This is a genomic window from Streptomyces sp. NPDC051913 (assembly GCF_044593635.1).
Classification (GTDB): Bacteria; Actinomycetota; Actinomycetes; order Streptomycetales; family Streptomycetaceae; genus Streptomyces.
This window is the reverse complement of the sequence record NZ_JBIUCI010000009.1, coordinates 223,660-280,331: the sequence shown is the minus strand read 5'-3', so window position 1 is coordinate 280,331 and position 56,672 is coordinate 223,660. Positions and strand designations below refer to the sequence as shown.

Genomic DNA, 56,672 nt, shown 5'->3' with positions numbered 1-56,672 from the left:
GGCTCGGCGCTGACGCGGCGGGTCGCGGCCGGTGAGGTCGTGGCCGTCTCCACCGGCGACGTCGAGAAGATCGGCTGGTTCGTGGAGGCCGTCTCCCGGTTCACCGCCGCCGCGCTCACCATCGTGCTCGTCTGCGTGGGCCTGCTGGTCTACCAGCCCGCGCTCGGTGTGGTCGTCGCCGTCGGTCTGCCCGTACTGGCGCTCGCGGTGCTGCCGCTGCTGCCCCGGGCGACCCGACGGGCCGACTTCCAGCGCGAGAAGGCCGGCCGCGCCACCGAGCTGGCCTCGGACACCGTCGCCGGACTGCGGGTACTGCGCGGGATCGGCGGCGAGGAGCTGTTCCTCGACCGCTACCGCAGCGCCTCCCAGGAGGTACGGCACGCCGCCGTGCGCAGCGCCCGGATGTGGGCCCTGATCTCCGCGATCCAGGTGCTGCTGCCGGGGCTGCTGCTGATCGCGGTCGTCTGGCACGGCGTCGGCCTCGCCCGCGAGGGCCGCATCACCGTCGGCGAACTCGTCACCGTCTACAGCTCGGTCATGATCATGAGCTATCCGCTGCGGCACTTCGAGGAGATCGCCATGGCGTACTCCTTCTCGCGTCCGTCGGCCCGCCGGGCCGCGCGCGTGCTGTCGCTGGAGCGGGTCACGTCCGCCGAGGGCTCGCTGGCCGCTGAGGCGCCGTCCGGTGACCTGTACGACCCGGCGACCGGAATGCTCGCGCCCACGGGGCGGCTCACCGCCGTGGTGTGCGGCGACCCCGACGCTGCGGGGCTGCTGGCGGACCGGCTGGGCGGCCACCCCATCTCGGCCGGGGAGGACCCGTCGGTGCTGCTGGGCGGCGTGCCGCTGGACGAGTTGCCGCTCTCCGCCGCGCGCACGGCCGTCCTCGTCCAGGACAAGGACCCGGTCCTGCTCTCCGGGACGCTGCGCGAGCTGCTGGACGTGCCCGCGTCGGGCGACGTCGACCCCCGCGAGGCGCTGACGGCCGCGCAGTGCGACGACGTCCTGGCCGCCCTGGTGCAGGGCTCGCTCGGCGTCGAGGACCCGCTGGACGCCCGGATCACCGAACGCGGGCGCTCCCTGTCGGGTGGTCAGCGCCAGCGGCTCGCGCTGGCCCGGTCGCTGTTCACCGACCCGGAGGTGCTCGTCCTGGACGAGCCGACCTCGGCCGTCGACTCGCACACCGAGGCCCGGATCGCCGAGGGCGTACGGGAGTTGCGGGCGGGCCGCACCACCGTGGTGTTCACCTCCTCGCCCCTGCTGCTGGACCGCGCGGACCGGGTCGTCCTGGTCCACGAGGGCGAGGTCGTGGCCGTGGGCGTGCACCGCGAACTCGTGCACAAGGAACCCCGGTACCGCGCGGTCGTCACCCGCGAGACCGACCACGAACTGGAAGAGCTCGAAGAGCTGGAAGAGATCGAGGAGACAGCATGATCGGCGTGGCGCCACCGGCGTACGACCCGGCGGCCCCGACGACGGCGAACACCCTGCCCGTCGGGGGCCCCGCCACCGTACGCGCCTATGTGGCCGAACTGTTCCGCCGGCACCGCCGTGCCTTCCTCGTCCTCGTCGCCGTCAACACGGTGTCGGTGATGGCGTCGATGGTGGGGCCGTGGCTGCTGGGCGGGCTCGTGGACCGGGTCTCGGAAGGGGCCCGGGAGGTGCATCTGGAGCTGACCGCGGGGCTGTTCGTGGCCGCGCTCGCCGTCCAGGCCGTGTTCGTGCGGCAGGTGCGGCTGCGCGGCGCGATGCTCGGCGAGCGGATGCTGGCCGACCTGCGCGAGGACTTCCTCGTGCGCTCGGTCGGGCTGCCGCCAGGCGTGCTGGAACGGGCCGGCACCGGCGACCTGCTGTCCCGGATCACCACCGACATCGACCGGCTGGCCAACGCCATGCGCGAGGCCGTGCCGCAGCTGGCGATCGGCGTGGTGTGGGTGGCGCTGCTGCTCGGCGGGCTCGTGGTCACCGCGCCACCGCTGGCCGCGGCCGTGCTGCTCGCCCTGCCGCTGCTGGTGATCGGCTGCCGCTGGTACTTCAGGCGGGCGCCGTCCGCCTACCGGTCGGAGGCCGCCGGGTACGCCGCCGTCGCCGCCGCTCTCGCCGAGACCGTGGACGCCGGGCGCACCGTCGAGGCGCACCGCCTCGGGGAGCGTCGCGTCGAGCTGTCGGAGCGGCGCATCAAGGAGTGGACGGCGTGGGAGCGGTACACGCTCTGGCTGCGGTCCGTGCTGTTCCCGTTCATCAACATCACCCACGTGATGATCCTCGGCTCGGTCCTGATGGTGGGCGGCGTGTTCGTCCTGCACGGCTGGATCGACGTCGGCCAGTTGACGACCGGTGCGCTGATCGCGCAGATGCTCGTCGACCCGGTCGGGCTGATCCTGCGCTGGTACGACGAGTTGCAGGTCGCCCAGGTCTCGCTGGCCCGCCTGGTCGGCGTCCGCGAGGTCGAACCGGACGCCGGTGACGCCGCCGTGGCCCCCGACGGACGCCAGGTGCGGGCGGACGGGGTGCACTTCGGCTACCTGGAGGGCGTGGACGTGCTGCGCAAGGTGTCCCTGGAGGTCGCCCCCGGCACCCGGATGGCGCTGGTCGGCCCGTCCGGCGCGGGGAAGTCGACCCTGGGCCGGCTGCTCGCGGGCATCTACGCGCCGCGGGACGGCCGGATCACCCTGGGCGGCGCGGAACTGTCCCGGATGACGGCGGAGGGCGTGCGCTCGCACGTCGCCCTGGTCAACCAGGAGCACCACGTCTTCGTGGGCTCCCTGCGCGACAACCTCCTCCTCGCCCGCACCGGCGCCGAGGACGCCGAGCTGTGGGCGGCGCTGGGTGCGGTCGACGCGGACGGCTGGGCGCGGGCGCTCGACGAGGGACTCGACACCGAGGTCGGTTCGGGCGGGTTCTCCCTCACCCCGGCGCAGGCCCAGCAGATCGCGCTGGCCCGCCTGGTGCTGGCCGACCCGCACACGCTGGTCCTGGACGAGGCGACGTCGCTGCTCGATCCGCGCGCGGCCCGTCATCTGGAGCGGTCCCTGGCCCGCGTCCTCGACGGCCGCACCGTCGTCGCCATCGCCCACCGGCTGCACACCGCCCATGACGCGGACGTGATCGCCGTCGTCGAGAACGGCCGCATCAGCGAGCTGGGCAGCCATGACGAGCTGGTCGCGGCGCAGGGGGCGTACGCGGCGCTGTGGAGGTCGTGGCACGGGTGACGGGGCGCGCCGCGCGGTGGGCAAGTCAGTAGCCGTAGCCGCCGGTGCCATCGTCGTCCGCCGAGGGGAGGGAGGCCTTGTTCGCCTTCCCCTCGGCGCCGAGCACGTACCAGATCCCGTCGATGCCCTGCCCCTTGCTGTCACCCGGCGCCTTGTCCTTGGCGTAGTAGTAGAGCGGGTGTCCCGCGTACGTCGCCTGCGGCTTGCTGCCCTTCGTGGTCCCGATGAGACCGGCATCGGCCCCGGAACCGGCCTTCGGCTTGCCCTCCATCGGCGGCCACAGCTTGAGGCACGAGGTGTCGCACTTCATGGAGTTGGTGTTCTTGCCGTCCGCAGTGAACAGGTAGAGCGTGCGGCCCCCGCCGTCGACAAGGATGCCGCCGAGCGGCGAGTCGCTCACCTTCACGGTGGATGTGTCCGTCGCGGTGGACGCCGTGCTGTCGGATCCGCCGCCGTACGACCCACCGCCGCCGCAACCGGCCAGCCCCAGTGCCGCCACGCATGCGATCCCGGTCAGGGTGATCCTGATTCGGTTCATGATCGTCTCCGTTCCTTCCGACGGAGGTTGTACGGCCGGCGTCGGCATAGGGATTGCCGCGCAATCCCTCCGCCCGGATCGGACGTATACAGAAGCGTGGAACTGTTTCCCCGCGCGGACCGGGTCGACGACGCCTCGCTCGTCGCCGGCTTCGCGCTGGGCGACGAGCAGGCCGCGACCGCCTTCGTCCGCCGCTTCCAGAACGCCGTGTACGGCCTCGCCCTGTCGGTGACCCGCGAACCGGGCCTCGCCGAGGACGTGAGCCAGGAGGTGTTCGTGCGGGCCTGGCGGGCGGCGGGCAGCTACGACCCCCGCCGTGCCTCGGCCCTCACCTGGCTGCTGACCATCACACGCAACGCCGCCATCGACGCCGTCCGCGCCCGCCGGCCCACGCCGGTGCTGGCCGAGACCCTCGAACGGCTCATCGACGTCACCTTGCGGGCCGACGCGCAGGAGCCCGACGACACGGAGCGGCTCGCCCTGGTCGCCCTGGAGAGCGAGCGCGCCCTCGCCCGGCTGCGCTCCCTGCCGGAGGAACAGGCGCGCGCCGTGGCTCTCGCCGTGATCGGCGGCTGTACGGCGGCGGAGGTGGGCCGGCACGAGGACATCCCGCTCGGCACCGCCAAGACCCGCATCCGCACCGGCCTGCGCAGGCTGCGCGAGGCGCTGAAGGAGGGAGGCCGAGATGGCACGTGAGCCCGGTCCCGACGCCCACCCCGACGAGGACGAACTGCTCGCCCTGGCCCTCGGCACGCTCCCGGGGGAACCGGCCGAGCTGCTGCGCCACCTCACCGCCTGCCCGGTCTGCCGCGCCACGTACGACGACTTCTCGGCGGCCGTCGACTCCGTGCTGCCCGCCGCGCCCTCCGTGGCGCCTCCCGCCGGGTTCGACGCGCGGGTCCTCGAACGGCTGGAGCTGCCCGCGCCGGGACGCACCGAGTCGCGCCCGGAGCAGCGCACGAGGCGGCGGCGGTCGTACCGGATGCCGCTGCTGGTCGCCGCTGCCGCCGCGGCCGGGATCTGCCTGGGGACGGCCGGTGCGGTGCTCGTCGATCCGGGGTCGCCGTCCGCCTCCCAGGTGGCGGTGAGTGACCGGGGGGCACTGCTGGTCACCGGTTCGGGTGCGACCGTCGGCACGGTCGAGCCCAGCCGCTACGGCACCGAGCCCGTGCTCGTCATGCAGATCACGGACGGCCGGCCCGGCACGCACTACACCTGCCGGCTCCTCCTCAAGGACGGCACCACCCGCGACGCGGGCCACTGGCGGCTCCCCTCCTCCGGGCGGGCCACCTGGATCGCGTACGGGGCCGCCGACTCCGTGGACCGGGTGGAGCTGGTGACGGGCGGGGGGCATGTGTGGTCGTCGGCGCAGATGGACTTCTGACACCGCAAGCCAGGCGCCCGTGCCGTTGCGCGGTCCCGAAAAGGGGTGGAAGGCTGGATAACGGCACCGGCTCGGGGAGCGCCCCGTCCCCACCACCTGGAGGTACCCGTGAACAGCGCCGACGGATGGGGAGACGACGTCTACCAGCCTGACGGATCCGAGATCCAGGACGACTCCGGGCTGCTCGACGCGGAGGACACCCTGGAGAACGACGGTGTCGACGACCCTCTCGACCGGGGCTGGTCCCCTCCGGACCGACCATGGGCCGTGGAGCACACCGGTGTGACGGCGGCCGAGCGCGAGAGTCTGGACCAGCGGCTCGCCGAGGAACTGCCCGATCTCGCCACCCCCGACGACGACGGCATCGGCGACTGTGACGGCACCGACGGCGAACTCCTGGACAACGAGGTCGGCGCCCGTCGCTCCGGCCGTCTCGTCGCACCCGACGAAGGTGCCCACGAGGACGAGGAGAGCGCCCTGATCGCCACGGACGTGGGCATCGACGGCGCCGCCGCCTCCGCCGAGGAGGCCGCGATGCACATCGTCGACGAGGACGCCCTGTCCGGCTGACCCCGAGGAGCGCACATGCAGCAGGACAAGCACCCCGACTACCACTCGGTCGTCTTCCGCGACCGGGCCGCCGGATACGCCTTCCTGACCCGGTCCACCGCCACAAGTGACCGCACCATCGAGTGGGACGACGGCGAGACCTACCCCGTGGTGGACGTGGAGATCTCCTCCGAGAGCCACCCGTTCTACACCGGCCAGGCCCGGACCGTGGACACGGAAGGGCGGGTAGCCCGCTTCGAGCGGCGCTACGGAGGCGGCGCCGAGGCGGCCTCCGAACGCTGAGCACCGGGGCCGCCGACGCGGCCCCGCCCTCAGATGAAGTTCAGCGCCGCCGCGCAGCCCACCCCGCCGAGCAGCATGAACGCCGGCATCAGCACCTTCAGCTCGACCCAGCTGCCGGCCCGGAACCGCATGGCCTTGGGCGGCCCGATCGGGTACCAGCGCTTGCGGCCCACCGGGATCGGCCACAGGATCGGGCAGCCCGACACCGTCAGGGCGTCCCCGATGTCGTGGACCAGCGCGCCGAGCACGATCGGCAGGCCCAGCCACAGGTACTCCTGCCCCGGGTCCGTGAAGAGCCAGTCCGAGCCGTTGCCGGGCTTGTCCAGGACCCCGGCGATGATCCACGCGCTGGTCGCGGCCAGCAGCCAGACCAGGACGTCGGCGCTGGAGCCGCGGGTCGCCCGCCACAGCAGGCCCTCGATGGCGAGCACCATGTGCACGAAGAGGATCGCGAGGACGGCCCAACGGCCACCGGTGATCGCCGCGACCGAGGCGCCCGCGCCGATCAGGACGGCCCACAGCCAGGTGTGGGTCAGGGTGCGGTGCCCGCCGGAGCGACGCGGGTCGCCCTGCTTCTTGGTGGCCTTGTAGACGGCGTAGGAGAGCTTGTCGACGATCTCGCAGAGCCCTCGTGAGATGGGCCCGAACGCGCGCGAGATGGTGGCCGCCTTGTGGTCGAGGTCGGGAGCGAGCGCGGCTCCCGCGCAGATCAGCGCTCCGGCCAGCAGGACCGGCCAGGGCATCGCGTGCCCCGCCGCGGCGGCCGCCGCTCCGACCCCGAGCCAGGCCGCGGCCCCCGACAGTGAGTGTGCTGGTCCCATCATCGGCGTTGCCCGCCCCATTCCTCGTGTACCGCTGCGCAGTTGACCGGATGCCCTGACGCCTCGTCGGCGACACAGCGTACTGCTCGTGATCTTCGTACCCGCATCCGATTCCCCTGTAGTGGGCAAGGGCAGGCAAGATGGGTGGGTGACCCTCATCGATCGACTGCCGCAGACCGCAGACCCCGACGCTCTCTACGAAGCCTTCGAGTCGTGGGCCGAGGAGCGCGGGCTCACGCTCTACCCCCATCAGGAGGAGGCGCTGATCGAGGTGGTCTCCGGGGCGAACGTGATCGTGTCGACGCCCACCGGCTCCGGCAAGAGCATGATCGCGGCGGCCGCGCACTTCGCCGCACTCGCCCGGGACGAGGTCACCTTCTACACGGCTCCGATCAAGGCGCTGGTCTCGGAGAAGTTCTTCGAGCTGTGCAAGATCTTCGGCACCGAGAACGTCGGCATGCTCACCGGCGACGCCTCCGTCAACGCCGACGCCCCCGTCATCTGCTGCACCGCCGAGGTGCTCGCGTCGATCGCGCTGCGCGACGGCAAGCAGGCGGACGTCGGCCAGGTGGTCATGGACGAGTTCCACTTCTACGCGGAGGGCGACCGCGGCTGGGCCTGGCAGATCCCGATCCTGGAGCTGCCGCAGGCGCAGTTCATCCTGATGTCGGCCACGCTCGGCGACGTCTCGATGTTCGAGCAGGACCTCACCCGGCGCACCGGGCGTCCGACGTCGGTGGTCCGCTCGGCGACCCGTCCGGTACCGCTCTCCTACGAGTACAGGTTCACCCCGCTCACCGAGACGCTCACCGAGCTCCTCCAGACCAGGCAGGCGCCGGTCTACATCGTGCACTTCACGCAGGCGCAGGCCGTGGAGCGGGCGCAGGCGCTGATGAGCATCAACATGTGCTCGAAGGAGGAGAAGGAGCAGATCGCCGACCTCATCGGCAACTTCCGCTTCACCACCAAGTTCGGCCGCAACCTCTCCCGTTACGTACGGCACGGCATCGGGGTCCATCACGCCGGCATGCTGCCCAAGTACCGGCGTCTGGTGGAGAAGCTCGCGCAGGCCGGTCTGCTGAAGGTCATCTGCGGTACCGACACGCTCGGTGTGGGTGTCAACGTCCCCATCCGCACGGTGCTGTTCACGGCTCTGACCAAGTACGACGGCAACCGGGTCCGCACCCTGCGCAACCGTGAGTTCCATCAGATCGCCGGCCGCGCCGGGCGGGCCGGGTTCGACACGGCGGGCTTCGTCGTCGCGCAGGCGCCCGAGCATGTCGTCGAGAACGAGAAGGCGCTCGCCAAGGCGGGCGACGACCCGAAGAAGCGCCGCAAGGTGGTCCGCAAGAAGGCGCCGGAGGGTTTCGTCGCCTGGACGGAGAACACCTTCGACAAGCTCATCGCCTCCGACCCGGAGCCGCTGACGTCCCGCTTCCGGGTCACGCACACGATGCTGCTGTCGGTGATCGCCCGTCCGGGCAACGCCTTCGACGCGATGCGGCATCTGCTGGAGGACAACCACGAGCCGCGCAAGCAGCAGCTCAAGCACATCCGCCGGGCGATCGCCATCTACCGCTCCCTGCTGGACGGCGGCATCGTCGAGAAGCTCGACGAGCCGGACGCCAGCGGTCGTATCGTCCGCCTCACGGTCGATCTCCAGCAGGACTTCGCGCTGAACCAGCCGCTGTCCACCTTCGCGCTCGCCGCGTTCGAACTCCTCGACCCCGAATCGCCGTCCTACGCCCTGGACATGGTCTCCGTGGTCGAGTCCACGCTGGACGACCCGCGCCAGATCCTCGTCGCCCAGCTGAACAAGGCGAAGGGCGAGGCCGTCGCCGCGATGAAGGCCGACGGCATCGAGTACGAGGAGCGCATGGAGCGCCTCCAGGACATCTCCTACCCGAAGCCGCTGGAGGAGCTGCTCTTCCACGCGTACGACACCTACCGCAAGAGCCACCCCTGGGTCGGCGACCATCCGCTCTCCCCGAAGTCCGTCATCCGTGACATGTACGAACGGGCGATGTCCTTCACGGAGTTGGTGTCGTACTACGAGCTCGCCCGGACCGAGGGCATCGTGCTGCGCTACCTCGCCAGTGCCTTCAAGACGCTCGACCACAACATCCCGGACGACCTCAAGTCGGAGGACCTCCAGGACCTGATCGAGTGGCTCGGCGAGATGGTCCGCCAGGTCGACTCCAGTCTGCTCGACGAGTGGGAGCAGCTCGCCAACCCGGAGGAGATGACCGCCGAGGAGGCCCAGGAGCGGGCCGACGAGGTCAAGCCGGTCACCACCAACGCGCGTGCCTTCCGGGTCCTGGTCCGCAACGCCATGTTCCGCCGCGTCGAGCTCGCCGCCCTGGACCAGGTCGAGGAGCTCGGCGAGATGGACGGCGAGGCCGGCTGGGACGCCGACGCGTGGGGCGAGGCCATGGACAAGTACTGGGACGAGTACGACGACCTCGGCACCGGCCCCGACGCCCGCGGCCCCAAGCTGCTCATCATCGAGGAGGAACCGGAGAACCGTCTGTGGCGCGTCCGGCAGATCTTCGACGACCCGAACGACGACCACGACTGGGGCATCAGCGCGGAGGTCGACCTGACGGCCTCCGACGCCGAGGGCCGCGCGGTCGTCCGTGTCACCGCCGTCGGCCAGCTGTGAGCACAGGAGAAACGCACTCATGACGACGAACCCGGCCGAGCGCCTGGTCGACCTCCTCGACCTGGAGCAGATCGAGGTCAACATCTTCCGCGGCCGCAGCCCGCACGAGTCCCTGCAACGGGTCTTCGGCGGGCAGGTCGCGGGACAGGCGCTGGTCGCCGCCGCCCGCACCACCGAGGGCGACCGGCCGGTGCACTCGCTGCACGCGTACTTCCTGCGTCCCGGCCGGCCGGGCGTGCCGATCGTGTACCAGGTCGAGCGGGTGCGGGACGGCCGGTCGTTCACCACCCGCCGGGTCACCGCCGTGCAGCAGGGCCGCACGATCTTCAATCTCACCGCCTCCTTTCACCAGCCTGAGCAAGGGTCGTTCGACCACCAACTGCCGCCGGCGCGCGAGGTGCCGGATCCCGAGTCCCTGCCGACGGTCACGGAGGAGATCCGTGAGCATCTGGGGGCACTGCCGGAGCAGTTGGAGCGGATGGCGCGCCGTCAGCCCTTCGACATCCGCTATGTGGACCGACTGCGCTGGACGCCCGAGGAGGTCAAGGACGCCGAGCCGCGCAGTGCGGTGTGGATGCGCGCGGTCGGTCCGCTCGGGGACGACCCCGTCGTGCACACCTGCGCTTTGACGTACGCCAGCGACATGACGCTCCTGGACGCCGTACGCATCCCGGTCGAACCCCTGTGGGGTCCGCGCAGCTTCGACATCGCCTCGTTGGATCACGCCATGTGGTTCCACCGGCCGTTCCGCGCGGACGAGTGGTTCCTGTACGACCAGGAGTCCCCGATCGCGACCGGCGGGCGAGGTCTGGCCCGTGGGCGGATCTACGACCGGGAGGGGCACCTGCTGGTGTCCGTTGTCCAGGAAGGGCTGTTCCGGGCGCTGTAGAGCCGGTGCACTTGCGGTTCCGCGGTTCGCGCGTGTCACGCGCTTCTGCGGCGCAGCCAGCCCAGGATGCGTCGGGGTGCCTCCTGGGGCGCGGGCTCGTCGGGCGGGGGCGGTGACAGCGGCACGGTCGGCCGCTGCTCCCCCGCGGGGCGAGGCGCGGGCCGGAACATCCGGGCGTCCTCCAGGGCCCGGGTGAGTTCCCGCCGCAACCGGCTGATCTCGTCGGGGTCGTCGGCTGTCATGATCCGCTCCGTGAGCAGCGCCGCGGGCGTGCCCGGTGTGCCCTGGTGCGGCGGCATCGGCCGGAAGCGGTTCAGGTAGGAGCGCTCGTACGGGTCGCGGACGAGCTCCGCGATCTCGACGGGGTCGAGGAAGGCGGCGAGGGCTCCGGCGCTCTCCCACGGTCCGTCGGCCGACCGCAGCAGGAACTCCCGGTGCCGGGCACGCCAGTTGCGCGGACGCAGGTCCACGCCCTCGTCCAGCAGCGCCCGCATTCCTTCGGGCATGCGGCGGGCGTGCAGGAGCGCGGAGTTCTGCTCGTCGGCGGCGAACTGTTCGAGTTCCTCGGCTAGATAGAGCCAGACGACGGCCCGATACCTGTTCAGGTAGAAGCGCACCGGTGCCACCACGCCGAGGCGCGCGAGTCGGGTGAACCGGCCGACGGGGAGGTCCATGACCTCCGCGCCCTCGGTGGTGCCGACGACCCGCACGCGTTTGAGGAGCGCTTCGGGGAAGCCGTCCGCGGCACGCACCCGGTCGGTCTCGGAGCGGGCGATCCTACGCCCCCCTCCGCCGTCGTCGGGGACGGTCCGGATATGGCCGAGATGGACCGCCAGGTCGAACTCGTTCCGCTTGAGGCCCAGTTCGCGGGCCGCGCGCCCCGGAGTGAACGGGAGCTGCTGGGGCCTGGTGAGGGTGTTGCCTGCCATGGTCGTACTCCCCCGTGGAGTCGATGCTCACGCTGTGTGCGATCGCCGTGACAAAAACCGTATCCGGTCCGGCGAATCTCGGTGCGAGCCTGTGGATAACTCCACGGGGTACGACAAAGCAGCAGGTCAGAGGTCTCCAGCCGGGCTGCGCTCGGGCTGGCGGACATCCACGCCGAGGTGCTCGCCGACCCGGTTGACGAGCAGGGTCATCTCGTAGGCGATCTGGCCGATGTCGGCCTGCGCACCGCTGAGGACGCACAGGCAGCTGCCGGTGCCCGCGGCGGTGACGAACAGCACCGCGTCGTCGAACTCGACCATCGTCTGACGGACTCTGCCCGCGCCGAAGTGCCGGCCGGAACCCTTGGCCAGGCTGTGCAGTCCGGAGGCGACGGCCGCGAGGTGCTCGGCGTCCTCGCGTCGCAGGCCCGTACTGGCCCCCGCGACCAGGCCGTCGTTGGACAGCACCAACGCGTGCCGGACATGGTCGACGCGCTCGGTCAGATCGTCCAGCAGCCAGCCGAGTCCCTGGTTCTGCGCCATGTTTTCCGTCTCCCCGTGTGACGTCTCCCCCTGGCCGGAGAAGCTTCTCGCCACCCTTCCGGACGACCGGTGCCGGGGGCAAGGAGGACAGGGCAAGGCACAGGTAAGGAACGGCGGCCTTCGGTCACTTGACCGCGTTCAGCTCACCGAGTCGAGGAGCCGGGCGGTGTGCATCCGCCCGGCGTACTCGACGAGCCGGATCAGCACCTCCTTCCCCGAGTCACGGTCCCGGGCGTCGCACAGCACCACCGGCGTCCCGCGGTCCAGGTCGAGGGCGCGCGAGACGTCCTGGGCGCCGTAGGTGCGGGCGCCCGAGAAGCAGTTGACGGCCACCACGAACGGGATGTGCCGGTGCTCGAAGTAGTCGACCGCGGGGAAGCAGTCCTCAAGGCGCCGGGTGTCCGCGAGGACGACGGCGCCGAGTGCGCCCTGCGACAGTTCGTCCCACAGGAACCAGAAACGGTCCTGCCCGGGGGTGCCGAAGAGATAGAGGGAGAGACCGGAGCGGATGGTGATGCGGCCGAAGTCCATGGCGACCGTCGTCGTGACCTTCTGGTCCACACCGTCGGTGTCGTCCACCAACTGACCTGCCTCGCTGAGCAGTTCCTCGGTCCGCAGCGGCCTGATCTCGCTGACCGCGCCCACCAGGGTGGTCTTGCCCACGCCGAACCCGCCGGCGACCAGTATCTTCAACGCCAGCGCGGTCGGCTCGCCGCCCTGGGCATCGGAGTGCTCGGAGACCATCGATCACTTCTCTCGGGAGTGCCGGCAACGGTCGGCGGTGCAGGTGCGTGAAGTCAGCATGATGACAACTGCGGTACCCCTTCGGGGGGTTGGATCGCTATTTGACCGATATGACCGAGTCGTGCGCATGAGCTTTCGAAGTTTCATCTACAGAGCTCGCAGTCCCTCGATCACCTCGCGCAGAATCCGTTCGTCAGGAAGCTGTGCGGGCGGCACGGGACGGCTGACGGTGACACAGCCGAGTTCCAGAAGGTCGCCGAGCAGCACGCGCACCACACCCAAGGGCAGATCCGCGTCGGCGGCGAGTTCGGCGACCGACTGGGTCTCGAGGCGGCACAGTTCGATCAGTGCCCGGTGCTCCGGCCCCAGCGAGGTGTCCTCGTCGGGTGCGGGCGCCGCCGTGTCCAGGGTGACGAGGGCGATGAGGTCGAAACGCACCCCGGTGGGGCCGGGCTTGGTCCGGCCGCCCGTCATGGCGTACGGGCGCACGAGGGGCCCGGCCTCGCCGTCGTACCACTGGCTGCCCTGCTCGCGCGGGGCGCCCGTCATGTCCTCCGTCATGAGCGGACCGCCTTCTCGTCTCATCCGGCCGGTGGCCTCGCGGCCACCCGCGGCGCGGTGTACAGGTGCTCACCCACGCGCTTGACCAGCCGGGCCATCTCGTAGGCCACGAGCCCGATGTCGGCGGTGACCGCGGTGAGGAGGGCGAGACAGGAGCCGTCGCCCGCGGCGGCCACGAACAGGAAGCCGTCGTCCATCTCGACCATCGTCTGCCGGACCCCGCCCGCGCCGAAGTGGCGCCCGGCGCCCTTGGCCAGACTGTGGAAGCCGGAGGCGACCGCGGCGAGGTGTTCCGCGTCCTCGCGGCGCAGGTCGGTCGACGAGCCGACGGCGAGACCGTCGTTGGACAGCACCACGGCGTGCCGTACCTCGCTGACGCGCAGCACCAGGTCGTCCAGCAGCCAGTCGAGTTCGCCGGACCGCTGTGCGGCCCTCATGCCCGGGTCCTGGATCATGTGGGGTCTCCTTCGCTGCTGTCTCTTGCCGCGCGGGGCTCCGGGGCGGCGCCGCGGCCGGGCTGTCGGCCGCCGCCGCGCGCCCAGCCGTCGCGGTAGGCCGCCATACGGTCCCGTACGAGCTCGGGGGTGCGCCGGTCCTCGCCCCGGGGGCCGGGTTGCGGCTCGGATTCCTCGGTGCGCGGCGCACGTAGTTGAGGGGCCAGGTTCGCCTGCCGGACCCGGCGCGGGAGGTCGTCCGAGGTGTCCGCCTCCGGAGCCGGGGTGTCCTCCGGGGGGCGGTGCAGACGGAGGGTGGCGACGCCGGGGGGCGGGGTGTCGCTCGCCGCCTCCGCCCTCGCCGTCGCGGTGCTCTCCGCCACGGCCGGCGCGGGCGCCACCAGGGCGGGGCGGTCGGCCGACGCGTGGACGGACTCCTGGAGGCGGACGGCGCCGGGCACGCGCGCGTACTCGCGTTCGGGATCGGCGGTCCGGCGAGGGGAACGTTCCTCCGCGCCGCTGTGCAGCAGAGCGGTGGGCAGCAGGACCACCGCGGTGGTGCCGCCGTAGGGCGAGGTGCGCAGATGCACCTTGATGCCGTGGCGGGCCGCGAGCCTGCTGACCACGAACAGGCCGAGCCGGTCGCTGTCGAAGAGGTCGAGCGCCTCGGACTGCTCGATGCGGCGGTTGGCCTCGGTGAGAGTCTCCTTGCCCATGCCGAGTCCGCGGTCCTCGACCTCGATCGCGTAGCCGTTGCCGACGGGTTCGCCGGTGACGCGTACGCGCGTGTGCGGGGGTGAGAACTGTGCGGCGTTCTCGACGATCTCCGCGAGGAGGTGGGTGAGGTCGGCGACGGCACCGCCCACGACGGAGGCCTCGGGAAGCTGCCGTACCTCCACGCGCGCGTAGTCCTCGACCTCCGAGACGGCCGCGCGGACGACGTTGGTCAGGGAGACGGGCATGCGCCAGGCGCGGCCGGGCGCGGCCCCGGAGAGGATGATCAGGCTCTCGGCATGACGCCGCATGCGGGTGGTGAGGTGGTCGAGGCGGAAGAGGTCGCTCAGCTCGCCGGGGTCCTCGGAGCGGCGTTCCATGCTGTCCAGGAGGCTGAGTTGACGGTGGACCAGCACCTGGCTGCGCCGGGCGAGGTTGACGAACACCCCGGAGATTCCGCTGGCGAGTTCGGCGCGCTCCACGGCGGCTCGCAGCGCGGCGCGGTGCACGGTGCCGAGGGCCTCGGCGACCTGGCCCGTCTCGTCCTCGGCGGGTGGCCCCGAAGGCGCCTCCGCCCGGACGTCGATCTCCTCACCGGCGCGCAGTTTCCGCATGGCCTCGGGGAGTTTGCGCCGGGCGATCTCCAGGGCGCTGTTGCGCAGGCTCACCAGCTCGACGACGAGTCCGCGTCCGATGCGGACGGAGATGACCAGGGAGGCGGCGACGGCGGCGAGGCCGAACAGCACGGCGGCGCCGGCCGGGGTGAGCAGCCCGCGGGTGAACGGGTCGGCCCGGTGCGCGACCCCGCGTCCCGCGTCCGCCTCGATGGTCCGCATCCCGCCCTGCACGCGCACGTGTGCCTTGGTCCAGATGGCCTCGGGCGCGGAGGCGATCGCCGAGGTGCCGGCGCGGCTCGCGAGGACCCTGTCCTCGACGGCGGCGACGGCGCCGTAGTCGCCGCCGTGGGCGAGGTCCTGCCAGGCGGCGCGCTCGGAGCCGCGCAGATCGGCGACGGCGGACTCGGTGAGCGCGCGGCGGGTGTCGACGGCGCCGGTGAACAGTCGCAGCCGCTGTCCGTCCAGACGTCCGGCGAGGCGGGCGCTGGAGAGCACCACGTCCTCCTGGGCGAGGGCCTCGCCCGCGCGGGAGAACTCCAGCAGCACGCGTGCGTCGGAGCCGAGTTGGGCGTCCTGGATGCCGGTGAGGGCGCCGCCGACGGCGAAGGCCTTCGTGATGGCGCGTGTGTACCGGCCGTACGTCTCGTCCCAGCCGGCCCGGCGGTCGAGGACCGCGGTCCTGAGCGAGCGCAGATCCTCGGCGCCGCTGACGAAGGTCTCGAGGCGCTGAGCCACTCCGGCGGGCAGCTCTTCGCCGTCGGCGACGGTGTTGCCCTCGCCGAGCCGCAGCTCGGCCACGGCCTTGTCGGTGCGTTCCGCGAGGGTCCTGACGTCGCTGCCGCGGTTGACGGTCGGCTCGGTGGCGTAGCCGACCGCGGCCGCGCGCTCGGCCTGGAGGGCGGCGACGGCCGCCGCGACGGGTGTACGGATCTCGGAGTCGACGCGCTGCAACTGCCGCAGCCGGGAGACGTCCTGGGCGGTGCTGACGGTGGCGTACGCCCACAGGGCCAGCAGGGAGACGACCGGCACCATCAACAGGCAGACGATCTTGGCGCGTACGGTGCGCGGACGTATCCGCCAGCCTCCCGCGCGCGTGGGCGGGTCGTCGGGGACGGCGCCCGCCGACTCGTCCTGGCCCTCGTCCGCCGGCGGCCCGGCGTGGGCGCGGCGGCCTCGGGTCGGGGCGGCGGACGGTGTCTCGGAGTCGGTCGTGGGGGTCCTACGGGGAGTTCGCATGGCCTCCTGCCTCGGAGAGTGGTTCGGCTTGCCCAAAGGGGCGCCCTCAGTGGGCGGCGCGCTCGACCGCCCGCTGGGCCGAGGCGGATGCCTCGCGCTCGCCCGTGGAGGGCGACAGCGCGACGAAGGCCGAGGTCAGGAACAGATAGGACCCGAGGCCCACGGCGAGCGGGAAGATGAACTGCATCGCCGTGGCCCCGGACAGTGCGGCGGCGGACGGCGTGACGCGCACGCTCACCGCGAACATGCCGGTGTAGTGCATGCTGCTCACCGCGGCTCCCATGATCAGGGAGGCGATGGTGACGGCGACGGGCGACTTGATGTTGAGCGCCGCCCACAGCGCGGCTGTCGCGGCCACGACGGCGATGAGCACGGAGAGCCCGACGAGCATCGGGTCGTAGCGCACCTGCCCGTGCAGACGTACGGCGGCCATGCCCAGGTAGTGCATGCTGGCGACGCCGAGTCCGGTGGTGAGCCCGCCGAGGAGGAGCGCGCGGCCCCGGTCGCGGCTGTAGCCGACGGCGAAGACGCCGGCACAGACGACGATCATGGCGACGAGCAGGCTCACGATGGTGAGCGGCACGTCGTAGCGGATGTCGGTGCCGCTGACGCTGAAGCCGAGCATGGCCACGAAGTGCATGGTCCAGATTCCGGTACCGAGCGCCGAGGCGGCGGTGATGAGCCAGTTGCGGCGCGAGCGTCCGGTGGCGCCGAGCGCGCGCATGGTGCAGCGCAGGCCGAGTGCGGCGCCGATACAGGCCATCACGTACGACAGCACGGGGGTCAGCCAGCCGAGGGCTGCGTGGTCCAGGTGTCCCATGGCCCCGGGACGCTAGTCGGGGCATGGGAGCACAAAGGGGGCGCATTTCGAAAGGTGTTGGAATATGACGCAGCGAAGTACCTGAACGATCGCGTCCCGCTCGAACGTGCACGCAGAAGCGTCACCCTTGTCGGTGAGAGATCATGCGGAACATGAGCGACGACCACACACATGTCCAGGAGTTCTTCGGTGCCCGGGCGGCCGACTGGGACACCCGGTTCCCCGACGACGGCCCCGCCTACGCGGCCGCGGTCACCGAGCTCGGGCTGCGCGCGGGCGACCGCGTGCTCGACGCCGGCTGCGGTACCGGACGCGCCCTGACGCCCCTGCGTGCGGCCGTGGGGCCCTCGGGAGCGGTTCTCGGGGCCGATCTCACCCCGGCCATGCTCCAGGCCGCCGTGCGGGCGGGACGGGACCGGGACGGGCAGCTGCTCCTGGCCGACGTGGCCGCGCTGCCGGTGCGCTCCGGGGCCCTGGACGCGGTGTTCGGGGCGGGGTTGATCTCCCACCTGCCCGATCCGGCGGTGAATCTGCGGGAGTTGGCGCGCGTGGTGCGGCCGGGCGGCGTCCTGGCGCTGTTCCACCCGATCGGCAGGGCGGCGCTCGCGGCCCGGCAGGGCCGGCAGATCACTCCGGACGACCTGCGCGCGGAGCCCAACCTCCGGCCCCTGCTGGCCGGTTCCGGGTGGCGCATGACGTCGTACACCGACGAGGACGCCCGGTTCCTGGCACTGGCCGTACGCGAGGACTGACCACTCCCACGCCCGCCCGGCGCCGCCATCGCGCGCGCCGCCTCCCGCGCCGAACTCACCTGACTGCGGGGAGACCCTGGCCTCACTCGACGGCTGATCCGTCCGCGGCCGATCTGTCCAGGTGTCGTACGGGGCACCCACCTGCGCCCGGGGTGGGACGGGTGCCCAGGTCCGCCAGCCGGTAGCCGTCCGGGTAGCCCTTGATCTCCCAGTTCTGCCGGGCGAAGTGCGGTGCGCGGCGCGGTGGAAGCAACCGGACCGCACGGCCGCGCAGCCGCACCGCCCCTCGCACGAGGGTGCGGGTCGCCGCGCCCGGTGCCGGGTAGCGGAAGGCGCGCAGCAGCGACTCGTCGAGGAGCGCGCGCGTCGAGGCCTTCAGCAGGGGTGCCAGCGGGCTCGGGTACCAGGACGCCATCAGGTCGATCGTCGCGTCCGAGACGCGCCGCGCGCCCTCGTCCCAACCGAAGTGGGCCTCCTCGTAGGCGTCGAGGCAGGCCTCGAACTCCTCGTAGGTCTCGGGGATGTCCGTGATGCCCATGTGCCGCCCCAGAGTGCGGTAGTGGACGACCGAGGCGACGATCTCGTGACGTGACAGTCGACGCCATGCGTAGGCGTCGATCCACCGTCTGGGCATCACGACGAACGTGCACAGGACGTAGCGCATGTCGTCGTTGGTGATGTCGTAGCTGCGGTGCATCTGGTTGATGCGGCGGATCGCCGTACGGCCCTCTTCGCTGCCGAAGCCGTGCTCGACGACGGCGTCCAGGAGCAGCGAGGTGTCGTCGTACCGTTTCTGCGACCGGTCCGTGAGCTCCGCCGTCTCGGCGAGCAGCCGCCCGATGCTCGGGACGGCGTAGGTGCGGTAGAGGGCCAGTTCCAGGGATCGGGTGAAGTCCCAGGGGAACTCGTACGCGGTCATCAGCCGGTAGATCTCCGAGGCGTCCTCGTGCGGGTCCATCCGCCGTATCCGCTCGAGCCGCTCGAACCGCTTCACCGCAGCGTCCCCCTTCTGCCGTCGAAGCTCCAACTCTACGTTGGGCAGCAGAAGATGAACGATCGGTCGAGGCGGCAACCACGCAGGGGGAAGGTGGTCAGCATGTGGGGCAGGATGCGCAAGTCGTTCGCCGGGCTCGTCAGCACCGCGCGCTCCGAGAACGACCATGACCGGGACAGGCGCGGCCACAATCTGTTCGAGGCAGCGGCCGTCTATGTGTCGGCCTGTGCGGAGGACGATCAGGACCAGATCGACGAGGCCGCGGGCTGGGTCTCACCGGAAGCCCTGTCGTTCGGGGTGAGCGAGCTGGCCTGCCGGGCCGTCATCGCGCTGGCGCGGGAGCGCGACGAGTCGCCGCAGACCGTGGCGCGTGCCCTGCTGGGGCTTCCGGCGGCCTGAAGGACGGGGCATCCGAGGTCGATTCGCCCCGTCCGGTCGGAAAACTGCAGCTCCGGGGTGCATGGGAGTCGTGACAAGCTGCTTCCGCTCGCACTAGGGTGCGCGCCGTTGGACGAACCGATGGGGAGGCTGGGATGGCCGGGACGGACGAGGACGCCGTCGCCGCCGCGGACGATGCGCTCTATGTGCTCACGGCGGTGCTGCTGACGCCGGCGAAGTTTCCGAGCGTGCTGGGCGACGACTATCCGGAGGCCTGTGCGGCGCTCGGTCTCGCGCCGCTCGCCGACGGATACGGCCTGGTGCTCGGCCAGGACGGCGACGGCTCCCGTTGGACGGTCGTCATCGACGACGTCTCACTGGTCGCCGTGGCCATCGCGTCGTGGGACTGCGGCATGGAGTACGACCTGTCTCCCGAGGAGCGCACGGTCGTCGCCGCCCTGCCGGGCTGGCCGCTCGCCGTGGCCGTCGCGGCGCCGGGTGTGCCGGCGCCGCACGATCCCGGCCCGGAGGTCGCCGACCGTCCGCCGCTGACGCCGCCGGACGCCTCCACGTGGGGGCCGGCTCAGCGGCGCCTGGGCGCGGACGAGATCGCCGTGCAGTGGTCGCTGTGGCGGGAGCAGATCGACGACTCCGAGTTCCCTCTGCCGGGGGCGGCCGAGGACGCCGAAAAGGCGGAGGAGACGGCGGAGACCGAGGAGGGCACCGAACCGGCCGGGAAGGCCGAGGGCAACGGTGGCCACCAGGGCATCCGGCGCGTGCTCGCGGAGGCCCGCGGGTACGTGGACACACCGCCGCCGCTGGGCCGGGTCCGGTCGTCGTTCGCGCCCGGGGACGCCCGCACGCTGCGCGCGGACGGTCCCGGCTGGTCGCTGGTGGCCAGGACCGACGACATCGCCTTCGTCCTGCTGGACGACGAACCCGGCGAGGTCCTCCCGGTCGGCCGCGGCCCGGAACTGCCGGGGCTGCTGGAGGCACTCGACAAGATGGCCGTACGGCCGCTCTGAGCGGGGGCGGCAGCACTCACCGGGCCTGCCTCCCGACGTTCCGTACGTCGAGCGCGGAGCGGTTGATCAACTGAACAGCGACTGACCGCGGGACACCCATGCCGCTGCGTCGTTCCATGTGGCCCCAACCCATGGATGACGCGGCGGCGCACTCGCACCATGGGGCAGCTCTCGACTCCCCGTCCCGTCCTGGAGGCCGCTCATGCGTGTGTCCCGAGGTGCTCCCCTCATCACCACCGCCTTGGTGACGACGGCTCTGACCACAGCCCTTGCCCTGCCGGGTCCCGCCGCGGCCACGGACGTCACCGCCGATGACTGCGCGCGCCATGAGGGGACCCGCGTGCCGGGTGCCGCCTTCCAGCAGCGCGCCTGCCTCGCGGACCTGACCACGACCGGCCTGGCCGGCACTCCGTACACCGACCTGGCCGACCAGGCAGGCCTCACGGCCCGGGCGACACGAACGCCGTCCGGGGTGCCCGGGATGCAGATCGACGGCTACTTCCCGGACTCCTCGCACTCCAACGCCACCCACGGCTGGCAGCACGACGCCCAGTTCGTGATCCGGCTGCCGGACCACTGGAACGGCGGGCTGGTCGTCACGGGCGCCCCGGGGACGCGCAGACAGTACGCGACGGACAAGGCGATCTCCGACCGGGTACTCGCCCAGGGCTACGCGTATGCCGCGACCGACAAGGGCAACAACGGTGCCGATTTCTACCGCGACGGCACCCGCCCCGGTGACGCGGTCGCCGAGTGGAACGCGCGCACCACTCAGCTCACGCGCGCGGCCGAACGCGTCGTCGCCCAGCGCTACGGGCAGGCGCCGCGGCGGACGTACATGACCGGGATCTCCAACGGCGGTTATCTGACGCGCTGGCAACTGGAGAACCATCCGGAGCTGTACGACGGCGGGGTCGACTGGGAAGGCGCCCTGTGGACACAGGACGGTCCCAGCCTGCTCACCTCGCTGCCCACGGCCGTGGCCCGGATGACCGGCGCGGCGACGGACGAGGACATGTACGCGGCGGGCTTCGCGCGTGGCTCCGAGTTCCTGTGGCCGTACCACGAGAAGGCCTACTGGGGCATCACGCAGAAGATCTACCGCGCCGAGTTCGACCCGGCCTACGACCCCGAGTGCCCTGGCCCGACGGCCGGGACCACCACGGAGCAGATCCTGGCGCCCTGCGCCACCGACGCGGCCTACGACTACGCGTCACGTCCCGCGTCGGTCCGCCGCGCCGTGGCCGAGGTCGCGCTGACCGGGCGCATCGGACGCCCGCTGATCACGCTGCACGGCGATCTGGACGCGCTGCTGCCCAAGGCGGCGGACTCGGATGTGTACGACCGCATGATCGACGCGAGGGGACGGGGCCGCCTGCACCGGTACTACACCGTCCAAGGCGGCACGCACGTCGACGGGCTGTACGACACCTATCCGGACCGGCTGCGTCCGATCCTGCCCTGCTACCGGACGGCCTTCGACGCGCTGGTGGCCTGGGTGGAGCGAGGCACCCCGCCGCCCGCGGACCAGGTCATCGACCGGCCCGCGAGCGGCGACGTGGTCGACTCCTGCGCCCTGGACGACCGGGCGCCGCACCGGGCCGCCGCGGCCCGCTAGCCCGCGAGTCCCGGACCGCGGCGGCCCGGTGACCCACGGGTCTCAGCGACCGAGCTCCTTGCGTGTGACACGGCGCAGCCTGCGCCGCTGCGAGGGGTCCAGCGTGAGGTACGCGGCGGCCGGGACTCCCAGGACTATCAGGAGCGCGGCCCACCACGGCAGCCAGAACAGCAGGATGATGCCGACCGCCACACCACCGACGGCGATCTTCGCGTTCTTCGACATGTGTCGCCTCCTTCGCGGCCACTGCCGCTCTCTGTCCTGACAACGGGCCCGCGCCTCCCGCGGTTCCGCGCCACGACCCTGAGACATCCCTGAGGAGCGACCCCTACGCGTCCCTGAGACGGGGATACCCATCCCCGCGTCGAAGTGACCCGGCTCACAGCCGGGTCACTTCGGGTTCTTCCGGGCGCTCCTGTACTGTCGGCCACCGCGCATCGAGTAGTCAAACTTGAGGAGTGTCGCATTCCTGTGCCGAGGATCCCCGCGGCCACACCGTCCGAGATCTCCCGACTGGCCCGCTGCTGTGCCGTGTTCGTGCCCGGCGACCCGGCCCGCACCGGTCGCGTCGCCTTCTGGGACCCCGAGGGCGACGCCCCTCCCGGCGTCGCGTCGGGGACCATGGCGGACCTGACCGTCGTCGTGCCCGGCGAGGAGGGGGTCGAGGCGGTGACCGTACCGGCGGTGCTGCTACCGGTGCCTTCGGCGCTGCCCGTCCTCACGCGTGCGCGTGCCGTGGCCGACGGCCACCGGGCGGCCGTGTTCTGGGGCACGGCCGCCGTGCACGCCCTCCAACTGGCGGCTCGCGGTCTGCTGTTGCCTGGCCTGTCCGAGGGCGACCACGACGCATGGCGGGCGGGTCCGCTGCGCGCAGAGGACGTGGAGCGCCTGCGCGCACTCGCCGCCGCGATGCCACCCGAGGCGCACGCCACGCCTCTCGGCGACCGCGAGCCGTCGGGCGAGGACGAGGCCTTGCGCCTGCCCGATCCCGAGCGGCTGCTGCGCGCCTTCCTGGACGCGGTGGCCGACGCCCTGCCCCGCTCCCCCGCCGCCTCACTCGTGACGGGCGGCCCCGCCTACGCGGCACGCGAACCTCAGCATGTGCCCGAGTACCGCGCCTGGGCCGCCGATGTCGCCGCGGGTCATGACGCCGGTGTACGGCTGTCGCTGCGGATCGAGGTGCCCGGTCTCGAGACGGCGGCGCAGGACCAGGAGGGGCTTGCCTTCCGCGCCGTACCGCAGGTGCACAGCGTGAGCGAGCCGGGCCTGGTCGCGGACGCGTCCGCGGTGTGGACCGGCGCCCAGCGGGCGTTCGGCCCGCGCGCGCGGATGGACGCCCTGCTCGCGCTGCGCCGCGCGGCACGCGCCTGGCCCCCGCTGACGCCCCTGCTGTCGGCGACCGTGCCGGACGCCGTCGTACTCGCCGACGACGAGATCACCGACCTCCTGACGGACGGCGCCCGGGCCCTCGACTCCGTCGGGGTCGACGTGCACTGGCCCAAGGCGCTGGCCCGCAAGCTGACGGCCCGCGCGGTGGTCGGCCCGCCGGACGAGGAGTCCGGCCGCGGAAGGACCGTGGCGGACCGGCCGTCGTTCCTGTCCGCCGACGCGCTGCTGGCGTTCAACTGGTCGTTCGCGCTGGGCGACCAGCGGCTCACCCGCGCGGAACTGGACCGGCTCGCCGAGGCCAACCGCCCCGTCGTACGACTGCGCGACCAGTGGGTCCTCGTCGACCCCCGGGAAGTGCACCGGGCCCGCTCCCAGCAGGACCGCAAGGTCACCCCGATCGACGCGCTAGGCGCCGCTCTCACCGGTTCCACGGAGGTCGACGGCCGCCGGGTCGACGTGGAGCCCACGGGGTGGCTGGCGAGCCTGCGGGAGCGGCTCGCGGACCCGGAGGCGCAGGAGCCCGTCGGACAGCCCGCGGGGCTCGCGGCGACCCTGCGCGACTACCAGCGCCGCGGCCTCGACTGGCTGGCCCGGATGACCTCCCTGGGGCTGGGTTGCTGCCTCGCCGACGACATGGGACTCGGCAAGACCGTCACCCTCATCGCCCTGCATCTGCACCGGCAGACGGAGCCCTCGGCCGCCGGCCCCACGCTCGTGGTGTGCCCGACGTCCCTGATGGGCAACTGGCAGCGCGAGATCGAGAAGTTCGCCCCCGGTGTGCCCGTGCGCCGTTTCCACGGGCCCCGCCGCGACCTGGACGCCCTGGCCGACGGGGAGTTCGTCCTCACCACCTACGGCACGATGCGGCTCGACGCGGGCCGGCTGGCCGAGGTGTCGTGGGGCATGGTCGTGGCGGACGAGGCCCAGCACGTGAAGAACCCGTACTCGGCGACGGCACGGCAACTGCGTTCCCTCGACGCACGCGCGCGTGTGGCGCTCACCGGCACCCCGGTGGAGAACAACCTGTCGGAGCTGTGGGCCATTCTCGACTGGACGACCCCGGGCCTGCTGGGGCGTCTCGGCACCTTCCGCAGCCGGTACGCGCAGCCCGTCGAGGGCGGCCGGGACCCGGCGGCCGCCGAACGGCTCTCCCGGCTCGTACGGCCCTTCCTGCTGCGTCGCCGCAAGTCCGATCCGGGAATCGCCCCGGAGCTGCCGCCGAAGACGGAGACCGACCGTGCCGTCTCGCTCACCACGGAACAAGCGGGGCTGTACGAGGCGGTGGTGCGCGAGACGCTCGCGGAGATCTCCGGCGCCGACGCCATGGCGCGTCGTGGGCTGATCGTGAAGCTGCTCACCGGCCTGAAGCAGATCTGCAATCACCCCGCGCAGTTCCTCAAGGAGGACCGGCCCACGATCGCCGGACGTTCCGGAAAGCTGGAGCTCCTCGACGAACTGCTCGACACGATCCTGGCCGAGGGCGCGGGCGTGCTGGTCTTCACCCAGTACGTGCAGATGGCCCGCCTCATCGAGGGGCACCTGACCGCGCGCGGGGTGTCCTCGCAGTTCCTGCACGGCGGTACGCCGATCGCCGCGCGCGAGGCGATGGTGCAGCGCTTCCAGGACGGTGAGGTGCCGGTCTTCCTGCTGTCGTTGAAGGCGGCAGGCACCGGGCTGAACCTGACCCGGGCCGAGCACGTCGTGCATTACGACCGCTGGTGGAACCCCGCCGTCGAGGCGCAGGCCACCGACCGGGCGTACCGCATCGGTCAGGACCGGCCCGTACAGGTGCACCGGTTGATCGCCGAGGGCACGATCGAGGACCGCATCGCCGACATGCTCAGCCGCAAACGGGAGTTGGCCGACGCGGTGCTGGGCGCCGGCGAGGCCGCGCTCACCGAGCTGACGGACGCGGAACTGGCCGACCTGGTCGAGCTGCGAGGGGGCGCGCGATGAACATGTACGACGAGACCGGCCCGTACGAGGAGACAACGGAGCGGACGTTCGCCGCGTTCCCACCCGCGCAGGGGCGCGGCTTCGCCCAGACCTGGTGGGGGCAGGCCTGGTTGAAGGCGTTGGAGGACACCGCGCTCGACTCGCAGCAGGTGAAGACCGGTCGCAGGCTCGCGCGCGCGGGGGCCGTCGGCGCGGTGTCGGTGCGACCGGGGCGGATCACGGCCGTCGTCCAGGACCGGGACCGCACCCCGCACCGGGCGGACGTGCTGCTGGAGCAGCTGTCCGGCGAGCAGTGGGACCGTTTCCTGGAGATGGCCGTGGAGCGCGCCGGGCACATCGCGGCGCTCCTGGACCGCGAGATGCCGCCGCACCTGGTCGAGGACGCGGCGGCGGCGGGCGTCGAACTCCTGCCGGGGCTGGGCGATCTGGAGCCGCGGTGCGACTGCGGCGCCTGGGACCACTGCGGGCACACGGCGGCGCTCTGCTACCAGGTGGCACGGCTGCTGGACCAGGACCCGTTCGTCCTGCTCCTGATGCGGGGGCGCGCCGAACGCACCCTGCTGGACGACCTCCAGGCCCGCACCGCCGCCCCCGTGCCGGTGGAGCCGGCTGACGCTCGGGAGGGTGTGGACGCGGCGGAGGCCTTCGCCGCCGGGGACATCCTGCCGCCGCTCCCGGAACCGCCGGAGCTGCTCGACGGGCCGGGCATACCGCCGTCCCTGGACACCGAGACACCGCCCCCGTCCGACGTCGACCCGGCCGCCCTGGAGTTCCTGGCCGCCCGGACCGCGACGGAGGCACAACGTCTGCTGATCGAGGCGCTGGGCGAACAGGGAGCCGCGGAGGAGGAGTTGGCGGTCGGACAGGACGCGGTCCGGCTGGCTCTCGGTGGTCCCGGCCCGGCCGTGGCCGAGCGGCTGGCCGCAGGGTCGGGACGGGACAGGGAGGGCCTCGCGTCAGCCGTGCGCGCGTGGCGGTACGGCGGGGTGGCCGCGTTGTCCGTGCTGGAGGAGGAGCGCACGGTCGAGGGCGAGGAGCTCGCACGCGCGCGTGCCGTGCTCGACGCGGCGTGGGACGAGGACGAACGACCACCACTGACCGCACGGGGCGACCGCTGGACCGTCACCGGCACCGGGAGCCAGCTGCGCCTCGGGCGCGACGGCCGTTGGTGGCCCTACCGCGAGGAACGGGGACGCTGGGTGCCCGCGGGCGCCCCGGCCCAGGACCCCGCGACAGCGTTGGCGGCCGTGGCGGAGGCCACTACGGGCGGTTCCGAGTCGGAATGAGCGACGGCGCGGGCGCGTTCGACACGCAGGGCCGCCTCGCCGGCAGGGGTGAGGCGTCGACCGTGGCCCTGCGTGCGGCTCCCCCGCGGAATCCGATCACGTCCGCGTCACGGCAGTTCACCGGCCGCCAAGGACGGGATGAGCGACTCCAGACCGCTCGGGAACTCGGTCGGGAACTGCGACGGCAACCGTGTCGGCACCTCGCTGGGGAGCCTGGTCGGCAGTTCGCTCGGCAGACTCGCGGAGGGGCGGGGCGAACTGCTCGCGCTCGCACTGGGCTTGTCGTCGGGTGAGCCGTCGCCGCCGGACCCCATGAGGACGACGACGGCCACGGCCGCGCCGACCACGAGAACGGCGAGCAGGAGGTACAGCGGGTTGCGTCGCGGGCTCGACGGCGGCGGAGGAGGCTCCCAACCCCCTTGGGTGGGCGGACCGTTGCCCCCGGGAGGCGGACCGTACCCACCAGGCGACCCATGGCCCCCTGCTGAGCCGGGGCCGAAACCCTCGGGAGGCGGTCCGAAGCCGCCGGCGGGCGGCGGAGTGCCACCCGGCGGCCCGGGCGGCTGAGGCGGTACGGGCGGCATGGCCATACCGTCCAGAGTCGCCGCGAAGCGGGCACGGCGCGACCCCCGCACGGAAGTTGATACGGACTCATGCAATGGACCGCATGATTCCGGAGCATTCGGTGCGGAGGCCGGCCGCCCCGACACGCGCGCGTGCCTGACAAAACCCGCCGTACAAGAGGCGCGACGGGCCCACGCGCACGTGCGTCCACTACGTGCGCACGCGCACGTGTCAGCCGCGCGCGCCCAGCAGGTGGTCCATCGCGAGCTGGTCGAGCTGCTCGAAGGCCATACCGCGCGCGGCGGCCGCCTCCACGTCGAACTCCTCGAAGGCCGTACGGTCCGCGAGCAGCGCCTTCAGGCCGTCCGCCGCCGTGGGCTGCGCCAGCTCGTCCAGACGCGCGGCGCGCAGCGCCTCCTGGACCGCCGGGTCGGCGCGGAAGGCGGCCGCACGCTCCTTGAGGATGAGGTAGTTGCGCATGCAGCCGGCGGCCGACGCCCACACGCCGTCGAGGTCCTCGGTGCGCGGCGGCTTGAAGTCGAAGTGCTTCGGGCCCGCGTAACCGGCGCTCTCCAGCAGGTCGACCAGCCAGAAGGCGGCACGCAGGTCGCCCGCGCCGAAGCGGAGGTCCTGGTCGTACTTGATGCCGGACTGGCCGTTGAGGTCGATGTGGAAGAGCTTGCCCGCCCACAGCGCCTGTGCGATGCCGTGCGGGAAGTTCAGCCCCGCCATCTGCTCGTGGCCGACCTCGGGGTTGACGCCGTACAGCTCCGGGCGCTCCAGGCGCTCGATGAAGGCCAGCGCGTGGCCGACGGTCGGGAGCAGGATGTCGCCGCGGGGCTCGTTCGGCTTGGGCTCGATGGCGAACTTCAGGTTGTAGCCCTGCTCGGTCACGTACTCGCCCAGGAGGTCGAAGGCCTCCTTCATGCGGTCAAGGGCGACGCGTACGTCCTTGGCGCCGCCGGACTCGGCGCCCTCGCGGCCGCCCCAGGCGACGTAGGTCTCGGCGCCGAGCTCGACCGCCAGGTCGATGTTGCGGATCACCTTGCGCAGCGCGTAACGCCGCACGTCACGGTCGTTCGCGGTGAACCCGCCGTCCTTGAAGACGGGGTGCGTGAAGAGGTTGGTGGTGGCCATCGGCACCTTCATGCCGGTGGCGTCGAGGGCCTCCCGGAAGCGCTTGATGTGACCCTCGCGCTCGCTGTCCGAGGACCCGAAGGGGATCAGGTCGTCGTCGTGGAAGGTCACACCGTGGGCGCCGAGCTCGGCCAGGCGCTGCACCGTCTCGACGGGGTCGAGGGCCCGCCGCGTGGCGTCGCCGAACGGGTCCCTTCCCTGCCAGCCGACGGTCCACAGGCCGAAGGTGAACCTGTCCTCGGGGGTGGGCTGGTAGTTCATGCCGCGGCTCCTACTCGCTGACGACTGTCCTCCACGACTATTTCGTCATGGCGGTTTACAAATTAGTATGCACACGCGTCTCAGGGAAGAGACAAGATGTCTCCAGAGGGAGACACGCCGCACATGAGGGAGAAACCCGATGTCAGCTGCCGAGGGTCCGCTCGTCGTCGGCGTGGACACGTCCACGCAGTCCACCAAGGCCCTGGTCGTCGACGCGTCGACCGGCCGGGTGGTCGCGAGCGGTCAGGCGCCGCACACCGTCTCGACCGGTGCCGGCCGCGAGAGCGACCCGCGTCAGTGGTGGGACGCCCTGGGCGAGGCCCTGCGTCAGTGCGGCGACGCCGCGCACGAGGCCGCGGCGGTGTCGATCGGCGGCCAGCAGCACGGCCTGGTCACGCTGGACGAGCGCGGCGAGCCGGTGCGCCCGGCCCTGCTGTGGAACGACGTGCGCTCGGCGCCGCAGGCCGCGCGGCTGATCGAGGAGCTGGGCGGCCCGAAGGCCTGGGCGGAGCGCACCGGCAGCGTGCCCGGCGCGTCCTTCACGGTCACGAAGTGGGCCTGGCTGGCCGAGCACGAGCCGGACGCTATCCGCGCGACGAAGTCCGTGCGACTCCCCCACGACTACCTCACCGAGCGCCTCACCGGCCAGGGCACGACGGATCGCGGTGACGTCTCCGGCACCGGCTGGTGGGCGTCGGCGACCGAGTCGTACGACGACGAGATCCTCGCCCATGTGGGCCTCGACCCGGCCCTCCTCCCGCGCGTGGTCCGCCCCGGCGAGGTGGCGGGCACCGTGCGTGACAGCCACGACCTGCCGTTCTCCAAGGGCACGCTGGTCGCCCCCGGCACCGGTGACAACGCCGCCGCGGCGCTGGGCCTCGGTCTGCGCCCCGGTACCCCGGTGCTGAGCCTCGGCACCTCCGGCACGGTGTACGCGGTGTCCGAGCGACGCCCCGCAGACCCGACCGGCACGGTGGCGGGCTTCGCCGACGCGCACGGGGACTGGCTGCCGCTGGCCTGCACCCTGAACTGCACCCTCGCCGTCGACCGCGTCGCCGCCCTCCTCGGCCTGGACCGCGAGGCCGTGGAGCCCACGTCCGGCGTCACGCTCCTGCCGTACCTGGACGGCGAACGCACCCCGAACCTGCCGCACGCCTCGGGCCTGCTGCACGGCCTGCGCCACGACACGACCGGCGGCCAACTGCTCCAGGCCGCGTACGACGGTGCCGTCCACGCCCTCCTCGGCGCGCTCGACCTGGTCCTGGACGAGGACGCGGACCGTTCGGCCCCGCTGCTGCTGATCGGCGGCGGTGCCCGGGGTCGGGCCTGGCAGGAGACCGTGCGACGGCTGTCGGGGCGTCCCGTCCAGATCCCGGAGGCCAAGGAGCTGGTCGCGCTCGGCGCCGCCGCACAGGCCGCCGGCCTGCTGACCGGCGAGGACCCGGCCGCGGTCGCCCGGCGCTGGAACACGACCGCCGGCCCGGTGCTGGAGGCCGTGGAGCGGGACGAGGCGACGATGGCGAGGATCTCCGGGGTACTCTCCGACGCGGCTCCGCTGCTGGAGCAGCCGACGGGGGGTCGTTGAGCACCCGCGCCGATGACCGAGAACCGATGACCCATGACCGAGGGCCGACGACTGCGGGCCACAGGCACTGAGGGACTGACGGAGGCATGACCGCACCGCTGCACGACACCCACCCGGCCGGCCCCGGGCGTGCGCTGCCCGACACCCAGCAGGGCATGCGCCGGCGCAACCTGGCCCGGGTCATGCACGCGGTCAGCGCCGAGGGGCCGCTGTCCCGGGCCGCGGTCGCCTCCCGGATCGGGCTGACGCGGGCGGCCGTGTCGACCCTCGTCGACGAGCTCATACGCTTCGGCCTGCTGGAGGAGCTGGGGCCCGAGCGGCCGGGCCGGGTGGGCCGTCCCGGTTCGGCCCTCGCCGTCAGTGGGCACGGTCCGGCCGGGATCGGCGCCGAGGTCGGCGTCGACCACCTCGCGGTCTGCGCGGTCGACCTGCGCGGCCGGGTGCGCGCCCGGGCCGAGCGGCACGGCGCGAATCGCGGCCGTCGTCCCGGGCCCGTGATCGAAGAGCTCACGAAACTGATCGACCAGGTCGTCACCGAGGCACACGGCGAGGGACTGTGGCCCGCGGGGTTGGCGGTGGCCGTGCCGGGCCTGGTGGCCCGTGACGCCCGTACCGTCGTCCGCGCCCCGAACCTGGACTGGCACGACACGGACCTCGGTGCCCTGCTGCCCTCGGCCTACCCGTTGACCGTGGACAACGAGGCGAACTTCGGGGCGCTCGCGGAACTGTGGCTCGGGGACGGGACTCCGCACGACTTTCTGCACGTGTCGGCGGAGATCGGTATCGGCGCGGCGGTCGTCGTCGCCGGTGGGCTGCTGCGCGGGACCCGTGGCTTCGCGGGCGAGCTGGGGCATGTGCCGGTGCAGCCGGAGGGCCCGCCGTGCGCGTGCGGCGGTCGCGGATGCCTGGAGCAGTACGCCGGTGAGGAGGCGGTGCTGCGGGCCGCGGGTCTTGAGCCGGGCGAGGATCGCGTCGGGCTCCTCGCCGGGCGGGCCGCCGACGGGGACGAGCGGGTGCGCGGTGCGCTGCGCGAGGCGGGGGCCGCGCTCGGCGTGGCGCTGACGGGGGCGGTGAACCTGCTGGACCCCGAGAGTGTCGTGCTCGGTGGCGCGCTGTCCGGGCTCGCGCCCTGGCTGCTGCCCTCGCTGGAAGCCGAGCTGGACCGGCGTACCGCGGGCCCCGCCTGTCCGGTCTCCGTCTCGCGCTTCGGGCCCGAGGGACCGCTGCTGGGTGCCGCGCACTCGGTGGTCCGCGGTGTCCTCGACGACCCGGCCGCGGTGGCCGAACGGGCCTGATCGCAGGGTCACCGCACCCGTGTGGGTGACCGGGATGTCCACAGTTCCGGCGCCGTCCACGGAAACCCGCGGCGCCCTTCTGCCCGATTCGCCCACGCCGTACCGTGATCCACGCGAGGCACAACCACCATGGCAACGGTCGGGGGACGAGGGGATGCGTATGTCGGGGGAAACGGTCACGGAGCTTCGGCACGATGCTCCCCTGCCCAGTCGGCGCCGGGTGCTCAAGGGCGCCGCCCTCGCGGCCGTCCCCTACGCGCTGCTCCCCGACGCCCGCGCGGGCGCGGAGACACACGCCGTGGACCACTCCACCGCCGAATGGCAACCCGCGACCCGCGCCAACTACACGCCGGCGGACCGCGCCGCGCCCCGCCCCCTCGACCTCGTGATCATCCATGTCACGCAGACCAGTTACCGCAAGACGCTGGGCGTCTTCCGGAGCCCCGCGAAGAAGGTCTCCGCGCACTACGTGGTCCGCTCGTGGGACGGCAACATCGCGCAGTGCGTCCGTGAGACCGACGTCGCCTGGCACGCGGGCAACTGGGACTACAACACACGCAGCATCGGCATCGAGCACGAAGGGTGGGTGGACCAGCCGGCGTACTTCACCGAAGCCCTCTACGAGCAGTCGGCGTCGCTCACGGCGGACATCTGCACTCGGCACGGCATCCCGATCGACCGGGCGCACATCATCGGGCACCACGAGGTGCCGGGCACGGACCACACCGACCCGGGGCCGCACTGGGACTGGGCGGGCTATCTGAGACGGGTCGAACGGGCAGCGCGGTGACGTCGTTCGGGTGACTGCGGTCGAAAAGGTTGTCCGGGCGCGTACCGGGAGTGACGATGGCATCAGCCGCATCGCCTTCCGGGGAGGCCGAGTTGACCGATCCGTGGGTGGCCCTGGAGCCGGGGGCCGACCCCGCCGAGCAGGCGCGCATGCTGCGCCGGGCGCACGAGACGTTCACCGAGGGGGGCACCGTGCCGCGGCCGGTGCGTCCGGTGGTGGCCGACTCGTGGCGGCGTTCCGCGCGGGCCGGGGTCGGTCCGGACGGCACGGCGAGCGTGGAACTCATGGACGGCGACCTCGGCGCGTACCGGGCCGAACATCCACTGGCGCGGGTGATGCCGCTCTTCCGTGAACTGCTGGGCACCTTCGCGGCGGACGGCGAGCACCTGCTCGCGGTGTGCGACGCGCACGGACGGCTGCTGTGGGTCGAGGGGCATGCGTCGACCCGGCGGCGGGCGGACAGGATGAACTTCGTGCCGGGCGCGCGCTGGGCGGAGACCGCGGTCGGGACGAACGCGCCGGGTACGGCGGTCGCCGTGGACCGGCCGGTGCAGGTGTTCGCCGCGGAGCACTTCATCCGCCAGGTGCAGCCGTGGACCTGCGCGGCGGCTCCGGTGCACGATCCGCGTACGGGCCGGGTGCTCGGCGCCGTGGACATCACCGGCGGGGACGGGCTCGCGCATCCGCACAGCCTGGGGTTCGTGCAGGCGGTGGCGCGGGCGGCGGAGTCCCAACTGGCGCTGCTGGCGCCGGAGACGCCCGCCGCCGGCGTGCCCGAGCTCTCGGCACTGGGGCGTGACGAGGCACAGGTGCTGGTCGCCGGGCGCAGGATCAGGCTCAGCCGTCGGCACAGCGAGCTTGTCGTGCTGCTGTCCCGCCATCCGGAGGGGCTGACCGGCGACGAGCTGTTGTGCGCGCTGTACGAGGACGAGTCGGTGACACCGGTGACGCTCCGGGCCGAACTGGCGCGGCTGCGCCGGGTGCTGGGTCCCGGGCTGCTGGCCTCGCGCCCCTACCGGCTCACGGTGCCGGTCGGGTCGGACGTCGCCGTGGTGGAGCGGCGGCTGGAGACCGGCGCGGTGACGGCGGCGGTGACGGCGTACGCCGGTCCGCTGCTGCCCTCCTCGCAGGCGCCGGCGGTGGTGCGGCTGCGGCAGCGGCTCACGGACGGGCTCCGTACCGCGCTGATCGCCCGCCGCGACCCCGACCTGCTGGCGGACTGGGTGCACACGCCGTGGGGCGAGGACGACTTCGACGTATGGCGGGCGCTGGCGGCGGCGCGGCCGACGGCGGCGGTGCGGGCCCGGCTCGCGGCCCTGGAGTCGGAGCTCGGCTGGCGGCGGCCGGTGGCAACGTAGTTGCAACGTCCGTTTCCCTAGCCTCGCGCCGAGAGCTGCCCAACGGCGGGCAGCGCTTCGCAGGGAGGCAGACCAGCATGACCCGTTACGCGGCGCCCGGCACCGAGGGCGCGATCGTCTCCTACCAGGCGCGCTACGACCATTTCATCGGCGGCGAGTACGTGCCGCCGGCCCGCGGGCAGTACTTCGAGAACCCGTCACCGGTGAACGGGCAGCCCTTCACCGAGGTCGCGCGCGGTACGGCGGAGGACGTGGAGCGGGCACTCGACGCGGCGCACGCGGCGGCGCCCGGCTGGGGCCGCACTTCGGTGACGGAACGCTCCGACATCCTGCTCAAGATCGCCGACCGCATGGAGGCGTATCTAGAACCGCTGGCGGTCGCGGAGAGCTGGGAGAACGGCAAGCCGGTGCGCGAGACGCTGGCGGCCGACATCCCGCTCGCCATCGACCACTTCCGTTACTTCGCGGGGGCGATCCGCGCGCAGGAGGGCTCGCTCGGCGAGGTCGACGACGACACGGTGGCGTACCACTTCCACGAGCCGCTGGGCGTGGTCGCGCAGATCATCCCGTGGAACTTCCCGATCCTGATGGCGGTCTGGAAGCTGGCACCGGCGCTCGCCGCGGGCAACGCGGTCGTCATCAAGCCGGCCGAGCAGACCCCGGCTTCCATCCACTACTGGATGAGCCTGATCTCTGATCTGCTGCCGCCGGGCGTGGTCAACATCGTCAACGGCTTCGGCGTCGAGGCGGGCAAGCCGCTCGCGTCCAGCCCGCGGGTGGCGAAGGTGGCGTTCACCGGTGAGACCACGACGGGGCGGCTGATCATGCAGTACGCCTCGGAGAACATCAAGCCGGTCACGCTGGAGCTCGGCGGCAAGTCGCCCAACATCTTCTTCGACGACGTATGGGCGCAGGACGACGACTTCCGCGACAAGGCCCTCGAAGGCTTCACCATGTTCGCCCTCAACCAGGGCGAGGTGTGCACCTGCCCGTCCCGCGCGCTCGTCCAACGCGGCAACTACGCCGAGTTCCTTCAGGCGGCGGTCGCCCGCACCGAACTCATCAAGCCCGGCCACCCCCTCGACACCGACACGATGATCGGCGCACAGGCCTCCAACGACCAGCTGGAGAAGATCCTCTCCTACCTCGACATCGGCCGCCAGGAAGGCGCGAAGATCCTCACGGGCGGCCGGCGCATCGACTACGACGGCGAGTTGAAGGGCGGCTACTACGTCCAGCCGACGATCTTCGAGGGCGACAACCGGATGCGGATCTTCCAGGAGGAGATCTTCGGCCCGGTCGTCTCGGTGGCGTCCTTCGACGACTTCGACGACGCCATCAAGATCGCGAACGACACGCTGTACGGACTCGGGGCGGGCGTGTGGACCCGGGACATCAACACCGCCTACCGCGCGGGCCGCGCGATCCAGGCGGGCCGCGTCTGGACCAACTGCTACCACGCCTACCCGGCGCACGCCGCCTTCGGCGGCTACAAGCAGTCCGGGATCGGCCGCGAGACGCACAAGATGATGCTGGAGCACTACCAGCAGACGAAGAACCTGTTGGTGAGCTACTCGCCCAGGAAGCTCGGCTTCTTCTGAGCACGGCAGAAGGGCACGGCAGAAGGGCGCCCCACCGGGACCGTTACCGGTGGGGCGCCCTTGCGCTGTGCGCGTGACCGAGCGACCGGACGAAACGTGATCTGTGCCACAGGTTGAAATTGAGCATGCAATTTCATGTTCGCGCAAACCTGACCCTTTTCCTCCTGTTTCTGTGAAACCAGCAGCTCGTCAGGGTGGCGCCAGGGGGCGCGCGGGGTGGCGAAGTATGGCGCTGTGCGACTGCGAAAAGCGCCGTCCGCGCCCCGCGTGCGGAAAGTTACCTTCCGTTAGAACGATGTGCTGAGAGGCCTGCACGAATCGCTGTGCTCATAGGCTTATCTGTTTCGCAGAGCAACGGTGCTCTAGGTGCCTGCCCGCCCGACGGGGGACGGTGCGGTCACAACACCGCCTGAAACGAAGGAAGACAGCCACTGTGAACTACGTCGACGCCGGCTTCGTGCTGGCCCTCGCCGCCGCGGCGCGCTCATTCGCGCCCGACGTGTGGTTCTTAGTGCGGCGCCTGCTCGGCGCCGGAGTCCGGCTCGGTGCCCTGGTGCTGGCCGAACAGCAGCCCGTTTCCCCCACACCCCCCACCGCGGCCGCCCTTGACGAAGGAGGCCACCGGTGAGCATTCCTCACCCCGACCCCGCAGGACCCGCCATCGACTGCGACATGCCCTGGGTACCACCGGACTTCGAGGCGTTCCAGGCCCGGTACGACCGGGCGTTCCTGGAGTACAGCCGGATCCATCTCGGAGACCATGCCGCGGCTCGGCGGCTCGTGGACGCCACGTTCCTCTATCTGGCCGTCATCTGGCCCCGGCTGCGTGTCATGGCCGACCGCGGCGCGTACGCCTGGGCCCTGTTCAAGCAACGCGTGCACGGCGAGTTGGACGCACAGGGCCGCAGCCCCGCCATCACCGAGAACCTGGCCTTCGCCCGTGCCATCCGGGCGGCCACCGAACCGCTGCTGGAGTCGTTCAGGACCTCCTTCCACGCCGAGCACGGTGACGAGTTCGCCGAACTCGAGGAAGGGCTGGGCATCTACCGCCACATGGCACGCCTGAGCGAGCGGCAGTTCGACGTCCTGGTGCTGCGGGACGCGCTCGCGTTCACCACCAGGGACACCGCCCTGATCATGGGGATCAGCGAGGCCACGGTCCGCTCCACCCATCGGACGGCAAAGATCCGCATGGCGTCGGCCATGGGGTACCGCACCGACGACGCCCCCGAGGCAGACAAGGAGTGAGGGGCCTGTGAACCGCACCCCGCGCAGCATCGATGAGGCCTTGCGCCGTGCCCGCGTCTTCGAGGGCGAGTACACCGACGCCGACCTCGAACGATCCCGGCGCACCCTGGCCGGGCAGTTGCACGAGCTGCGCTGGGTGCAGTTCCTGAGCACCGTTCCGGCCGGCTGCGCGCACACGCCTGCGGCCGCGCTGCCCGAGCAGGCCGCCCACGACCTGCGGCTGCTGTGCCGCGGCACCGTCCAGCACCGTGAGGCGTCCGGGCACATCCTGGCCTTCGAGAACGATCGCGCCCCGGACGGCGCCCTCACCTTCGCCAGCCTGCTCTACCTGGCCGACGAGGAGGAGGGGGCGCAGTTCTGGTGGCACTACGCCGCCGGATCCGGCAGTGTCACCGCGGCCCTGTGCGTCTATTTGCTGCATCTGCGCCGGGGAGAGATGCGCGACGCCACCCACTGGGCCGGACAGATCCACTGCCTCAACATCCTGGGCTGGGACACCTACACGCCCGTCGACCATCACGCCGCCCTGCCCGCGCCCCCGCCCGTGTCGGCCGCGGCCGTCCGCTACCGGCTGCCGGCCTCCGGGCCCAGAGTGTGCGAGGACGCCCTCAAGGACGCGCTCGACGATCTGCGCACGCCCTGCGCCGGGGCGCTCGGCCCGGTGCCCCAGCCGATCCCCGCCCTCGCCACCCACTGGGCGGACCTGGTCACTTGTTAGGAGAAGCCCCGGAGCGGACGACGATCGCCTGGTGCCGGGGCAGGCCGTCGCCCCGGCACCTCGGTGTCACGCCTCGTCGCGGAGGCGGGCCGTCAGAGAGGTCAGGGACTCCGTCTCCTCGGTGTGGCCCAGTGCGGTCAGCCGGCCGATCGCCGCGTCGAGGCGGGTGAGGGCGGGGGCGGGGCGTTCCAGGTAGATGCCCTCCACCGCGCCCGCGAGGCGGACGCACTCCGCCCACTCCCCCACGTGACCGTCTCCTTGTCCCGGCTCGCCGAGCAGGGCGAGGGCCTTGTCCAGGGCGGTCAGGGCGTCCTCGTACTCGCCGGCGTAGGCGTTGACCCGGCCGTGCTCGTAGGCCAGCGCCGGGTCCAGGGAGCGGCCGTGCGCCTCGAACCCGGCGGCGCGGGCCTCGTCGGCGATCCGGCCGGCGTCGGCGAGGAAGGCGCGGGCGTCGGCCAGACCGTCGGGCCCCTGCTGCTGGGCCTGGAGTCGGGCGAGCTCGCGCAGACTGTTGCTGAGCATCTCGAAGCGCGGAGCCTTGGCGTGCGCGGCGAGTGCCTGGTCGGCGGCCTCGCGGGCCCGCTCGAACTCGCCGGACTCGCCCAGGAGTACGGCCGTCTCGGCGGCGATCATGGCGTGGCTGCCCGGGTCGTCGTCCCAGCCCGCCGACTCGGCCGCGAGGGCGACGAACTCGGCGGTGGCGGCCTTCAGGTCCTCCCCCGTGTGCAGCGCGCGGGCGCGGGTCAGCCGCAGCTGGGCGGCGAGCCGGTCGTCCAACTCACCTGCGGCGACGTCCGGTTCGGCCAGCAGCGAGTCGAGCAGGGCGATGCAGTCCTCCACGCGGCCGAGGTCGAGGCTGAGCTGGGCCGCGTTGCTGTAGGTGCAGTACGCGTCGATCCGGTTGCCGCGCCGCAGGTCCACCTCCGCCGAGCGCGTCAGGTGCCGCAGGGCTTCGTCGGGTCGGCCCAGGTGCATACAGGCCTCGGCCAGGTCGCCGAGGATCCGGGTGGTGTCGACGACGTCGGCCGGCCAGTCGGCGGCCAGCCGCAGCCCTTCGGTGAGGTCCGTGTACGCCGACTGCGCGTCGCGGAGGCCGAGTTGGAGCCGTCCGCGCAGCCCGAGCGTGCGCGGCAGATGCCAGGCGGGGCCGTCCGTACGCAGCCGGTCCAGGACGGCGTCGATCTCGGCGACCGCGGTGGGCAGGTCACCGGAGAGGGCGTGGGTGCTGACCCGCAGCACCCGCGCGCCGGAGATCTGCCCGGCGAGGTCGTGCCGGGTCGCGAACGCGTGCAGCAGGTCCACCTCGGCCAGGACCGGCGCGATGTGCTCCTCGTCCCCGGACGTCTGCAGCCGTACGGCGAGCGCGGTGGCCCGCAGCCGCAGGAGACGTGCCTCCTGGTACGGGGCGAGGTCGGACGTCTCCTCGTGCAGCCGGACCATGGCGGCGTGGGCCTCGGTGAGCGCGGCGGTCCTCGCCTCGACGGCGGCCTCGTCCTCCGGGGGGATCTCGGCGGTGGCCAGCAGCGCGCAGGCGCGGGAGACCGCGGCGTCGGCCGGCTCACCGGCGTCGTCGTACAGTCCCGCGGCCTCCTCGTGGAGGGCGGCGGCGTCGGCGAACCGGTCCTTGATGCCCGCCCGGTTGGCCTCGTCGGACAGCAGGTCCGCGCGCAGCCGGACGAGCGGGCCGACGGTCGGGTCGTCGGGGTGGGCGTAGTCGCGCGTGGCGACGAGCGTGCGCAGCCGGGCCCAGCACGCCTGGGCGTCCGGGTGTCCCACCTCGTCCAACTCCCGCGCACGGATGATGAGTTCAGGAAGGGACTCGGGGATGGTGGGCGCCACGGGGGCGGTGGGCGCCGCGACCGGGGCGGGCTGGGCCACCTCGTCCAGCTCCCGCGTACGCAGGGTCAGTTCGAGCTTCTCCAGCAGCGGGGTCCGGTCGAGGCGGGCTCTGCGGCGCTCGGCGTGGGTCGTGGTGGCGTTGCGGGCGTCGAAGCGGGCGGCGAGGTCGTCGGCGCGGCCTCGCACCTCGGCGCGCAGCGCGGCCACGGTCCAGGTGCGGCCCGTGTATCCGGCGGCGGGCAGCTCGCCGTGGCCGAGGGCCTCGACGCGCTGGAGCAGGACCTCCACGCCGGTGAGGAAGCCGAGCTGGTCCAGCGGGGAGTCGACCTCGTCGAAGAGGTTCCGGTTCTCGGCGAGCAGTTCGAGGCCACGGGCCTCGTTGCCGGTGAGGGCGCAGAACTCCAGGTGCCGGCCGACCTCTTCGGACATCGAGGGGTTGCGGCGGCAGGCGCGATAGCCGGTGAGGTGCAGTTCGCGGGCCCGGTCGGTGGCGCCGGTGCGCAGCAGCGGAAGCAGCGCGTACGAGGCGGAGCGGGCGGGCTCCTCCTTGCAGGACTCCTTCCCGGCGAGGACCGGCTCGAAGACGCGCAGGGCCTCCTTGTCGTCGCCCGCCCTGAGGTGGTGCCGGGCGCGCTGGCAGGTCTCGCAGGCCTCGCAGTCGCTCAACCGGGTGCGGGTGCGGGCCGCCCACAGGTCGTAGGCGAGGGCGGTGTCCTCTCCCACGTGCGCCGCGAGTTGGAACGCCTGTCCGTAGTACGGCTGGAGGCCGAGGTCGGCCTTCTCGTACCGGTCGCGCATCTCCGTCAGCCACTGGCGCAGGCTGGACAGGGGTATCTCGGGCAGCTGGCGCAGGGCGTGGGCCACCCACTTGAACCGCCAGAACAGCTGGTGGCGCAGGCGCTCGTCGAAGACGTCGGGCTGCTCGTCGAAGAGGGTGAGCAGGCGCGCGAAGACGACCGGGGACTTGCGGGGTTCGGAGCCGTACGTGTACGCCTCCTGGAGTTCGAGGAGGGCGTCGATGAGCGGGACGGGCTCCGCGAACTGCTCGGCGGCGTCGACGAGTTCCTCGGCGGTGACGGTGCGGGTGCGGCCGTAGGGGCGCCGGTCGTTCTCCTTGAGCGCCTGGTACAGCTCGTCGGTGCTCTGGGGATGAGGTGTCGTCATCGTCAGCTGTCCTTGCGGAGGGCGTGGGCGAGGAGGTCGAGGAAGGAGCGGTTGATGAGGCTCGACTCGGCGGGCCTGAGCGGGCGCCGGGACAGCATGGCGGCCTGTCCGTAGAGGGCTTCGGCGCTGGTGCGGGCCAGTTCGGGCTCGTCGATGGTGACGGCGGTGCGGACCAGCGGGTTCAGCTGGTTGAGGATCAGCTGGGCCCGGGGTGCCTCCTGGCGCAGGGCGCCGAGGATGTCGCCCCACAGGCCGCCCTCCTGCTCGCGGGCGAGCTGGGAGCGGGTGCGTTCGTGCCGGGCCTCGCGGCTGTCGACGAGGAGGGCGGGGGCGGAGGCGGGCTGGAAGGTGCGCAGGGCGACATCGCAGTCGAAGACCGCGAGGGCGTCGCGGGCCTGGGCGAGATAGGCCGCGGCGGCGAGTTCCGTCTCCCGGTCGACGGGGTCGAGGTGGGCGGTGAGGGTCGCCGGGTCGAGGTCGGCGACGGTGACCTCGGGCCTGATCTCGGGGAGCCGGTGGACCAGTTGGCGGTCGTAGGTGTAGCCGCCGTTGACGACACCGAGGCCGGCGGCGGAGGCGATGGCCGCGACCTGCCGGAACTCCTCGACGCTGGACGTCACGAGGACGGTGCGGTGGGTGCGGGCGAACTCGTCGAGGGTGCAGTGCCCGGCGGTGGTCTCGAAGGGCAGCCAGGGCAGCAGCATCCGCAGGATCTCGTCGTCGTGCACGGCGAGCGACTTCACGGCCAGGTGGTGGGCCTGGAGGAAGCGGCCCAGCAGCTCGGGGTCGCTGGCGGCGGCCCGGGCGATCCAGGCGCGCAGCCGCTCGGCGAGGGCGTCGCGGACGGCGGCGAGGGTGTCGTCCTCGTAGAGCGCCTCACGGGACGCGGTGGGCCGCAGGCTCTCGGCGTCGACGACACAGCGCACGAAGAACGCCCACTCGGGCAGGATCTCCTCGGCCTGCTCGGACAGCAGCATGCCCTTGACGTGCACCCGGTGGCCATGGCGCCGCCCGGCGGGCACCGCTTCGGGCAGCACGCAGGCGATGCCCTTGAGGCCGACGGCCGGCAGGTCGAGTTCGATGGTGTCCAGCGGCGCGAACCCGAAGACCTCCTCGCCGTACGCGGCCAGCGCGCGGGAGCGGGCGCCCGGGGTGGGGTACGTGCGCGACCAGGGCGCGGGCTCGGAGTTCACCGGCACGCCCCCGCCCGCCGAGCCGTCGTCGAAGGTCACCGGGTGCCGCAGCAGGGAGCCGAAGTGGCGGGCCAGGGCGTGCACTTGGGCCGGGCGGGTCCATTCGCCCGCGTCGGCGCGCGGTGTCAGCGTGACCGTCGTACCCGGCCGGTGGCGGGCGGTGGCGGGCAGGGTGCGGACGGTGTAGCTGCCGTCGCCGCGTCCGCGCCATTCGACGGCGGGGGCGTCGGGGGTGCGGGCGGAGCGGCTGACGACGTGGATCTCGTCGGCGACCAGGAAGCAGGAGAGCAGGCCGATGCCGAACTGGCCGATGAAGTCCGCGCGTTGCTCGGCGACCTGCTCGGCGCGCTTGCTGCTGCGGCCGATCGTGGCGAGGAAGGTGTGCACGTCGGCCTCGGTGAGACCGACGCCGTCGTCCTCGACGCGTACGGTCGCGCCGTCCGCGTACAGACGGATGCCGAAGTCGCCGCCGGGCTCGATCGCGTGCCGTGCGGTGAGCGCGTCGACCGCGTTCTGCAGGAGTTCGCGCAGATAGACGCGGGGGCTGGAGTAGAGGTGGTGGGAGAGGAGGTCCACCAGGCCGCGCAGGTCGACCTGGAAGGTGCGGTCGGTGGCGGCGTGGTCGGCGGTGTTGTCACGCAGGGGCATGGATCAGTCCGGGGTGAAGGGAACGGCGGAGGGGGACGGTGGCCGTGGCCGTGTGGCCGCCGGCTCAGAATGCCTTGCGGAGGCGTGTGTACGCCTTCTGCGGATCCGACATGAAGACCCAGGGCCACTCGGTGTACACGCCCTCCAGCTCGCGGAAGACATTGGAAGCCGTGCTGCTGCCCGCCAGCGCGAGGGCCATGGCGAAGATGTTGTAGTCGCCCTGCCAGCCCAGGCGCCGTTCATACGCGTGGTGCAGGATGCTGCGCTCCGCGGCCTCTCTCAACTCGGTCCGGATCCTCGGGTGCTGGAGGCAGTCCCGGTTGTCGGACTCCACCCACTCCTCGATGCGTGCCATGGCGACCACGCAGCCGAGCCGGTGCCCGTCGGGTGCGGCGGCGAAGGCCTTCTGGGCGAACTCCAGGGCCTGGCCCGGCTCTCCGCCCCAGCGGGGCTGGAGGTGCGAGACCCATTCCAGGTGGATGTCCACGTCCAGCGGATCACGGCGGAGCCCCGCCGCGAGCCGGGCCTCCTGGACGTTGTCGTCGAGGGACATGCCGCGTCCGGAGGTGAGCAGTTGGCGCCACGGGGTGACCCAGTCGGGGCGCAGCTCGACGGCCTCGAGGAGGTGCTCCTCGGCAATGCGCAGGCGCTCGTAGAACGTCTGCCACTGCTCGCGGGTGACGTCCGCCGCGCGGGCGGACGTACGGGCGTCCCAGCCCCAGGAGATGTGGCGCGCGCCCGAGATCAGCAGGGCGGTCGCCCGGAGCTCCTTGTCGGCCCTGTCCTCGTCGGCGGCCCGGACGATCCACTCCTCCACGCCGTCCACCCCGGACAGTTGCCCCAGGACCGACTGCTCTCGGCCGAGGTCGAACGGGGCGAGGGCCGTCTTGACGGCCGCCCAGTCACCCGACTCGGCCGCCTCCACGAGCGCGAGCACCCGTGTGTCGCCCAGCGCGCGCAGCGCGTAGACCCCGCCCTTGCGCCGACGCGGGGCGGGCAGGGCGTGCGTGTCCGCCCCTGGTCTCTCCGCGCCCCTGCCCAACAGCCTGCCCAACATGCCGCGCCCTCCCCTGGCCCCGCGTGATCGTTCGGTGCAGCATAAACGGCACCACCGACAGCGCTTCCACAGGGTTTTCACCCGCGTCGCACGTCACCGGGTCGGTTCGTACGTCAACTCCTTGACCCGGCGCAGCGTCAGGGTTGTCTCGACGGTCTGGACGCCTTTCAGGGCGCCGACGCGTTCGCTGAGGTAGCGGTAGAGCTCGCCGCCGTCGCGGGTGACTACGGAGGCGACCAGGTTGGCCTGGCCGGTGGTCGCGGCGGCGAAGCCGACCTCGCGGTGCGCGGCGAGCGCCTCTCCGACGTCGGCGAGGGCGGAGGGGGCGACGGTCAGCCAGAGCATCGCGCCGGTGCCGAGGCCGAGGGCGGCGCTGTCGTACTGCACGTCGAAGTAGAGGGTGCCCGAGGAGCGCAGCCGTTCCACGCGGCGTTTGACGACGGACTCCGACTGGCCGGTGGCGGCCTGGAGTTCGTTGAGACCGGCGCGTCCGTCGCGGCGCAGCAGGGCCACCAACGCCTCGTCCTCCGCGTCGAGTTGTACGGCGACGTCGGCCGCCTCGGGTCGTGGCGGACACAGCGCCGCCTCCTCGTCCGCGGTGAGCGCCCCGGCCTTGTTGAGCAGGCCGAACGGGCCCCCGTAGAACATGTGGAGCAGACAGTGGGCGCTGACGGAGGTGACGCGTGGGGTGCGATGGAGGCGGCCGAAGAGGAGTTCGTCGCGTTCCTGCCTGCTGCGCGGCTTCATCGCGCACAGGACCTCGGTGCCGCCGGAGATGAGGTCGATGTAGGTGGTGTCGGAGCGGCGGGCCAGGGCGCCCGCGAGTTGCTCGGCCGCGTCGGGGGTGCAGCGCAGCCGGACGATCCAGCCGGTGCGACCGAGCCGGCTCTCGTCGAGCATGCCGATCACCCGAAGCCCGGCGGTGGTACGCAGCCGTCGGAAGCGGCGGGCGACGGTCTGGTCGGACACCCCGAGCACCTCACCGATCCGGCTGAACGGCGCCCGCCCGTCGAGTTGCAGGGCCTGCATCAGCTTCAGGTCGAGTGAGTCGAGAGGCTGGGCGTCCACGGCGGCCTTTCCGATCAGTTGCGGTGCGGGCCTCCACCCGGTCGCGGGGGCCCGGGATCATCCTGCGCGATCCCGGGCCCCCGCGGCGCGCCGTACCCGTCCCCACGGACGCCGCGCCACCGCCGAACCGACGCTCCGCTCGACGCGCACGGCCCGGCAGGCCTGGCGCCATCCCGCCGAGCGAGACGGCGTCGCCCGTGTTCGGGGACCAACCCGTCACGCCGTCACGCCGTCAGCGATGGCGTCTCGGACGTCTCCGGGCTGTGTCCCGCCGCCTTGGTGGTCGTCGTGTGGCCTGGGCGTCGTAGCAGCAGGATTCCTACGACGGCTGCGAACAGCGTCAGGACCGCGGCGACGGCGAGGCAGAGCTGGAGGCCGTCGAGGAAGGCGTCGGACAGGGCGGCCAGGGCGCGGGGTGTGTCCGCGCCGAGGTTCATTCCGGCGACGGCGGCCATGCCGTCGTGGTCGGCGACCTCGACGACCTGCCGTGCGGTCGCTCCGGTGAGGCCGACGTCGGCGAGGTGGCCGGGCAGGGTGTCGACGGCCTCGGCCGACAGCAGGGCACCGAGGATCGCGGGGCCGAGCGCGCCGCCGACCTGGCGGAAGGCGTTGTTGCCGGCGGCGGCCATGCCCGCCTTGTGGAACGGCACCGAACTGACCGCGGTGGCGGTCATCGGGGTGATGACGAAGGCCAGTCCGAGGCCGAGCAGGGCCAGCCGCCAGGCCAGTGATCCGAAGGACGTGTGCGCGTCGAGGTCGGTGAGGGAGAGCAGGGCGGCGGAGCCGACGAGGAGCCCGCCGGGGATGAGCAGCCGCGGGGGGACCCGGTGGACCAGGCGGCCGACGGGGGCGCCGAGCGCGAGCGGGACCACCGTGACCGTCAGCAGCCGCCAGGCCGCGTCGAGCGTGGACAGCTGCTGGACCATGCCGAAGTAGAGGCTGAGGGCGAAGAAGAACCCGATCAGGCCGAGGAAGCTGATCATGGCGATCAGCGTGGTGGCGGTGAAGGCCGGGCTGCGGAACAGGGAGAGGTCGAGCATGGGGTCGGCACTGGAGCGTTCCACCAGGACGAAGGCGACGGCACCGACCGCGGCGGTCGACAGCGCGACCATCACCTTGGGGTCGGTGAAGGACGTGGCGCCGCCTTCGATGATCCCGTAGACGAGGGCGGTGATGGCCAGTGCGGCGGTGGTCTGGCCCGGCCAGTCCAGCCGGCGCGAGCCCGGCGCGCGGGAGTCGGTCAGCAGCCGGGCCGCGCAGACGGCCGCGAGGAGCGAGGCCGGTACGGGCAGCAGATAGATCCAGCGCCAGCCGAAGTGGTCGAGGACGACACCGGCGATGAGCGGGCCCACGGCGAGGGCTGCGGTGAGCGCGGTGGCCCACAGACCGATGAACCTGCCGCGTTCGCGCGGATCGGGCACCGCGTGGCTGATCAGGGCGAGGGTGGTGGGCAGCAGGGCCGCCGAGCCGACGCCGGCGAGGGCCTGTCCGACCCAGACGAGCTCGATGTTCTGTGCGCACAGCGCGACCAGGGCGCCGAGGCCGCTGAGGGCGAGGCCCGCCTGGTAGACCTTCTTGCGGCCGTGGGCGTCACCGAAGACCCCGGCGGTCAGGATGAGCGCGGCCATGGGCAGGACGAACGCGTCGGAGACCCAGGAGAGCTGGGCGGTGGTGGCGTGAAGGGCCCGCTGGATGGCGGGCAGGCTGACGGAGACGGTGGTCACCGGCAGATAGGCGACGAACACACCGACGCAGGCCATGACGAGCGTGGCGGCCCGTCGTTCCTGCGGTGCGTGTGCCGTGGTCGTGGCGTTCACGAGGGACTCTTCCTGAGGGCGCGCGGGGGTACCGGGCGCGGAGTGGCTGACGGCGACCACCTTGGGTGCCGCTCACGGCACCCACCTAGCCAGCGGCCACCGGTCCCCGGAAATCCGACACCCGACGGGCCTCAGACACGGATCTCCGACGTGGGACCCGGTTCACCGCGAGCCTGCCGCCGACCGCGCGCCAGGACGACAGGCGGCAGCCGGTCCGCCGCTGCCGCCGAGCGGCTGCCCCGGACGCTGAACTCCGCGGCCGTCGCCGTCGTAGAAGGGGACGTGGCAGAGACGACAGCCCTGTGGACCGGATCCTGCGCCGGTTCACCTGACCCCACCACGAAAGGCCTTCACGCACGTGAGCACAGCAAGCCGGGCCCGGTTGTCCATGCGGCTGTCCATGCAGAACTGGCGCATGGCGAAACGCCTGTACGTCGTCCTCCTCATCCCTGTGCTCGTCGCGCTGTCCCTCGGGGCCTTCCGGGTGAAGCGCTCCGTGGAGACGCTCCAGGACGCCGAGGACGCCGTGCGGGTCGCCCAACTGGTGCAGACGGCCAACAAGTACGCCAGTGACGTCATCGACGAACGGGACGTGTCGGTGGTCCCGCTGCTCCAGGGGAAGCGGTCGGACCCCGCGATCACGAAGGCCAGGGCGATCACCGACCAGGATCGCGAGGACTTCGACGAGGCGGTTGCGAACATGCCGCGCTCGGCCCGTCTGCTCCAGCGGGTCGCGGCGGTCCGCACCGGCGAGAAGGCGCTGACGGAGCTGCGCGAGGACGCCTTCACGGACAGGCTCCCCGGCGTCCAGACGGAGGAGAAGTACCACCTGATCCAGCATCCCCTGATGGAGCTCTCGAACGAACTGGGCTTCGGCAGCAGCAACCAGGCCAGTTTCGGCCGCACCCTGTACGCCATGTCGCTGACCCAGGCCGCCGAGTCGCTGACCCGGGCGATCGGCCAGCGCATCCTGGCCGAGGACCGCGACCGGCTCAAGGACGGTGAACTGGCCGTACAGCTGGCCACGTTCCGGTCCTACGCCTACCTCCAGCAGGTCGCGCTCCAGGAGTTCGCCGGCGCCGGGACCACCGAGGACCTGAAGCGGCTGGACCGGGCCATGGCCACCGCACGGGAGAAGGGCCAGTCGCTCACGGCCCGGGCGGCGCAGCAGGCCGAGGACGCCGGGAAGCCGTTCGTCGCCCCGCCGACGCTGGCGGAGATGATCGACGAGATCTCGTCCGGCGCCACCGCCGAGCGGCTGGCGGCCGACGGCATCACCGCGGAGTCCTACTTCACCGCCTCGACGCTCGCCTTCGACGCCTACCGCAGCGTCGAGGTGCAGCTGACGGACACCGCGCTCGCCAAGGCCGAGGGGATCTCCGACGACGCCCGGCGGGACGCGGTCGTCAACTCCTCGGTCGTCGTCGCCGCCGTCGTGCTGGCCTTCGTACTGGCCGCCTGGGTCGCGCGCTCGATGACCGGCAGCATGCGCCGGCTGCGCGGCGCCGCCCTGGACATCGCCCAGACGCAACTGCCCGCGCTGGTCGACAAGTTGTCCCAGCCCCGCCCGCATCCGGTGGACACCCGGGTGGCCCCCATTCCCATCGCCACCCGGGACGAGATCGGCGAGGTCGCCCGGGCCTTCGACCAGGTCCATCGCGAGGCCGTCCAACTCGCCGCCGAGCAGGCCCTGTTGCGCGGCAACATCAGCACCATCTTCACCAGCCTCTCGCGCCGGTCCGAGGCGCTGGTGGAGGGCCAGCTGCATCTGCTGACCGACCTGGAGAAGCACGAGGCCGATCCCGACCAGCTGGAGAACCTGTTCCGTCTGGACCATCTGGCGACGCGCATGCGCCGCAACGGCGAGAACCTGCTCGTGCTCGCCGGGGAGGAGCCCCGGCACCGCTGGGACCAGCCGATGCCGCTGATCGACACGGTGCGCGCCGCCGCGTCCGAGGTCGAGCAGTACGAACGGATCCAGCTCTCCGGCATCCCGGAGACCCTGGTCCACGCGCGCGCCGCGAGCGACCTCGTGCATCTGCTGGCCGAACTGCTGGAGAACGCGACCACGTTCTCCTCCCCGCGCAGCCCGGTACGCGTCACCGCCGCCCAGCTCCCGGACGGCCGTGCCATGGTGGAGATCCACGACGAGGGCGTCGGCCTCACCCCGCAGGACTTCGCCGACCTCAACCGCAAGCTCGCCGACCCGCCCACCGTGGACGCGGCCATCTCCCAGCGCATGGGGCTCTTCGTGGTCGGCCGCCTCGCCGAACGGCACGGCATCCGCGTCCAGTTGCGCCCCGCCCGGGCGGAGTACGGCGCCATCGCGCTGGTCATGCTGCCGTACACCACGCTGGCGGACCAGGGGGCGCCCGCGTACAGCACCTTCTGAGGCGCCTGCGACAACGCCGGCCCATTCACGGGGTGGATGCGCCGGATACGGGATTCGGATCGCGGGAGGGATGGCGGTGGGCGTGCCCGGCCGCCCATAGTCGTCGCTACCCGCACCCCGCTGTCCGTACCGGCAGCGCCCGGCCACCGCGGCCGGTAGGTGTGCGGACGTCCCCCGCATGCCGTGCGCCGTCGGCGCGTCACCCGGCATGCCCGCTCCCGTGCCCCTGCCTCGGAGTCGCCATGCCCGGTTCCCTGTCCCCGTCCCCCACCGTGGCGGAAGACGCCGCCGTGTCACCCGTCCCCGTCTCGGGACCGGCCCATCTGCTGCGCGTGACGCTGCTCATGGCGGGCAGCTGTCTGCCGATCCTGGGGGCGGTGCTGATCGCCCCCGTGCTGCCGAAGATGCAGGACCACTTCGCGTCGGTGCCCGGTGCGAAGGCGCTGGTGCCGCTGGCGCTGACCGTCCCGGCGCTGGCGCTCGCGCTGCTCGCCCCGTTCGCCGGGGTGATCGTGGACCGGCTGGGCCGCAGACGGCTGCTGATCGTGGCGACCGTCCTGTACGCCGTGTTCGGCACGGCGCCGCTGTGGCTGGAGTCCCTCGGCGCGATCATCGCGAGCCGGGCGCTGGTCGGGGTCGCCGAGGCCGCGATCATGACGTGCTGCACCACGCTCATCGGTGACTACTACAGCGGGCAGCGGCGCGTGAAGTACCTCGCCCTGCAGACCATGTGCGCCTCCGCGTCGGCCACCGTCTTCTTCGTGCTCGGCGGGGCCGCCGGGTCGGCGGGGTGGCGGGTGCCGTTCTGGGTGTACGCGGTGAGCCTGGTGCTGGCGCCCCTGATGGCCTCGGCGCTGCCTTCGACTGGCGGCGAGGCGGCGAGCGTCGTCCAGGGCGACCGACGCCCCTTCCCCTGGCGGCAGTTGGGCGGTATCTGCGCGCTCACCTTCTTCGGGGCGATGGTCTTCTACACCGTGCCGGTCGAGATGTCGTACCTGCTCGACGATCTCGGCGTCGAGAACTCCGGTGTGATCGGCCTGGCCACCGCGGTCGCCAGCGCCGCGACGGTGGGCGGGGCGGTGGCCTTCGCGCGGCTGAAGCGTGCGCCCGCGGCCCTTCTGCCCGGGGCGCTGGCGGTGTGCGCGGTCGGCTTCGGGGTGATGTCCGTGGCGGGGAACGCGCCGGTGCTGGTGGTCGGGGCGGTGATCAACTGCGTCGGCACGGGCATGCTGCTGCCGGCCCTGCTGACGAGTGCGATGTCCCGGCTGGGCTTCGAGGACCGGGGGCGCGGGACGGGGCTGTGGATGGCGGCGTTCTTCGGCGGGGAGTTCGTCTGTCCGCTGGTGCTGCTGGGCGGGGAGGCCGTGGTGGGGAGTCTGGCGGGGGCGGTGGGGGTGTTGGGGGTCGCCGCGGGCGGTGTCGCTGTGGGCCTCCTGGGTCGTCGTCCGGCTGCGGGCCGTCGTGGCTGGTCGCGCGGTTCCCCGCGCCCCTAGGTCGCTGCCGACGTCTCTCGGACCTCTGCCCTAGCGAGTCGCCGTCAGCGTCTCCCCCACCTGCTCCGCCTTGCGCCGGAGCCAGATGTGCGCCGCGTCCTGCGCGTGCACCGGGTGCCACCACATCGCCTGGCCCACCGGGACCGCCTCGAAGGGACAGGGCAGGACGCGCACCGCCGCGGAGCGGACCGCCCTGCGGGCCAGGCGTTCCTGGATCATGGCGATCCTGCGGGTTCCCTCGACCATGTGCGGGAGCAGCTGGAAGGTCTGCACGGACACCTCCACGCGCGGGCTGATGCCGAGCATGCTGAGCTGGCGGGCCACCGGGGCGTCGTAGGGGCGCTGGTATACGGCCCAGGGCAGCTGGGCGAGGTCGTCGAGGGTGAGTTCCTCGCCGACGTCGGGGTGGTCGTCGGCGATCAAGCACAGCCAGCGGTCCTGGTAGAGGTCGACCGCGGGGAAGCCGTCGATGACCCCGTGCGGCATCAGCAGGCCGTCGACGGTGCTGAGCACGGCCGCCGTGTTCTCGACCACCGACGGGGCCGGGTGCTGGAAGGTCAGCCGGACACCGGGCGCCTCCTCGTGCATCGCGCGGGCCAGTGAGGCGCCGAAGACGGCCGCGCCGTAGTCCGAGGCGAGCAGCGTGAACTCGCGGGTCTCGGCCGCCGGGTCGAAGTCGGCCTGGCTGGAGAAGAGGCGTTCCAGCAGGTCACAGGCGCTGGCGCTGCGATCGCGCAGGGCGACGCCGAGCGGGGTCAGCTCATAGGCGTTTCCGGTCCGGGCGAGGAGTTCGTCGTCGAAGTGCCGGCGCAGTCGGGACAGCGCGGCGCTCATCGCGGGCTGGCTGAGCCCGACCCGCTCGCCGGCCCGGGTGACGTTGCGCTCCTCCAGCAGGGCGCGCAGGGCGACGACGAGGTTGAGGTCGAGTCGGGACAGGTTCACCGGGCACCACCTGGGACGTGCGGGGCGGTCCATGGAAGGGCTATCCATGGCGTGGATGTGGCTCATCCGCAGGATCTATTTCCGTGATTCGCCGAACGAGGTCAGAGTAGACCGCATCCCAGCTGGAGGAAATCTGATGTCAACGCTCGCGCAACCTGCCGGCCCCTTCGCGCTCGGCACGTTCTCCACCCCGGACGGGGCTCCCTTCCCCGGCCTTGTGACCCGGGAGCGGGTGCTCGACCTGAGCGGGGCCCTGGCCTGGGCGCCGTCCGACGTGCGGGCCGTGGTGGAGCGGTGGGAGGAGGCCCTGCCCCTGCTGCACCGTCTCGCGGACGACGACACCCTCGACCGGCTGCCGCTGGACGGCCTGCGGGTGCACGCCCCGCTGGAGCCGCGGCAGATCTTCCAGTCCGGCGCCAACTACCGGCAGCACGTGATCGACCTGGAGGTCGCCCACCGCTCCCCCGACGACCCGCGCACGGTCGAGGAGGCCCGCGCGGAGATCGCCGCGATCATGGACCGCCGGGCCGCCGAGGACCTGCCGTACGTCTTCATCGGTCTGCCGAGCACGATCGCGGGGCCGTACGACGACGTCGTGCTCCCGGCGTGGGCCGAGCAGCCCGACTGGGAGCTGGAGCTGGCGGCCGTGATCGCCAGGCCCGCCTATCGGGTCCCTGTCGAGCGGGCCCTGGAGTACGTCGCCGGGTACACGATCGCCAACGACCTGACCGACCGGGCGACCGTGTTCCGCCGGGACATGAAGGCCATCGGCACCGACTGGCTGCGCTGCAAGAACGCGCCCGGATTCACGCCGCTGGGCCCCTGGCTGGTGCCGGCGGGGTCGATCGCGGACCCGGGTGATCTGCGGGTGACCCTCAAGCTCAACGGCGACACCATGCAGGACGAGTCCACCAAGGACATGCTCTTCGGTGTCGCCCGGCTGGTGTCGTACGTCTCGCAGACCTCCCGACTCCTGCCCGGCGACCTGGTGTTGACCGGCAGCCCGGCCGGGAACGGCATCCACTGGGGGCGGTTGCTGCGCGACGGTGACGTCATGGAGGGCTCGATCACCGGTCTCGGCGTGCAGCGCACCCGCTGTGTCGGGGAGAGCGTGTGAACCGGCACGACCCCGAGGGCGCGATCGCCGAGGCGGCCAAGGAGTTCTCCAACTGGGGGCGTTGGGGTGCGGACGACGTCCTCGGCACCCTCAACTTCCTCGACGAGGCCAAGCGGCGCGAGGGGGCCGCCCTGGTCCGCCGGGGGGTGAGCTTCTCGCTGTCGCAGCGCTTCGACATGAACGGCCCGCAGAAGGGCTGGCGGCGGCGGACCAACCCGGTCCACACCATGCTGGACACCGGCACCGACGCCGCCCTCGGCAACCAGGGCTTCCCGCACGGCATCGGCGGCGCCGACGACGTGATCGCGATGCCGCTCCAGTGCTCGACCCAGTGGGACGGGCTCGGGCACATCTTCGACCACGGCAAGGCCTGGAACGGGCGGGCGGCCGAGCAGGTCGTCACCTCCGACGGCGACCTCGTCACCGGCATCGAGCACATGGCGCCGTACGTCGCCGGCCGCGGCGTCCTGCTGGACGTGGGCCGAGTGTGCGGAGCCGAAGGCGAGTTGCCCGACTCCTTCGCCGTCACCGAGGAGCACCTCACCGCGACCGCGGAGGCCCATGGGGTGACCGTCGGCCGCGGTGACCTCGTCCTCGTACGGACCGGACAACTCGCCCGCGTCAAGCGCGACGGCTGGGGCGACTACGCGGGCGGGCCCGCACCCGGCCTCTCCTTCACCAGCGCCGGCTGGCTGCACCGCACCGAGATCGCCGCGATCGCCACCGACACCTGGGGGTTCGAGGTGCGGCCCAACGAGTTCGACCACGCCTTCCAGCCGCTGCACCAGGTCGCCATCCCCAACATGGGCCTGCTGATCGGCGAGATGTGGGACCTCGACGCGCTCGCGGCGGACTGCGCCGACGACGGCGTGTACGAGTTCTGGCTCACCGCGGCCCCGCTCCCCATCACCGGCGCCGTCGGCTCCCCCGTGAACCCGATCGCCGTCAAGTAGCACCTATCGCAACCCAGTTGAACCCGACCGCCTTCAAGTTGCCCCTCTCGCCACCCAGTTGAACCCGCTCACCGTCAAGCAACCCCGCTCGCCCTCCATCCGACCCCGCCGCCCGAAGCCGCGCGGCCCCACCCGGGAGGTATCCCCGACATGGCTGACAGCCTCGCCCCCTCTGTCCTGATCATCGGCGGAGGCACCTCCGGAAACGCCCTGACCGTGCTGCTGCGCCGAGCCGGGATCGGCGTCGACCTCGTCGAGGCGAGCCCCGACTGGAAGGCGGCCGCCGGCTCGGGCATCACCCTCCAGGGCAACGCCCTGCGGGTGCTGCGCGAGGTCGGAGTCCTCGACACCATCGTGAAGGAGGGCTACAAGGCCGAGGGCGTCGCCATCCTCACCCCCGACGGATCCGTGCTGGCCGCCCATGAGGAGCTGCGCACCGGCGGCGACGACCTGCCCGCCCACATCGGCATGCAGCGCCCCCGGCTGCAACAGCTCCTGATCGACGAGGCCCGCGCCTCGGGCGCCGACATCCGCCTCGCCACCACGGCCACCGCCTTCCAACAGGACGGCAAGGGCGTGGACGTCACCTTCTCGGACGGCACGCGCCGCCGCTACGACCTCGTCGTCGGCGCCGACGGCCTCGGCTCGGCCACCCGCCGGATGATCGGCGTCACCGACGAACCCCGGCCCACCGGCATGGGCATCTGGCGTGCGCCGGCGCCCCGGCCCACCGGGGTCCGCCGCACCGAGATGGTCTACGCCGGCCGGTGCTTCATCGCCGGGTACTGCCCGACCAGCGAGGACACGGTCTACGCGTACCTCGTCGAACCCGCCCGCGACCGGGCCTCGATCGACCCGGCGGGCTTCGCCGACGAGATGCGGGCGCTCACCGAGGGGTACGGCGGCGCGTGGGACGAGATCCGCGAGGCACTGACCGATCCGACGGTCGTCAACTACACCTGGTTCGACCGGCACCTGGTGGAGGGACCGTGGCATCGCGGCCGGGTCGTGCTGGTCGGCGACGCCGCGCACTGCTGTCCGCCCACGCTCGCCCAGGGTGCCGCGATGTCCCTGGAGGACGTCCTGGTCCTCGCCGAGCTGCTGACCGGCCTGGACGACTGGGCCGAGGAGCCCCTCGACCGGCTCCTCACCGACTACCACGCCCGGCGGCTGCCCCGGGTACGCCTGGTCGTCGACGCCTCCGTCCAGCTCGGCCAGTGGCTGCTGGACGGGGTGCGCGACGCGGACGTGCCCGGACTGATGCACCGCACCATGACAGCCCTCAAGGACCTCCCGTGACCACGCGCTCGACTCCGGTGCCGACGATCGACGTCCACGCCCACCTCGTCCTCCCGGAGATCGAGGAGGCCGCCGCCGGTCACCCCGGCCCCGGCCTCGCCGAGGCCCGCGCCCTGGACGCCCGCCGCAACGGCCCCGCGGCCCTCGCGGTGAACGGCCCCATGGTCGGCGCCCGCATCCCGCGGCTGACGGACGCCGCGGTGCGCCTGGCGTCGATGGACGCACAGGGCGTGGACATCCAGCTGGTCAGCCCCTCCCCCTCGCACTACCACTACTGGGCGGGCCTCGAACTGGCCGCGACCATCGGCAGACTGGCGAACACCGGTACCGCCGACCACTGCGCCAAGGCCCCCGAGCGGCTGTACGGCCTCGGCCTCGTCCCGCTCCAACACCCGGATCTGGCCGTCGAGTTGCTCGACCACGCACTCGAACTGGGTCTACGAGGCGTCGAGATCTCCTCGCACGCCCCCGGCCGCGAACTGTCGGACCCGGCATACGCACCGTTCTGGTCCCGGGCCGAGCAGACCGGAGCCCTCGTCCTCCTGCACCCCTTCGGCTGCACACTCGACGAGCGCCTGGACCAGTGGTACCTGTCCAACACCGTCGGCCAGCCCACGGAGAACGCCACCGCGCTCTCCCACCTGATCTTCTCCGGCGTCCTGGACCGCCATCCGGGGCTGCGGCTGATCGCGGCGCACGGCGGCGGCTATCTGCCCACCCACATCGGCCGCTCCGACCACGCCTGGCGGGTCCGGCCCGACGCGCGGGGCTGCGCCCGGGAGCCCAGCAGCTATCTGCGCCGGCTGTACTTCGACTCCCTCGTCCACGACCCGGCCGTGCTGCGCGCCCTCGTCGCCGCCGCGGGCGCCGACCGCGTCCTGCTCGGCTCCGACTTCCCCTTCGACATGGGCACGGACGATCCGCTGGGCGCGCTGCGCGCGGCGGGCCTGTCCGACGCCGACTTCGAGGCCGTACGGGGCAAGAACGCGGCCGACCTCCTCCGGAAGGACTGACACCATGCGCCTGCTCACCCACCTTCGGCACGTCGACCTCGCCGTGCCCGACTACGACAAGCAGCTCGACTTCTACGCCGGCGTCTGGGGCCTGACCAAGGTCGGGGAGGACTCCGGTATCTCCTTCCTGGCCGCCGAGGGCAGCCCCGAACACTATGTGATCCGGCTGCGCAAGGCCGAGGAGAAGCGTCTCGACCTGGTCTCCTACGGCGCGGCCTCGGCCACCGACGTGGACACGCTGGCCGAGCGACTCCTCGCCGGTGGGGTGCGGTTGATCTCCCAGCCCAGCAAGGTCGACACCCCTGGAGGCGGCTACGGCTTCCGCTTCTTCGACGTCGACGGGCGGACCATCGAGGTCTCCGCGGACGTCGAGGTGCGCCGCCACCGCAGGATCGAGGAGAAGGAGTCGATCCCGGTCAAGCTGTCGCACGTCGTCCTCAACTCCCCCGACCTGAACCGCACTCGGGAGTGGTACGAGACCCACCTCGGCTTCCGCCTCTCCGACACGCTGTCCTCACCCCACATGGGCGAGGTCATGCACTTCATGCGGATCAGCAACCAGCACCACTCCATGGCCATCGCGCAGGGCCCGCACACCGCGCTGCACCACGTGTCCTTCGAGATGCGCGGCATCGACGAGTACATGCGCGGTTCCGGCCGGGTGATGCGCTCAGGGGCCCGCAAGGTCTGGGGGCCCGGCCGGCACATGGCGGGCGACAACACCTTCACGTACTTCCTCGACCCGCACGGCAACACCGTGGAGTACACGACGGAGTTGGAGAACCTCGACGAGGACACCTGGCACCCGCACGTCTACGACTTCTCGCAGCCCGAGGTCACCGACCAGTGGGGCACCGCGAACCCGATGAACGAGCTGGTCGCCAAGGAGTCGTTCAACGACGTCGACCGCGGCTGCTTCGTCGCCCCGCCGGTCTGAGCCGCCCCACCGGTCTGATCCGCCCCACGGTCTGATCCACCCCTCCCGACAGGACCCCCTCCATGCGTTTCGCCACCTACGAGTTCCGCGGCCGACGGCACGTGGCCGTCGTCGAGACGGACGGCACGCTGTATCCACTGCCCGCCGTGCGCTCCCTCACCGACCTGCTCACCGAGACGGGCGGCCTTGACCGGCTGCTCGACGCGGGCGCGGTGGCGCTCGACGTGCCGCCCGGCCCGCAGGTGTCCGAGGTGCGGCTGCTGCCGCCGCTCCAGCCGCCCACCGTGCGGGACTTCGTGACGTTCGAGGAGCATGTGGAGGGGGTGCGCAGGTCCATCGACGGGAACGCGGGGGTACCGGAGCAGTGGTACGCGGCACCGACGTTCTACTTCACCAACCCCTATGCGGTGTACGGCCCGCACGACGACATCCCCGTGCCGCCCGGGTCGGCCGTCCTCGACTTCGAGCTCGAAGTCGCCGCCGTGATCGGCCGGGAGGGGCGCGACCTCGGGCCGGAGGAGGCCCGCGAGCACATCGTCGGCTACACGGTCTTCAACGACTGGTCCGCCCGTGACCTCCAGTCCGCCGAGATGAAGGTCAACCTCGGCCCGTGCAAGGGAAAGGACACCGCCACCACGCTCGGCCCGTTCCTGGTCACCGCCGACGAGATGGAGCGGTACCGCGACCCGGACGGCTTCCTGCGCCTCGCCCTCACCGCCTCGGTCAACGGCGAGGTGATCGGCGAGGACCTGCTGTCCAACATGAGCTGGACCTTCGAGGAGATGGCCGCCTACGCCTCCCGCGGCACCTGGGTGCGCCCCGGTGACGTTCT

General features: G+C 72.3%; 49 protein-coding genes (2 of these 49 only partly in view). 30 read left to right on the top strand and 19 right to left on the bottom strand.

Annotation, left to right across the window (positions count from 1 at the left end; translation table 11 throughout):
• Window positions 1–1,434, top strand: partial view of an ABC transporter transmembrane domain-containing protein gene (locus tag ACIHIX_RS27710; RefSeq protein ID WP_399960682.1) — the 3' portion only. Its footprint begins 351 nt before the window's first position; the window shows 1,434 of its 1,785 coding nt (coding positions 352–1,785); the start codon falls outside the window, past its left edge; the stop codon is at window positions 1,432–1,434.
• Entirely contained in the window at window positions 1,431–3,212 is a 1,782-nt protein-coding gene (locus ACIHIX_RS27705; RefSeq protein WP_399960680.1) for an ABC transporter ATP-binding protein, read from the top strand. The genes ACIHIX_RS27710 and ACIHIX_RS27705 overlap by 4 nt, the downstream gene beginning before the upstream one ends.
• A gap of 25 nt (window positions 3,213–3,237) precedes the next feature.
• Here the strand turns inward: ACIHIX_RS27705 and ACIHIX_RS27700 are convergent, their stop codons facing one another.
• Complete coding sequence (locus ACIHIX_RS27700; protein WP_399960678.1) at window positions 3,238–3,750, bottom strand: hypothetical protein; 513 nt, start codon at window positions 3,748–3,750, stop codon at window positions 3,238–3,240.
• A 96-nt stretch (window positions 3,751–3,846) separates the two neighbouring features.
• Here ACIHIX_RS27700 and ACIHIX_RS27695 point away from each other — a divergent pair, with 96 nt between their 5' ends.
• From ACIHIX_RS27695 to ACIHIX_RS27680, 4 genes are all read left to right on the top strand, one after another.
• The gene (locus ACIHIX_RS27695) at window positions 3,847–4,446 is read left to right on the top strand and encodes an RNA polymerase sigma factor (protein WP_399960676.1); all 600 of its coding nucleotides are present in this window, start codon (window positions 3,847–3,849) and stop codon (window positions 4,444–4,446) included.
• Window positions 4,436–5,134 carry a hypothetical protein gene (locus ACIHIX_RS27690; RefSeq protein ID WP_399960674.1) on the top strand — a complete coding sequence of 233 codons (699 nt, stop codon included), beginning with the start codon at window positions 4,436–4,438 and terminating at the stop codon, window positions 5,132–5,134. The genes ACIHIX_RS27695 and ACIHIX_RS27690 overlap by 11 nt, the downstream gene beginning before the upstream one ends.
• 108 nt (window positions 5,135–5,242) lie before the next feature.
• Window positions 5,243–5,704, top strand: a complete 462-nt coding sequence (locus ACIHIX_RS27685; RefSeq protein WP_399960672.1) for a DUF5709 domain-containing protein — start codon at window positions 5,243–5,245, stop codon at window positions 5,702–5,704.
• A 15-nt stretch (window positions 5,705–5,719) separates the two neighbouring features.
• Window positions 5,720–5,986 (top strand): type B 50S ribosomal protein L31, encoded by a 267-nt coding sequence (locus ACIHIX_RS27680; protein WP_399960670.1) that lies wholly within the window; start codon window positions 5,720–5,722, stop codon window positions 5,984–5,986.
• Window positions 5,987–6,015: 29 nt separating this feature from the next.
• Here the strand turns inward: ACIHIX_RS27680 and ACIHIX_RS27675 are convergent, their stop codons facing one another.
• Window positions 6,016–6,810 (bottom strand): metal-dependent hydrolase, encoded by a 795-nt coding sequence (locus tag ACIHIX_RS27675; protein ID WP_399960668.1) that lies wholly within the window; start codon window positions 6,808–6,810, stop codon window positions 6,016–6,018.
• 145 nt (window positions 6,811–6,955) lie between these two features.
• Here ACIHIX_RS27675 and ACIHIX_RS27670 point away from each other — a divergent pair, with 145 nt between their 5' ends.
• Both ACIHIX_RS27670 and ACIHIX_RS27665 read left to right on the top strand, forming a co-directional pair.
• The gene (locus ACIHIX_RS27670) at window positions 6,956–9,469 is read left to right on the top strand and encodes a DEAD/DEAH box helicase (protein WP_399960666.1); all 2,514 of its coding nucleotides are present in this window, start codon (window positions 6,956–6,958) and stop codon (window positions 9,467–9,469) included.
• A 19-nt stretch (window positions 9,470–9,488) separates the two neighbouring features.
• Window positions 9,489–10,358: an acyl-CoA thioesterase gene (locus ACIHIX_RS27665; RefSeq protein ID WP_399960664.1), complete on the top strand. Its 870-nt coding sequence runs from the start codon at window positions 9,489–9,491 to the stop codon at window positions 10,356–10,358.
• Between the two features lie 35 nt (window positions 10,359–10,393).
• Here the strand turns inward: ACIHIX_RS27665 and ACIHIX_RS27660 are convergent, their stop codons facing one another.
• The 7 genes from ACIHIX_RS27660 to ACIHIX_RS27630 form a co-directional block, all read right to left on the bottom strand.
• Window positions 10,394–11,287 (bottom strand): DUF6397 family protein, encoded by an 894-nt coding sequence (locus tag ACIHIX_RS27660; RefSeq protein WP_399960662.1) that lies wholly within the window; start codon window positions 11,285–11,287, stop codon window positions 10,394–10,396.
• A gap of 126 nt (window positions 11,288–11,413) precedes the next feature.
• On the bottom strand, window positions 11,414–11,827 hold the full coding sequence (locus ACIHIX_RS27655; protein WP_399960659.1) for a roadblock/LC7 domain-containing protein: 414 nt from the start codon (window positions 11,825–11,827) through the stop codon (window positions 11,414–11,416).
• A gap of 138 nt (window positions 11,828–11,965) precedes the next feature.
• Window positions 11,966–12,571 (bottom strand): GTP-binding protein, encoded by a 606-nt coding sequence (locus tag ACIHIX_RS27650; RefSeq protein ID WP_399960658.1) that lies wholly within the window; start codon window positions 12,569–12,571, stop codon window positions 11,966–11,968.
• A gap of 147 nt (window positions 12,572–12,718) precedes the next feature.
• Entirely contained in the window at window positions 12,719–13,132 is a 414-nt protein-coding gene (locus ACIHIX_RS27645) for a DUF742 domain-containing protein (RefSeq protein WP_399960656.1), read from the bottom strand.
• Between the two features lie 20 nt (window positions 13,133–13,152).
• A complete protein-coding gene (locus ACIHIX_RS27640) occupies window positions 13,153–13,587 on the bottom strand; it encodes a roadblock/LC7 domain-containing protein (RefSeq protein WP_399960654.1) in 435 nt (144 codons plus the stop codon).
• Entirely contained in the window at window positions 13,584–16,133 is a 2,550-nt protein-coding gene (locus ACIHIX_RS27635) for a nitrate- and nitrite sensing domain-containing protein (RefSeq protein WP_399960652.1), read from the bottom strand. The genes ACIHIX_RS27640 and ACIHIX_RS27635 overlap by 4 nt, the downstream gene beginning before the upstream one ends.
• 46 nt (window positions 16,134–16,179) lie before the next feature.
• On the bottom strand, window positions 16,180–16,953 hold the full coding sequence (locus ACIHIX_RS27630) for an MHYT domain-containing protein (RefSeq protein WP_399960650.1): 774 nt from the start codon (window positions 16,951–16,953) through the stop codon (window positions 16,180–16,182).
• Between the two features lie 152 nt (window positions 16,954–17,105).
• Between ACIHIX_RS27630 and ACIHIX_RS27625 the strand changes: the two genes are divergently transcribed.
• Window positions 17,106–17,705: a class I SAM-dependent methyltransferase gene (locus tag ACIHIX_RS27625; RefSeq protein ID WP_399960648.1), complete on the top strand. Its 600-nt coding sequence runs from the start codon at window positions 17,106–17,108 to the stop codon at window positions 17,703–17,705.
• 82 nt (window positions 17,706–17,787) lie between these two features.
• On the opposite strand, the gene ACIHIX_RS27620 is transcribed toward ACIHIX_RS27625, so the two are convergent.
• On the bottom strand, window positions 17,788–18,699 hold the full coding sequence (locus ACIHIX_RS27620; protein WP_399960646.1) for an oxygenase MpaB family protein: 912 nt from the start codon (window positions 18,697–18,699) through the stop codon (window positions 17,788–17,790).
• Between the two features lie 102 nt (window positions 18,700–18,801).
• Between ACIHIX_RS27620 and ACIHIX_RS27615 the strand changes: the two genes are divergently transcribed.
• The 3 genes from ACIHIX_RS27615 (at window position 18,802) to ACIHIX_RS27605 (ending at window position 21,720) form a co-directional block, all read left to right on the top strand.
• Entirely contained in the window at window positions 18,802–19,098 is a 297-nt protein-coding gene (locus ACIHIX_RS27615; protein WP_399960645.1) for a hypothetical protein, read from the top strand.
• 134 nt (window positions 19,099–19,232) lie between these two features.
• Window positions 19,233–20,102 carry a hypothetical protein gene (locus ACIHIX_RS27610; RefSeq protein WP_399960643.1) on the top strand — a complete coding sequence of 290 codons (870 nt, stop codon included), beginning with the start codon at window positions 19,233–19,235 and terminating at the stop codon, window positions 20,100–20,102.
• 202 nt (window positions 20,103–20,304) lie between these two features.
• Window positions 20,305–21,720 carry a tannase/feruloyl esterase family alpha/beta hydrolase gene (locus ACIHIX_RS27605; protein WP_399960641.1) on the top strand — a complete coding sequence of 472 codons (1,416 nt, stop codon included), beginning with the start codon at window positions 20,305–20,307 and terminating at the stop codon, window positions 21,718–21,720.
• Window positions 21,721–21,762: 42 nt separating this feature from the next.
• Here the strand turns inward: ACIHIX_RS27605 and ACIHIX_RS27600 are convergent, their stop codons facing one another.
• The gene (locus ACIHIX_RS27600; protein ID WP_329341869.1) at window positions 21,763–21,945 is read right to left on the bottom strand and encodes a hypothetical protein; all 183 of its coding nucleotides are present in this window, start codon (window positions 21,943–21,945) and stop codon (window positions 21,763–21,765) included.
• A 246-nt stretch (window positions 21,946–22,191) separates the two neighbouring features.
• Between ACIHIX_RS27600 and ACIHIX_RS27595 the strand changes: the two genes are divergently transcribed.
• Both ACIHIX_RS27595 and ACIHIX_RS27590 read left to right on the top strand, forming a co-directional pair.
• Window positions 22,192–25,065: a DEAD/DEAH box helicase gene (locus tag ACIHIX_RS27595; RefSeq protein ID WP_399960639.1), complete on the top strand. Its 2,874-nt coding sequence runs from the start codon at window positions 22,192–22,194 to the stop codon at window positions 25,063–25,065.
• A gap of 2 nt (window positions 25,066–25,067) precedes the next feature.
• Window positions 25,068–26,351, top strand: coding sequence for an SWF or SNF family helicase (locus ACIHIX_RS27590; protein ID WP_399960851.1), 1,284 nt, complete (start codon window positions 25,068–25,070; stop codon window positions 26,349–26,351).
• Between the two features lie 107 nt (window positions 26,352–26,458).
• Here the strand turns inward: ACIHIX_RS27590 and ACIHIX_RS27585 are convergent, their stop codons facing one another.
• Together ACIHIX_RS27585 and xylA are read right to left on the bottom strand one after the other, a co-directional pair.
• Entirely contained in the window at window positions 26,459–26,683 is a 225-nt protein-coding gene (locus tag ACIHIX_RS27585; RefSeq protein WP_399960638.1) for a hypothetical protein, read from the bottom strand.
• A 463-nt stretch (window positions 26,684–27,146) separates the two neighbouring features.
• Window positions 27,147–28,313, bottom strand: coding sequence for a xylose isomerase (xylA, locus tag ACIHIX_RS27580; RefSeq protein WP_399960636.1), 1,167 nt, complete (start codon window positions 28,311–28,313; stop codon window positions 27,147–27,149).
• 139 nt (window positions 28,314–28,452) lie between these two features.
• On the opposite strand from xylA, the gene xylB reads away from it, so the two are divergent.
• The 8 genes from xylB to ACIHIX_RS27540 all read left to right on the top strand — a co-directional run bounded on the left by xylB (window position 28,453) and on the right by ACIHIX_RS27540 (window position 36,908).
• On the top strand, window positions 28,453–29,898 hold the full coding sequence (gene xylB / locus ACIHIX_RS27575) for a xylulokinase (RefSeq protein ID WP_399960634.1): 1,446 nt from the start codon (window positions 28,453–28,455) through the stop codon (window positions 29,896–29,898).
• A gap of 86 nt (window positions 29,899–29,984) precedes the next feature.
• Complete coding sequence (locus tag ACIHIX_RS27570; RefSeq protein WP_399960632.1) at window positions 29,985–31,193, top strand: ROK family protein; 1,209 nt, start codon at window positions 29,985–29,987, stop codon at window positions 31,191–31,193.
• Window positions 31,194–31,353: 160 nt separating this feature from the next.
• On the top strand, window positions 31,354–31,983 hold the full coding sequence (locus tag ACIHIX_RS27565) for an N-acetylmuramoyl-L-alanine amidase (RefSeq protein ID WP_399960630.1): 630 nt from the start codon (window positions 31,354–31,356) through the stop codon (window positions 31,981–31,983).
• Window positions 31,984–32,039: 56 nt separating this feature from the next.
• On the top strand, window positions 32,040–33,341 hold the full coding sequence (locus ACIHIX_RS27560) for a GAF domain-containing protein (protein ID WP_399960628.1): 1,302 nt from the start codon (window positions 32,040–32,042) through the stop codon (window positions 33,339–33,341).
• A 77-nt stretch (window positions 33,342–33,418) separates the two neighbouring features.
• The gene (locus ACIHIX_RS27555) at window positions 33,419–34,942 is read left to right on the top strand and encodes an aldehyde dehydrogenase family protein (protein WP_399960626.1); all 1,524 of its coding nucleotides are present in this window, start codon (window positions 33,419–33,421) and stop codon (window positions 34,940–34,942) included.
• Between the two features lie 433 nt (window positions 34,943–35,375).
• A complete protein-coding gene (locus ACIHIX_RS27550; RefSeq protein WP_399960624.1) occupies window positions 35,376–35,570 on the top strand; it encodes a hypothetical protein in 195 nt (64 codons plus the stop codon).
• Window positions 35,567–36,190 (top strand): sigma-70 family RNA polymerase sigma factor, encoded by a 624-nt coding sequence (locus ACIHIX_RS27545; RefSeq protein WP_399960622.1) that lies wholly within the window; start codon window positions 35,567–35,569, stop codon window positions 36,188–36,190. Before ACIHIX_RS27550 ends, ACIHIX_RS27545 begins: the two co-directional genes overlap by 4 nt.
• A gap of 7 nt (window positions 36,191–36,197) precedes the next feature.
• Window positions 36,198–36,908 (top strand): hypothetical protein, encoded by a 711-nt coding sequence (locus ACIHIX_RS27540; RefSeq protein ID WP_399960620.1) that lies wholly within the window; start codon window positions 36,198–36,200, stop codon window positions 36,906–36,908.
• A gap of 66 nt (window positions 36,909–36,974) precedes the next feature.
• Here the strand turns inward: ACIHIX_RS27540 and ACIHIX_RS27535 are convergent, their stop codons facing one another.
• The 5 genes from ACIHIX_RS27535 to ACIHIX_RS27515 form a co-directional block, all read right to left on the bottom strand.
• On the bottom strand, window positions 36,975–39,911 hold the full coding sequence (locus ACIHIX_RS27535) for a hypothetical protein (RefSeq protein ID WP_399960618.1): 2,937 nt from the start codon (window positions 39,909–39,911) through the stop codon (window positions 36,975–36,977).
• 2 nt (window positions 39,912–39,913) lie between these two features.
• Window positions 39,914–41,752 carry an HSP90 family protein gene (locus ACIHIX_RS27530; protein ID WP_399960616.1) on the bottom strand — a complete coding sequence of 613 codons (1,839 nt, stop codon included), beginning with the start codon at window positions 41,750–41,752 and terminating at the stop codon, window positions 39,914–39,916.
• Between the two features lie 64 nt (window positions 41,753–41,816).
• The gene (locus ACIHIX_RS27525; protein WP_399960614.1) at window positions 41,817–42,809 is read right to left on the bottom strand and encodes a hypothetical protein; all 993 of its coding nucleotides are present in this window, start codon (window positions 42,807–42,809) and stop codon (window positions 41,817–41,819) included.
• A gap of 93 nt (window positions 42,810–42,902) precedes the next feature.
• Complete coding sequence (locus ACIHIX_RS27520) at window positions 42,903–43,877, bottom strand: Lrp/AsnC family transcriptional regulator (RefSeq protein WP_399960612.1); 975 nt, start codon at window positions 43,875–43,877, stop codon at window positions 42,903–42,905.
• Between the two features lie 224 nt (window positions 43,878–44,101).
• Window positions 44,102–45,694, bottom strand: a complete 1,593-nt coding sequence (locus ACIHIX_RS27515; protein WP_399960611.1) for an MFS transporter — start codon at window positions 45,692–45,694, stop codon at window positions 44,102–44,104.
• Between the two features lie 415 nt (window positions 45,695–46,109).
• On the opposite strand from ACIHIX_RS27515, the gene ACIHIX_RS27510 reads away from it, so the two are divergent.
• Together ACIHIX_RS27510 and ACIHIX_RS27505 are read left to right on the top strand one after the other, a co-directional pair.
• Window positions 46,110–48,086: a nitrate- and nitrite sensing domain-containing protein gene (locus tag ACIHIX_RS27510; RefSeq protein ID WP_399960849.1), complete on the top strand. Its 1,977-nt coding sequence runs from the start codon at window positions 46,110–46,112 to the stop codon at window positions 48,084–48,086.
• 242 nt (window positions 48,087–48,328) lie between these two features.
• The gene (locus ACIHIX_RS27505; protein ID WP_399960609.1) at window positions 48,329–49,579 is read left to right on the top strand and encodes an MFS transporter; all 1,251 of its coding nucleotides are present in this window, start codon (window positions 48,329–48,331) and stop codon (window positions 49,577–49,579) included.
• Between the two features lie 30 nt (window positions 49,580–49,609).
• On the opposite strand, the gene ACIHIX_RS27500 is transcribed toward ACIHIX_RS27505, so the two are convergent.
• Window positions 49,610–50,521, bottom strand: a complete 912-nt coding sequence (locus tag ACIHIX_RS27500) for a LysR family transcriptional regulator (protein WP_399960607.1) — start codon at window positions 50,519–50,521, stop codon at window positions 49,610–49,612.
• A 136-nt stretch (window positions 50,522–50,657) separates the two neighbouring features.
• Between ACIHIX_RS27500 and ACIHIX_RS27495 the strand changes: the two genes are divergently transcribed.
• The 6 genes from ACIHIX_RS27495 to ACIHIX_RS27470 form a co-directional block, all read left to right on the top strand.
• On the top strand, window positions 50,658–51,638 hold the full coding sequence (locus tag ACIHIX_RS27495) for a fumarylacetoacetate hydrolase family protein (protein WP_399960605.1): 981 nt from the start codon (window positions 50,658–50,660) through the stop codon (window positions 51,636–51,638).
• The gene (locus ACIHIX_RS27490; RefSeq protein WP_399960603.1) at window positions 51,635–52,591 is read left to right on the top strand and encodes a cyclase family protein; all 957 of its coding nucleotides are present in this window, start codon (window positions 51,635–51,637) and stop codon (window positions 52,589–52,591) included. Before ACIHIX_RS27495 ends, ACIHIX_RS27490 begins: the two co-directional genes overlap by 4 nt.
• Window positions 52,592–52,741: 150 nt before the next feature.
• Window positions 52,742–53,890 carry an FAD-dependent oxidoreductase gene (locus ACIHIX_RS27485; RefSeq protein WP_399960601.1) on the top strand — a complete coding sequence of 383 codons (1,149 nt, stop codon included), beginning with the start codon at window positions 52,742–52,744 and terminating at the stop codon, window positions 53,888–53,890.
• Window positions 53,887–54,903 (top strand): amidohydrolase family protein, encoded by a 1,017-nt coding sequence (locus ACIHIX_RS27480; protein WP_399960599.1) that lies wholly within the window; start codon window positions 53,887–53,889, stop codon window positions 54,901–54,903. The genes ACIHIX_RS27485 and ACIHIX_RS27480 overlap by 4 nt, the downstream gene beginning before the upstream one ends.
• 4 nt (window positions 54,904–54,907) lie before the next feature.
• Window positions 54,908–55,840: a VOC family protein gene (locus tag ACIHIX_RS27475; protein ID WP_399960597.1), complete on the top strand. Its 933-nt coding sequence runs from the start codon at window positions 54,908–54,910 to the stop codon at window positions 55,838–55,840.
• A 62-nt stretch (window positions 55,841–55,902) separates the two neighbouring features.
• Window positions 55,903–56,672, top strand: partial view of a fumarylacetoacetate hydrolase family protein gene (locus tag ACIHIX_RS27470; protein WP_399960595.1) — the 5' portion only. 202 nt of this gene lie beyond the right edge of the window; 770 of the gene's 972 nt are visible here — the first part of the coding sequence; it begins with the start codon at window positions 55,903–55,905; its stop codon lies off the right edge, out of view.

Excerpts from the sequence above, each read along its gene's own strand:
- ACIHIX_RS27705 (WP_399960680.1), top strand. The coding sequence starts at position 1,431 with ATGATCGGCGTGGCGCCACCGGCGTACGACCCGGCGGCCCCGACGACG.
- ACIHIX_RS27700 (WP_399960678.1), bottom strand. The coding sequence starts at position 3,750 with ATGAACCGAATCAGGATCACCCTGACCGGGATCGCATGCGTGGCGGCA.
- ACIHIX_RS27690 (WP_399960674.1), top strand. The coding sequence starts at position 4,436 with ATGGCACGTGAGCCCGGTCCCGACGCCCACCCCGACGAGGACGAACTG.
- ACIHIX_RS27680 (WP_399960670.1), top strand. The coding sequence starts at position 5,720 with ATGCAGCAGGACAAGCACCCCGACTACCACTCGGTCGTCTTCCGCGAC.
- ACIHIX_RS27675 (WP_399960668.1), bottom strand. The coding sequence starts at position 6,810 with ATGATGGGACCAGCACACTCACTGTCGGGGGCCGCGGCCTGGCTCGGG.
- ACIHIX_RS27665 (WP_399960664.1), top strand. The coding sequence starts at position 9,489 with ATGACGACGAACCCGGCCGAGCGCCTGGTCGACCTCCTCGACCTGGAG.
- ACIHIX_RS27660 (WP_399960662.1), bottom strand. The coding sequence starts at position 11,287 with ATGGCAGGCAACACCCTCACCAGGCCCCAGCAGCTCCCGTTCACTCCG.
- ACIHIX_RS27655 (WP_399960659.1), bottom strand. The coding sequence starts at position 11,827 with ATGGCGCAGAACCAGGGACTCGGCTGGCTGCTGGACGATCTGACCGAG.
- ACIHIX_RS27650 (WP_399960658.1), bottom strand. The coding sequence starts at position 12,571 with ATGGTCTCCGAGCACTCCGATGCCCAGGGCGGCGAGCCGACCGCGCTG.
- ACIHIX_RS27645 (WP_399960656.1), bottom strand. The coding sequence starts at position 13,132 with ATGACGGAGGACATGACGGGCGCCCCGCGCGAGCAGGGCAGCCAGTGG.
- ACIHIX_RS27640 (WP_399960654.1), bottom strand. The coding sequence starts at position 13,587 with ATGATCCAGGACCCGGGCATGAGGGCCGCACAGCGGTCCGGCGAACTC.
- ACIHIX_RS27635 (WP_399960652.1), bottom strand. The coding sequence starts at position 16,133 with ATGCGAACTCCCCGTAGGACCCCCACGACCGACTCCGAGACACCGTCC.
- ACIHIX_RS27630 (WP_399960650.1), bottom strand. The coding sequence starts at position 16,953 with ATGGGACACCTGGACCACGCAGCCCTCGGCTGGCTGACCCCCGTGCTG.
- ACIHIX_RS27625 (WP_399960648.1), top strand. The coding sequence starts at position 17,106 with ATGAGCGACGACCACACACATGTCCAGGAGTTCTTCGGTGCCCGGGCG.
- ACIHIX_RS27615 (WP_399960645.1), top strand. The coding sequence starts at position 18,802 with ATGTGGGGCAGGATGCGCAAGTCGTTCGCCGGGCTCGTCAGCACCGCG.
- ACIHIX_RS27610 (WP_399960643.1), top strand. The coding sequence starts at position 19,233 with ATGGCCGGGACGGACGAGGACGCCGTCGCCGCCGCGGACGATGCGCTC.
- ACIHIX_RS27605 (WP_399960641.1), top strand. The coding sequence starts at position 20,305 with ATGCGTGTGTCCCGAGGTGCTCCCCTCATCACCACCGCCTTGGTGACG.
- ACIHIX_RS27600 (WP_329341869.1), bottom strand. The coding sequence starts at position 21,945 with ATGTCGAAGAACGCGAAGATCGCCGTCGGTGGTGTGGCGGTCGGCATC.
- ACIHIX_RS27590 (WP_399960851.1), top strand. The coding sequence starts at position 25,068 with ATGTACGACGAGACCGGCCCGTACGAGGAGACAACGGAGCGGACGTTC.
- xylA (WP_399960636.1), bottom strand. The coding sequence starts at position 28,313 with ATGAACTACCAGCCCACCCCCGAGGACAGGTTCACCTTCGGCCTGTGG.
- xylB (WP_399960634.1), top strand. The coding sequence starts at position 28,453 with ATGTCAGCTGCCGAGGGTCCGCTCGTCGTCGGCGTGGACACGTCCACG.
- ACIHIX_RS27570 (WP_399960632.1), top strand. The coding sequence starts at position 29,985 with ATGACCGCACCGCTGCACGACACCCACCCGGCCGGCCCCGGGCGTGCG.
- ACIHIX_RS27565 (WP_399960630.1), top strand. The coding sequence starts at position 31,354 with ATGTCGGGGGAAACGGTCACGGAGCTTCGGCACGATGCTCCCCTGCCC.
- ACIHIX_RS27560 (WP_399960628.1), top strand. The coding sequence starts at position 32,040 with ATGGCATCAGCCGCATCGCCTTCCGGGGAGGCCGAGTTGACCGATCCG.
- ACIHIX_RS27555 (WP_399960626.1), top strand. The coding sequence starts at position 33,419 with ATGACCCGTTACGCGGCGCCCGGCACCGAGGGCGCGATCGTCTCCTAC.
- ACIHIX_RS27535 (WP_399960618.1), bottom strand. The coding sequence starts at position 39,911 with ATGACGACACCTCATCCCCAGAGCACCGACGAGCTGTACCAGGCGCTC.
- ACIHIX_RS27530 (WP_399960616.1), bottom strand. The coding sequence starts at position 41,752 with ATGCCCCTGCGTGACAACACCGCCGACCACGCCGCCACCGACCGCACC.
- ACIHIX_RS27525 (WP_399960614.1), bottom strand. The coding sequence starts at position 42,809 with ATGTTGGGCAGGCTGTTGGGCAGGGGCGCGGAGAGACCAGGGGCGGAC.
- ACIHIX_RS27510 (WP_399960849.1), top strand. The coding sequence starts at position 46,110 with ATGGCGAAACGCCTGTACGTCGTCCTCCTCATCCCTGTGCTCGTCGCG.
- ACIHIX_RS27505 (WP_399960609.1), top strand. The coding sequence starts at position 48,329 with ATGCCCGGTTCCCTGTCCCCGTCCCCCACCGTGGCGGAAGACGCCGCC.
- ACIHIX_RS27495 (WP_399960605.1), top strand. The coding sequence starts at position 50,658 with ATGTCAACGCTCGCGCAACCTGCCGGCCCCTTCGCGCTCGGCACGTTC.
- ACIHIX_RS27485 (WP_399960601.1), top strand. The coding sequence starts at position 52,742 with ATGGCTGACAGCCTCGCCCCCTCTGTCCTGATCATCGGCGGAGGCACC.
- ACIHIX_RS27475 (WP_399960597.1), top strand. The coding sequence starts at position 54,908 with ATGCGCCTGCTCACCCACCTTCGGCACGTCGACCTCGCCGTGCCCGAC.